At 46.8% G+C, this 55,056-nt stretch carries 68 protein-coding genes, 6 tRNA genes and 3 pseudogenes; 9 read left to right on the forward strand and 68 right to left on the reverse strand.

From position 1 onward, the window contains the following. The 51 genes and pseudogenes from FD25_RS01750 to FD25_RS01990 form a co-directional block, all read right to left on the reverse strand. Nucleotides 1-983 (reverse strand): hypothetical protein (locus tag FD25_RS01750; protein WP_162256256.1); only part of this gene is annotated, 983 nt, incomplete at its 3' end. A 4-nt stretch (nucleotides 984-987) separates the two neighbouring features. Then, a complete protein-coding gene (locus FD25_RS01755; protein ID WP_057800861.1) occupies nucleotides 988-3,258 on the reverse strand; it encodes a pyocin knob domain-containing protein in 2,271 nt (756 codons plus the stop codon). A 15-nt stretch (nucleotides 3,259-3,273) separates the two neighbouring features. Next, nucleotides 3,274-3,885 (reverse strand): hypothetical protein, encoded by a 612-nt coding sequence (locus tag FD25_RS01760; protein WP_057800862.1) that lies wholly within the window; start codon nucleotides 3,883-3,885, stop codon nucleotides 3,274-3,276. Next, complete coding sequence (locus tag FD25_RS01765) at nucleotides 3,878-5,038, reverse strand: baseplate J/gp47 family protein (protein ID WP_225428574.1); 1,161 nt, start codon at nucleotides 5,036-5,038, stop codon at nucleotides 3,878-3,880. The genes FD25_RS01760 and FD25_RS01765 overlap by 8 nt, the downstream gene beginning before the upstream one ends. A 24-nt stretch (nucleotides 5,039-5,062) precedes the next feature. Beyond that, a complete protein-coding gene (locus tag FD25_RS01770) occupies nucleotides 5,063-5,446 on the reverse strand; it encodes a contractile injection system sheath initiator (protein WP_057800864.1) in 384 nt (127 codons plus the stop codon). Then, nucleotides 5,443-5,805, reverse strand: coding sequence for a hypothetical protein (locus tag FD25_RS01775; RefSeq protein WP_057800865.1), 363 nt, complete (start codon nucleotides 5,803-5,805; stop codon nucleotides 5,443-5,445). The genes FD25_RS01770 and FD25_RS01775 overlap by 4 nt, the downstream gene beginning before the upstream one ends. Nucleotides 5,806-5,814: 9 nt before the next feature. After that, on the reverse strand, nucleotides 5,815-7,113 hold the full coding sequence (locus FD25_RS01780) for a hypothetical protein (RefSeq protein WP_057800866.1): 1,299 nt from the start codon (nucleotides 7,111-7,113) through the stop codon (nucleotides 5,815-5,817). Next, a complete protein-coding gene (locus tag FD25_RS01785; protein ID WP_057800867.1) occupies nucleotides 7,113-7,595 on the reverse strand; it encodes a phage baseplate plug family protein in 483 nt (160 codons plus the stop codon). Before FD25_RS01785 ends, FD25_RS01780 begins: the two co-directional genes overlap by 1 nt. A gap of 10 nt (nucleotides 7,596-7,605) precedes the next feature. Then, nucleotides 7,606-8,610: a LysM peptidoglycan-binding domain-containing protein gene (locus tag FD25_RS01790; RefSeq protein WP_057800868.1), complete on the reverse strand. Its 1,005-nt coding sequence runs from the start codon at nucleotides 8,608-8,610 to the stop codon at nucleotides 7,606-7,608. Between the two features lie 61 nt (nucleotides 8,611-8,671). After that, nucleotides 8,672-13,975 (reverse strand): phage tail tape measure protein, encoded by a 5,304-nt coding sequence (locus FD25_RS01795; protein WP_057800869.1) that lies wholly within the window; start codon nucleotides 13,973-13,975, stop codon nucleotides 8,672-8,674. Nucleotides 13,976-14,209: 234 nt separating this feature from the next. Continuing rightward, nucleotides 14,210-14,743 (reverse strand): hypothetical protein, encoded by a 534-nt coding sequence (locus FD25_RS01800; protein ID WP_146999948.1) that lies wholly within the window; start codon nucleotides 14,741-14,743, stop codon nucleotides 14,210-14,212. Between the two features lie 14 nt (nucleotides 14,744-14,757). Then, nucleotides 14,758-15,195 (reverse strand): hypothetical protein, encoded by a 438-nt coding sequence (locus tag FD25_RS01805; protein ID WP_057800871.1) that lies wholly within the window; start codon nucleotides 15,193-15,195, stop codon nucleotides 14,758-14,760. A gap of 16 nt (nucleotides 15,196-15,211) precedes the next feature. Beyond that, nucleotides 15,212-16,396, reverse strand: coding sequence for a hypothetical protein (locus FD25_RS01810; RefSeq protein WP_057800872.1), 1,185 nt, complete (start codon nucleotides 16,394-16,396; stop codon nucleotides 15,212-15,214). After that, on the reverse strand, nucleotides 16,396-16,899 hold the full coding sequence (locus FD25_RS01815) for a phage neck terminator protein (RefSeq protein ID WP_057800873.1): 504 nt from the start codon (nucleotides 16,897-16,899) through the stop codon (nucleotides 16,396-16,398). Before FD25_RS01815 ends, FD25_RS01810 begins: the two co-directional genes overlap by 1 nt. Beyond that, entirely contained in the window at nucleotides 16,883-17,293 is a 411-nt protein-coding gene (locus FD25_RS01820; protein WP_057800874.1) for a hypothetical protein, read from the reverse strand. The genes FD25_RS01815 and FD25_RS01820 overlap by 17 nt, the downstream gene beginning before the upstream one ends. After that, the gene (locus tag FD25_RS01825; RefSeq protein ID WP_146999949.1) at nucleotides 17,283-17,702 is read right to left on the reverse strand and encodes a hypothetical protein; all 420 of its coding nucleotides are present in this window, start codon (nucleotides 17,700-17,702) and stop codon (nucleotides 17,283-17,285) included. Before FD25_RS01825 ends, FD25_RS01820 begins: the two co-directional genes overlap by 11 nt. Nucleotides 17,703-17,740: 38 nt before the next feature. Then, a complete protein-coding gene (locus tag FD25_RS01830; RefSeq protein ID WP_162256257.1) occupies nucleotides 17,741-17,959 on the reverse strand; it encodes a LysM peptidoglycan-binding domain-containing protein in 219 nt (72 codons plus the stop codon). 15 nt (nucleotides 17,960-17,974) lie between these two features. Next, on the reverse strand, nucleotides 17,975-18,307 hold the full coding sequence (locus FD25_RS01835) for a hypothetical protein (protein ID WP_057800877.1): 333 nt from the start codon (nucleotides 18,305-18,307) through the stop codon (nucleotides 17,975-17,977). A gap of 11 nt (nucleotides 18,308-18,318) precedes the next feature. Next, complete coding sequence (locus tag FD25_RS01840) at nucleotides 18,319-18,546, reverse strand: hypothetical protein (RefSeq protein WP_157050044.1); 228 nt, start codon at nucleotides 18,544-18,546, stop codon at nucleotides 18,319-18,321. Between the two features lie 55 nt (nucleotides 18,547-18,601). Further along, a pseudogene (locus FD25_RS14480) lies at nucleotides 18,602-18,691 on the reverse strand (hypothetical protein); the annotation flags it as partial. A 44-nt stretch (nucleotides 18,692-18,735) separates the two neighbouring features. Further along, nucleotides 18,736-19,848: a major capsid protein gene (locus FD25_RS01845; RefSeq protein WP_057800879.1), complete on the reverse strand. Its 1,113-nt coding sequence runs from the start codon at nucleotides 19,846-19,848 to the stop codon at nucleotides 18,736-18,738. Nucleotides 19,849-19,860: 12 nt separating this feature from the next. Further along, on the reverse strand, nucleotides 19,861-20,253 hold the full coding sequence (locus tag FD25_RS01850; RefSeq protein WP_057800880.1) for a hypothetical protein: 393 nt from the start codon (nucleotides 20,251-20,253) through the stop codon (nucleotides 19,861-19,863). Between the two features lie 18 nt (nucleotides 20,254-20,271). After that, on the reverse strand, nucleotides 20,272-20,943 hold the full coding sequence (locus tag FD25_RS01855; protein ID WP_057800881.1) for a capsid assembly scaffolding protein Gp46 family protein: 672 nt from the start codon (nucleotides 20,941-20,943) through the stop codon (nucleotides 20,272-20,274). A 152-nt stretch (nucleotides 20,944-21,095) separates the two neighbouring features. Then, a complete protein-coding gene (locus tag FD25_RS01860; RefSeq protein WP_057800882.1) occupies nucleotides 21,096-21,290 on the reverse strand; it encodes a hypothetical protein in 195 nt (64 codons plus the stop codon). After that, entirely contained in the window at nucleotides 21,277-22,698 is a 1,422-nt protein-coding gene (locus FD25_RS01865) for a hypothetical protein (protein WP_057800883.1), read from the reverse strand. The genes FD25_RS01860 and FD25_RS01865 overlap by 14 nt, the downstream gene beginning before the upstream one ends. After that, nucleotides 22,622-24,244 carry a phage portal protein gene (locus FD25_RS01870; protein WP_057800884.1) on the reverse strand — a complete coding sequence of 541 codons (1,623 nt, stop codon included), beginning with the start codon at nucleotides 24,242-24,244 and terminating at the stop codon, nucleotides 22,622-22,624. Before FD25_RS01870 ends, FD25_RS01865 begins: the two co-directional genes overlap by 77 nt. A gap of 14 nt (nucleotides 24,245-24,258) precedes the next feature. Beyond that, a pseudogene (locus FD25_RS01875) lies at nucleotides 24,259-25,188 on the reverse strand (PBSX family phage terminase large subunit); the annotation flags it as partial. Between the two features lie 201 nt (nucleotides 25,189-25,389). Then, nucleotides 25,390-26,052, reverse strand: coding sequence for a hypothetical protein (locus FD25_RS13850; protein WP_083484047.1), 663 nt, complete (start codon nucleotides 26,050-26,052; stop codon nucleotides 25,390-25,392). 138 nt (nucleotides 26,053-26,190) lie between these two features. After that, nucleotides 26,191-26,634 (reverse strand): annotated as a pseudogene (locus FD25_RS01880) (hypothetical protein); the annotation flags it as partial. Further along, nucleotides 26,634-27,218, reverse strand: coding sequence for a terminase small subunit (locus tag FD25_RS01885; RefSeq protein ID WP_083484048.1), 585 nt, complete (start codon nucleotides 27,216-27,218; stop codon nucleotides 26,634-26,636). The gene FD25_RS01885 and the pseudogene FD25_RS01880, both read right to left, overlap by 1 nt. Nucleotides 27,219-27,469: 251 nt before the next feature. Next, a complete protein-coding gene (locus FD25_RS01895; protein WP_057800889.1) occupies nucleotides 27,470-27,727 on the reverse strand; it encodes a hypothetical protein in 258 nt (85 codons plus the stop codon). 73 nt (nucleotides 27,728-27,800) lie between these two features. Further along, nucleotides 27,801-28,316 (reverse strand): hypothetical protein, encoded by a 516-nt coding sequence (locus FD25_RS01900; protein ID WP_057800890.1) that lies wholly within the window; start codon nucleotides 28,314-28,316, stop codon nucleotides 27,801-27,803. An 85-nt stretch (nucleotides 28,317-28,401) separates the two neighbouring features. Next, a tRNA-Ser gene (locus tag FD25_RS01905) sits at nucleotides 28,402-28,488 on the reverse strand. 304 nt (nucleotides 28,489-28,792) lie between these two features. Continuing rightward, a tRNA-Asn gene (locus tag FD25_RS01910) sits at nucleotides 28,793-28,867 on the reverse strand. 165 nt (nucleotides 28,868-29,032) lie between these two features. After that, nucleotides 29,033-29,105, reverse strand: a tRNA-Lys gene (locus tag FD25_RS01915). Nucleotides 29,106-29,806: 701 nt separating this feature from the next. Then, nucleotides 29,807-30,253, reverse strand: a complete 447-nt coding sequence (locus tag FD25_RS01920; protein WP_146999950.1) for an ArpU family phage packaging/lysis transcriptional regulator — start codon at nucleotides 30,251-30,253, stop codon at nucleotides 29,807-29,809. Between the two features lie 116 nt (nucleotides 30,254-30,369). Then, a complete protein-coding gene (locus FD25_RS01925) occupies nucleotides 30,370-30,795 on the reverse strand; it encodes a hypothetical protein (RefSeq protein WP_057800892.1) in 426 nt (141 codons plus the stop codon). Beyond that, nucleotides 30,795-31,346, reverse strand: a complete 552-nt coding sequence (locus FD25_RS01930; protein WP_057800893.1) for a hypothetical protein — start codon at nucleotides 31,344-31,346, stop codon at nucleotides 30,795-30,797. The genes FD25_RS01925 and FD25_RS01930 overlap by 1 nt, the downstream gene beginning before the upstream one ends. After that, entirely contained in the window at nucleotides 31,294-31,575 is a 282-nt protein-coding gene (locus FD25_RS14005) for a hypothetical protein (protein WP_146999951.1), read from the reverse strand. Before FD25_RS14005 ends, FD25_RS01930 begins: the two co-directional genes overlap by 53 nt. Before the next feature lie 9 nt (nucleotides 31,576-31,584). Continuing rightward, nucleotides 31,585-32,649 (reverse strand): DNA polymerase beta superfamily protein, encoded by a 1,065-nt coding sequence (locus FD25_RS01935; protein WP_057800894.1) that lies wholly within the window; start codon nucleotides 32,647-32,649, stop codon nucleotides 31,585-31,587. Nucleotides 32,650-32,875: 226 nt separating this feature from the next. Further along, complete coding sequence (locus FD25_RS01945) at nucleotides 32,876-33,259, reverse strand: hypothetical protein (protein WP_057800896.1); 384 nt, start codon at nucleotides 33,257-33,259, stop codon at nucleotides 32,876-32,878. Beyond that, entirely contained in the window at nucleotides 33,256-33,630 is a 375-nt protein-coding gene (locus tag FD25_RS01950; protein ID WP_057800943.1) for a RusA family crossover junction endodeoxyribonuclease, read from the reverse strand. The genes FD25_RS01945 and FD25_RS01950 overlap by 4 nt, the downstream gene beginning before the upstream one ends. Before the next feature lie 26 nt (nucleotides 33,631-33,656). After that, nucleotides 33,657-34,358 (reverse strand): putative HNHc nuclease, encoded by a 702-nt coding sequence (locus tag FD25_RS01955; protein ID WP_057800897.1) that lies wholly within the window; start codon nucleotides 34,356-34,358, stop codon nucleotides 33,657-33,659. Continuing rightward, the gene (locus FD25_RS01960; RefSeq protein WP_057800898.1) at nucleotides 34,358-35,116 is read right to left on the reverse strand and encodes a hypothetical protein; all 759 of its coding nucleotides are present in this window, start codon (nucleotides 35,114-35,116) and stop codon (nucleotides 34,358-34,360) included. Before FD25_RS01960 ends, FD25_RS01955 begins: the two co-directional genes overlap by 1 nt. A 2-nt stretch (nucleotides 35,117-35,118) precedes the next feature. After that, on the reverse strand, nucleotides 35,119-35,574 hold the full coding sequence (locus FD25_RS01965) for a hypothetical protein (RefSeq protein WP_057800899.1): 456 nt from the start codon (nucleotides 35,572-35,574) through the stop codon (nucleotides 35,119-35,121). Nucleotides 35,575-35,727: 153 nt separating this feature from the next. Continuing rightward, nucleotides 35,728-36,549 carry an ATP-binding protein gene (locus FD25_RS01970; protein WP_057800900.1) on the reverse strand — a complete coding sequence of 274 codons (822 nt, stop codon included), beginning with the start codon at nucleotides 36,547-36,549 and terminating at the stop codon, nucleotides 35,728-35,730. Continuing rightward, entirely contained in the window at nucleotides 36,533-37,285 is a 753-nt protein-coding gene (locus FD25_RS01975; RefSeq protein ID WP_057800901.1) for a conserved phage C-terminal domain-containing protein, read from the reverse strand. Before FD25_RS01975 ends, FD25_RS01970 begins: the two co-directional genes overlap by 17 nt. Nucleotides 37,286-37,297: 12 nt before the next feature. Further along, the gene (ssb, locus tag FD25_RS01980) at nucleotides 37,298-37,816 is read right to left on the reverse strand and encodes a single-stranded DNA-binding protein (RefSeq protein ID WP_057800902.1); all 519 of its coding nucleotides are present in this window, start codon (nucleotides 37,814-37,816) and stop codon (nucleotides 37,298-37,300) included. After that, nucleotides 37,813-38,643: an ERF family protein gene (locus FD25_RS01985; RefSeq protein WP_057800903.1), complete on the reverse strand. Its 831-nt coding sequence runs from the start codon at nucleotides 38,641-38,643 to the stop codon at nucleotides 37,813-37,815. Before FD25_RS01985 ends, ssb begins: the two co-directional genes overlap by 4 nt. Nucleotides 38,644-38,799: 156 nt before the next feature. Continuing rightward, nucleotides 38,800-38,946, reverse strand: coding sequence for a hypothetical protein (locus FD25_RS14010; RefSeq protein ID WP_157050045.1), 147 nt, complete (start codon nucleotides 38,944-38,946; stop codon nucleotides 38,800-38,802). Between the two features lie 45 nt (nucleotides 38,947-38,991). Continuing rightward, on the reverse strand, nucleotides 38,992-39,261 hold the full coding sequence (locus FD25_RS01990; RefSeq protein ID WP_146999952.1) for a helix-turn-helix domain-containing protein: 270 nt from the start codon (nucleotides 39,259-39,261) through the stop codon (nucleotides 38,992-38,994). A 53-nt stretch (nucleotides 39,262-39,314) separates the two neighbouring features. On the opposite strand from FD25_RS01990, the gene FD25_RS01995 reads away from it, so the two are divergent. Continuing rightward, entirely contained in the window at nucleotides 39,315-39,569 is a 255-nt protein-coding gene (locus FD25_RS01995) for a hypothetical protein (protein WP_057800904.1), read from the forward strand. Nucleotides 39,570-39,574: 5 nt separating this feature from the next. Here FD25_RS01995 and FD25_RS14015 read toward each other — a convergent pair whose 3' ends face one another. Beyond that, nucleotides 39,575-39,742, reverse strand: a complete 168-nt coding sequence (locus FD25_RS14015; RefSeq protein ID WP_157050046.1) for a hypothetical protein — start codon at nucleotides 39,740-39,742, stop codon at nucleotides 39,575-39,577. Between the two features lie 54 nt (nucleotides 39,743-39,796). On the opposite strand from FD25_RS14015, the gene FD25_RS02000 reads away from it, so the two are divergent. Continuing rightward, nucleotides 39,797-39,988, forward strand: a complete 192-nt coding sequence (locus tag FD25_RS02000) for a hypothetical protein (protein WP_057800905.1) — start codon at nucleotides 39,797-39,799, stop codon at nucleotides 39,986-39,988. A 228-nt stretch (nucleotides 39,989-40,216) separates the two neighbouring features. Here the strand turns inward: FD25_RS02000 and FD25_RS02005 are convergent, their stop codons facing one another. From FD25_RS02005 to FD25_RS02015, 4 genes are all read right to left on the reverse strand, one after another. Then, nucleotides 40,217-40,441, reverse strand: coding sequence for a hypothetical protein (locus FD25_RS02005; protein WP_057800906.1), 225 nt, complete (start codon nucleotides 40,439-40,441; stop codon nucleotides 40,217-40,219). A 96-nt stretch (nucleotides 40,442-40,537) separates the two neighbouring features. After that, entirely contained in the window at nucleotides 40,538-40,711 is a 174-nt protein-coding gene (locus FD25_RS14020; RefSeq protein ID WP_157050047.1) for a hypothetical protein, read from the reverse strand. Then, on the reverse strand, nucleotides 40,708-41,502 hold the full coding sequence (locus FD25_RS02010; protein WP_057800945.1) for a phage antirepressor: 795 nt from the start codon (nucleotides 41,500-41,502) through the stop codon (nucleotides 40,708-40,710). The genes FD25_RS14020 and FD25_RS02010 overlap by 4 nt, the downstream gene beginning before the upstream one ends. Nucleotides 41,503-41,506: 4 nt before the next feature. After that, nucleotides 41,507-41,719 (reverse strand): hypothetical protein, encoded by a 213-nt coding sequence (locus FD25_RS02015; protein WP_057800907.1) that lies wholly within the window; start codon nucleotides 41,717-41,719, stop codon nucleotides 41,507-41,509. 246 nt (nucleotides 41,720-41,965) lie between these two features. Between FD25_RS02015 and FD25_RS02020 the strand changes: the two genes are divergently transcribed. From FD25_RS02020 to FD25_RS02045, 6 genes are all read left to right on the forward strand, one after another. Beyond that, nucleotides 41,966-42,376: a helix-turn-helix domain-containing protein gene (locus FD25_RS02020; RefSeq protein ID WP_057800908.1), complete on the forward strand. Its 411-nt coding sequence runs from the start codon at nucleotides 41,966-41,968 to the stop codon at nucleotides 42,374-42,376. A 13-nt stretch (nucleotides 42,377-42,389) separates the two neighbouring features. Next, entirely contained in the window at nucleotides 42,390-42,878 is a 489-nt protein-coding gene (locus FD25_RS02025; protein WP_057800909.1) for an ImmA/IrrE family metallo-endopeptidase, read from the forward strand. A 43-nt stretch (nucleotides 42,879-42,921) separates the two neighbouring features. Beyond that, nucleotides 42,922-43,104, forward strand: coding sequence for a hypothetical protein (locus FD25_RS02030; protein ID WP_057800910.1), 183 nt, complete (start codon nucleotides 42,922-42,924; stop codon nucleotides 43,102-43,104). 2 nt (nucleotides 43,105-43,106) lie between these two features. Continuing rightward, nucleotides 43,107-43,307 (forward strand): hypothetical protein, encoded by a 201-nt coding sequence (locus tag FD25_RS02035; protein ID WP_057800911.1) that lies wholly within the window; start codon nucleotides 43,107-43,109, stop codon nucleotides 43,305-43,307. Between the two features lie 73 nt (nucleotides 43,308-43,380). Then, the gene (locus FD25_RS02040) at nucleotides 43,381-43,998 is read left to right on the forward strand and encodes a hypothetical protein (RefSeq protein ID WP_057800912.1); all 618 of its coding nucleotides are present in this window, start codon (nucleotides 43,381-43,383) and stop codon (nucleotides 43,996-43,998) included. A 181-nt stretch (nucleotides 43,999-44,179) separates the two neighbouring features. Then, nucleotides 44,180-45,355 (forward strand): tyrosine-type recombinase/integrase, encoded by a 1,176-nt coding sequence (locus tag FD25_RS02045; protein WP_057800913.1) that lies wholly within the window; start codon nucleotides 44,180-44,182, stop codon nucleotides 45,353-45,355. A 118-nt stretch (nucleotides 45,356-45,473) separates the two neighbouring features. Here the strand turns inward: FD25_RS02045 and FD25_RS02050 are convergent. From FD25_RS02050 to FD25_RS02075, 6 genes are all read right to left on the reverse strand, one after another. Continuing rightward, a tRNA-Leu gene (locus tag FD25_RS02050) sits at nucleotides 45,474-45,558 on the reverse strand. Between the two features lie 80 nt (nucleotides 45,559-45,638). Then, on the reverse strand, nucleotides 45,639-46,523 hold the full coding sequence (thrB, locus tag FD25_RS02055; RefSeq protein WP_057800914.1) for a homoserine kinase: 885 nt from the start codon (nucleotides 46,521-46,523) through the stop codon (nucleotides 45,639-45,641). A 15-nt stretch (nucleotides 46,524-46,538) separates the two neighbouring features. Then, entirely contained in the window at nucleotides 46,539-47,024 is a 486-nt protein-coding gene (locus FD25_RS02060) for a SprT family protein (RefSeq protein WP_057800915.1), read from the reverse strand. 78 nt (nucleotides 47,025-47,102) lie between these two features. Beyond that, nucleotides 47,103-47,537 carry a hypothetical protein gene (locus tag FD25_RS02065; RefSeq protein ID WP_057800916.1) on the reverse strand — a complete coding sequence of 145 codons (435 nt, stop codon included), beginning with the start codon at nucleotides 47,535-47,537 and terminating at the stop codon, nucleotides 47,103-47,105. Between the two features lie 13 nt (nucleotides 47,538-47,550). Beyond that, entirely contained in the window at nucleotides 47,551-48,384 is an 834-nt protein-coding gene (gene nadE, locus FD25_RS02070) for an ammonia-dependent NAD(+) synthetase (protein WP_057800917.1), read from the reverse strand. A gap of 32 nt (nucleotides 48,385-48,416) precedes the next feature. Continuing rightward, on the reverse strand, nucleotides 48,417-49,883 hold the full coding sequence (locus tag FD25_RS02075) for a nicotinate phosphoribosyltransferase (RefSeq protein WP_057800918.1): 1,467 nt from the start codon (nucleotides 49,881-49,883) through the stop codon (nucleotides 48,417-48,419). Nucleotides 49,884-50,133: 250 nt separating this feature from the next. Here FD25_RS02075 and FD25_RS02080 point away from each other — a divergent pair, with 250 nt between their 5' ends. After that, nucleotides 50,134-50,871, forward strand: coding sequence for a WecB/TagA/CpsF family glycosyltransferase (locus tag FD25_RS02080; protein WP_057800919.1), 738 nt, complete (start codon nucleotides 50,134-50,136; stop codon nucleotides 50,869-50,871). Nucleotides 50,872-50,937: 66 nt separating this feature from the next. On the opposite strand, the gene FD25_RS02085 is transcribed toward FD25_RS02080, so the two are convergent. From FD25_RS02085 to FD25_RS02110, 6 genes are all read right to left on the reverse strand, one after another. Next, complete coding sequence (locus FD25_RS02085; RefSeq protein ID WP_146999977.1) at nucleotides 50,938-51,639, reverse strand: GntR family transcriptional regulator; 702 nt, start codon at nucleotides 51,637-51,639, stop codon at nucleotides 50,938-50,940. Nucleotides 51,640-51,666: 27 nt separating this feature from the next. Then, nucleotides 51,667-52,809: an N-acetylglucosamine-6-phosphate deacetylase gene (gene nagA, locus FD25_RS02090; RefSeq protein WP_057800921.1), complete on the reverse strand. Its 1,143-nt coding sequence runs from the start codon at nucleotides 52,807-52,809 to the stop codon at nucleotides 51,667-51,669. Between the two features lie 78 nt (nucleotides 52,810-52,887). Beyond that, nucleotides 52,888-53,691 (reverse strand): pyrroline-5-carboxylate reductase, encoded by an 804-nt coding sequence (proC, locus tag FD25_RS02095; protein ID WP_057800922.1) that lies wholly within the window; start codon nucleotides 53,689-53,691, stop codon nucleotides 52,888-52,890. A gap of 274 nt (nucleotides 53,692-53,965) precedes the next feature. After that, nucleotides 53,966-54,037, reverse strand: a tRNA-Gln gene (locus FD25_RS02100). 7 nt (nucleotides 54,038-54,044) lie between these two features. Continuing rightward, nucleotides 54,045-54,127 (reverse strand) — tRNA-Tyr (locus tag FD25_RS02105). An 82-nt stretch (nucleotides 54,128-54,209) separates the two neighbouring features. Further along, complete coding sequence (locus FD25_RS02110; RefSeq protein WP_057800923.1) at nucleotides 54,210-55,025, reverse strand: metallophosphoesterase; 816 nt, start codon at nucleotides 55,023-55,025, stop codon at nucleotides 54,210-54,212. Between the last annotated feature and the right edge of the window lie 31 nt (nucleotides 55,026-55,056).

Raw genomic sequence — 55,056 nt, forward strand, 5'->3', positions numbered from 1 at the left:
CGATAGTGTTGAATCCATTTGTAACCGTTCGTATCGCTTCCATTCACAAAAGTATAAACGTCCGTATCTGTAGCACTGACAATGGCTGTCACCTTATTCACCCCGAGCGAATTTATTGAAACTGTATTGCCGTTATAATCCACTTTGTAACACGAGCGGCTAGAATCTGCACCCGCTACGACAAAATAAACAAAACGTCCATCCCCCCATACGCCCTGATTATCATCAGGACGTAAAGAAATGGTCCTTACCTTAGCCAATACCGTTCCGTTTAATTCATAAATTTGAACATTTGAACTACCAAAAACAAAATAATGATTTTTCACAACTGCAACCCCAACAGCTGTATTCTGCCCCCCAGTATCAATAGAAGTAACAGTAGCAAGCGTTCTGGAATTTAGTAATACTAAGTGGTCATTTGTTGGTAGTGCCAACACGTTATCACTGTATACTACATTATAAATTGTTGACCCAAGTGCTACATCTTTGGCAACGGATAAATCGTCATTTATCAACCTGATCTCAGATCCACTATCAGTAACAACGAATTGGTTTTGAGAAGGAATGAAAGTTTCAACGTTTAAGTGGCTACTATTAGTTACCCCTTTTACTGCAATCTGTGTGCCTGAACTAGTAAATTTATACAGGTAGTTTTCTTTAGGAAAGACAATATTTCCCTGTGAATCAATAGCAGGAAGCATTGGTGACTGAGAACCATAGTCCAAAATATTTACCACGCCATAAGGAGCCCCCGTTCCCAATGTTAATCGTTGCAGTGCTGTTAACCCACTGATATAGATATATTTATTATCAGGAGTTACCGTAGCTTGCAGTCCATAAGTGGCCACAGTTAGTGTCTCTACTAACTGAAATTGCTTACGCGTTAGCCAATAGATTCGATTAGTTTCGTAATACGCAGTAGCCGTTGTGCCCTTATTCCGAATCATACGATCAAATTTTGAACCATTATATAAAATTGTCATGGCATCATTCCTTCGTAACCCAGAGGTGTAGTTTATCGTTTGCTGACTTGGCCTTCGCAGTGGCTTCATCCGCGACGGTGTTAATCAGTGGCGTGCCGTCGATAGTTAAGCCGTTCGTCGGGTCAACATTAATCAAGTGCCCGTTTATTTTGACGCCATTGACAAAGTTGTGGACCTTTGCCACATTTCCACTGGTCGGGTCAGACTGGACTGGGGCATAGGTGTTGCTGTTTACCGTGATAGTTCCGTTAGTATTACCGGTTACAAAATGCTTCCAGCCACCCCACTGTGGGACACCACCACTATAAATTCCAAAATAGTGAGAACCAGTCAAACTATAAATATCGACTTGTTTCTCATTTCCACCGTTCCAGCTCGTGGAAACTACTTTTCCCCAACTTGGGTCAACCCCCGTTGGAAGACTCTTTGGAGTCGCCCCCCGGTAGTAGTAAGTTCCATCATCTAAATTAAGAATGTCATCATTAGCAGTTAGGGTGCGCTGATAAAGTACCCCACTGTTTTCAAGGGCACTTACCGATGCCATTTCGGTCCAAGGGGTAAAGACAATGCCGTTAACACTATGCCATCCTCGTACCCATACCCGGCCCGTATTTGAGTCAATCAGGGTTTGTGTCCCATTGGAGCCTGCAATTTGTTTAACTACTAGAGACATCCATTGATTGCCGCTTAGCCCGCTTGGAAGATGGGTTACCGTAACGCCGTTTAGCATATAGAACCCAGTCGTCATTAAAGCATTCAAATCACTACCGGTATTTAAAATCATTGAATTCGGTGCCCGCCATCCACTCCAGTGAGCCGGAGAACCCAAATAGGTATTGATTTGCTCATGACCGTTTACATCAAACCAGCGTAAAAAACGATTACCATTATCAAAGACCTGAACCCAACCCCATGTAATCCCCGGAATACCGTTTTTTGGAGCCGTTCCAACGATTGGATAGACCCCTGGGCCAAGATTGAAAACATCATCATTTCCGGTAAGATTACGCCCCAGCAGGGAGCTTGGCGCAATGTCATCAAAAGTAGCAAGATGTTTCCATGTAACGATAGTTCCGTTCTGAACGACGACCGAATATGAGCTGAAATTGTCGCCTTGGTTTGAGTGGAAGGTGCCACTAGCGAATCCTCCGCCGTTGGAGTGCAAAATCCCCCGGATTGAATCCTTGGACGGATTATTAATGGCGCCGTTTTGAATATAGGCGCTGTAAAAACCAGCCTTTTGTGACATTGCAATAAGTGACGTATTTACATCAGTTTTACCATCAGCAGTGACCCCCATGATGTGGGATTCAACCGCGCGTTTCCATCCGGTATCGCTCGTAGGCGAAATAGCCCGAAAGACCGAATCCCCGGCAACGCTGACACCGCTGGCATAAAAATAGCCCGCGCCCTCTGATGTAAGCATTGAATCTACGACGCTTAGAGGTTGACCATCAATAGTAGTCGAAGTTTTGTCATCGCGAACAAAGTAAACTCCTGGTTTAGCGAACTGAGCCTTCACATAAGTGGCATAATCTGAACCGGTTGGGACCGTACCGGCAGTATAAGACCCGGCACCAAACATCGCCTGTTTCTGCCAGTTAGCAGTATCGGTCACATTAACCTTTGCCTCGCCAACTGTGTCCACATCCTTGGTGGTGGCCATCGCGTTCCCCTGTCCGTCCGTGGCGCCCTGCTCGAAAGTCTGCTTAGTGGAAAATTTATTATCCACATTGGTCTTGGCTACATCGGCCAAATCACTATCGATAATAACTTGAACGTCAGTCTTTAATTTATCCAAATCCTCAGCCAAGGCGTAGGCTACATTGGCTAATTTAAAATCGGCTGGACGATCAGCCTGATAAGCTTGTGTAATCGCCACAGTTAAACTATACAAAGTATCCTTAAAAGCGGTAATCACTGCTCCAGATCCATCAGCAACAGCAATCGTCATTAATTTGCTATCGGTATCTCCCTCAATATGGGCCATGATTCCGATAGCGTTAATGTGAAAGTCTTGGTCTACTGTGAGTTTTTCAGTTTTATTTGCCAATACAGCCTTAACGGTGAATGTATTGCCCAGGGTGGATTTTGAGTTAATCGGATACATCAATGGACTACTAAATAAATCTACTGTGCTTTTCGTTAAGTCCGTTTCTCCTGATAGGTCTGCTTCAGTAATTAGAAAATCATCAAAAATAATAGCCTTTTCAGCCTTATCCGCACTTGCAATCGTTGCCGTACCGATATCAGTCATACTTGATTTATAATTCATGCCTTCACTCCTTTCCTAATTTCCCACAATCGCAAGCTCTTCATTAATCTGTACGCAAGTCGAAACACCAGTATCTACGTGGATACTAGTGATTAAAGATACTTGCGATAGTGTTACCCCTAAGACCAGCGAGTTTTGAAGTTCCTTCATAAAAAGTTGAATCAATTCAGGATGCCCTACATCGTCCAATGGCAAGTTCTTAACTGAAACATGAAACGGTTCTCCTACAGCAGTCCCGTCATCATTAATTTGATAATCATTTTTGACCTGAAATTCGTGCGGATCCACGTCAAAGGCCTGTGAGATAATTCGAATCAGCTCGTTTGGGGTCCCCTGACTGGTCCGATTAATCGAGCGTAATTTTAATAGGAAGCGATACACTTCATCAGATTTACCCATCCGTGGGAGTTCCCAGTCATCCCCATAGTCATCGAGTTGACCACCAACCATGTTATCCAGCGCTGTGGCCTTTTCAATGGCTAAAGAATCTTCCATGTCGTCGTACAAGAACTTATCAAAGACTCGCATCATTCGTTCTGTCGGGCTGCCCTTTGTCGTGTTGATCCGATTGGTCGGGACGGACAGAACTTCGTCTTCGTGATAAAGTTCAAACTCAGATTTAGCCATTGATTGTCACCTCAATCTCATCATCACTGGTATCCCCAATGGCGAAATTATCAAGCTGAATGTCAGCTCGCTTTAAGTCATTTTCTGAAGTTCCCCACTCTAAGTTGGTGATATTGCTGACGGATTCAACATCGTAAATCACGCCAAAGAGTTGTGTGTATTTTAGCTTGTCGCCCATATTAAATTCGTCCATCCAAGCTTGAATGCTGTCGCGAATATCCTGAATGACTTCATCGGTAGTCATCTCACCAATATCTCCTAAGTCAACGCTGATACTCATGTAAATCTGCTGCGTTGACCCAACAGAAAAGGCGACGTGATTGACGTCGCCATTATCAAGTGGAATATCATATTTTTTATCGCCAGTTAGTGTAATTCCCAGTGCAACGTTATCGGAAATGGTCTGGGCAACCTGTTGTTCATCCCCGCCCAACACATAAAGATGGGTGGTATACGCCGGATCACCCGTAACTTGTGGTGGATTCGAATTAACAATATGCCGAACACTCCGAACACCCACCACCTCAAATAATGCAGTCGTGATTCCGTTCGGCGTCGGCGATTTAATGGCATTTTGTGTCATGAGAACACGCCGCCGTAAACTGTAATCCGTCTCCATATCAGCACCGCCACCGGCTGCTGTTGGGTTTGTCACATCCGTAATTTCTTCGACGTAGGTTACTTGGTCAGTGATGGTGTTTGCATCACAGTTGTATTCTTCGCCAGTCTCCTCAGCGTCAACCTTAACCGTGGCAGTTCCATCTAGGCCAATTGTAACTTCTTCCTCAGTCAGGTAGTACCGGTCTTGGTTATTACTAAACATAGTTTCGGCATCGATGACATACCCTGCTACCCCTTTAATAAGTAGCTTCGTCGTTGCGTAGGCGGCGGCATTCCGTGAAATCCCAACATTGCTTGCTAACCGGTCCAATTGAACCCCTTCGGCCAACAGAACAAAGCGTGAGTCATACAAGTCTTGCTTGGTCAGATCAGATTCGGCCAGTTGCCGGGCCAACGATTCGGCAAACGTTTCAACGTAGGAGCCGGTTGAGAGGTCAGCATCTGGGCCCAGGTTCTCCGCCTTCAGTAGTTCCGTTTGGATTGCCAACAACCACTCATCATAGGTTTTCGGCTTAAATCCAGTTAGTGTCATTGGCACTAGGTATTACCTCCCTTCTTAAATCCCAAAGCTGGTATCAAAATCCATGTTAGGGTCACTATTTTCGATAATTAGGTCATCATCAGCTAGTTGCAGCGCTACATGAACATAGGCCCGGCGCGTCTTATAATCTGGGGCTACGGTGACGCTCAACACCTTGTCAATCCGGTCATCTTGCTCTAAAGCCTCGGCAATTTTATCCGCTGCTAAATCCGCATTATCATTTTCGCCAAAAAAGTCTAGCCATTCGACGCCAAAGTCAACGTCGTTCACTGCCCAACCAACCTGAGAGAGTAGTCGCATCTCTAAGGACTGCTTCAGCTCTTCAGTTCCACTCACCATCTTGGTACCATTTGTTGGATCAGGATTTCCATTGGCGTCTAGCTCTACATCTGTGCTCACTTAATCACCCCCAAGATGATACTAGAATCGACGCTATTGGTTCGGTATGGATCCGCATGATAATCTTTGCCTTTTTTGAAGTTAGCAGTCCCTTCAGTAATAACCCCGACCAGGACTTCATCTCCTACCTTATAGCCGCGTACTTTTACACTCGTACCTTCAATTAAGGCTCCCAGGTCTAGTTGTGCAACTTTACGAACAGCCGTTTGTTTCTTGCCATCCGCCGTTAAGGCTCGCGGCTGAACCGTTAATGGCGATGTGGCAACCACTTCGGCCCTGTATAACCCTTTGAGACCACTAATCCCCAATGCAACCCGCTGATCAATCAACGGTACAAGTAAATTCTCACCGCTCTTCATTTAGTCACCTCACTTCTTGCTTTGCCGACTCGCCCGCTTAGCTTTTACGGACTTACGCTGCTTAGCGTCCTTAGCTCGTTCATTCTTCTCTTTAAGCTTGGCCTTAGCTTTATCTTTATCAGCAGTAGCCTTCGCCTTTTTAAGCTTAGCGGCGTTTGCCTTTTTGTACGCGGCCAATGGGACAAACTGAAAAGTGACCGTACTAGAGGACGATGTATACTCGCGCTGGCCACCCAGGACAACACATTTACCCAGGTTTTTGATACCGTCATCTACGTAGACCAGGGCCCCTACATAAATTTCCTTGCGCATCAATGACTGGGTCTCATATTTCTGACCGCCATAGGTTGCATCATCACTAGGTGTAGGGTGTGTTAGCAATCCAGTTTCTGGCGTCAGATGAAGTTTGGCTTTTTGACCGGTCGTAATCTCCCGGATATAAAGTTTTCCGTTATAAATGTAGACTGTCGTACTGGCAATATCAGCTAGCTTTTTAATGGCATTAATCGGCTTACCACTCACCGTATAGTCATTCGCGAACTTGTGATTGTAGACTAGCTTAACGGGGCCAAGCGGAATCTTAGCCTTTTTAGCAATCGAGCGAATGGCCGTAGAAACGTAGGTACCCTTCTTAAACGACAGGTTTGCATACTTAATCTGTTTGGCATATTTGGCCTTGGAAGTTTTCTGCTTAGTCGTCTGAGTGTACTTTTTTCGCGTCTTAGCGGCGTAGGCCTTTCGCTGAGTAGCAATTTTCTTACGTTCAATCCCCCGGTCATGAGCCTTGGCATTTGGATTATTTCGTAACCAGGTATTCAGTTCCTTGGTCTTTTTTTGGTTATATTGGCGAATCCGGTCAGTGGCACTCTTACCGCTAGCCTTTTTTCGCGTATTCTTCGTCTGCTTAACACGGACCTTAGTCACCTTACGAACTTTGAGCACATCCCCGCTGATTTCTGGAAAGTGGTTAAAGTTGACCTGTACTGTTCGGTCCACACCATCTTGTGCCATCGGAGTAGAAGACTTGATGGTCCCCTTAGTAATCTGACCACCATTCTTTGCTGTGGCATCAGCATTATAGAAACCCGCCGTTGCTGTAATCGTTCGACCCTCTAAAAAAATGCCAAACTGATTCGGAGTCAGGTTGTACATAGTCAGCTGGTTCATATCCGGATTAATTCCTGTCGAAAATGGTGAAGTTAGCTCCATCGTGCTGTTATGTGGAGCCTTGTCCCACGAGAGGAATTCCTTACGGTGCTTTTTAGGCCAAGTCACGTAGATGCGCATGTAGCGGTGAACTAAATCCATTATTCACCGCCCCCTTCACTGCGGATAAGGTCTAAGTCGTCTAACTCATCCAAGTCCTCATCATCGGGTTCATCCGTTTCGTCAGCGTCAAAATCCATACCGGTTTCATCCCCATCCGGGTTGAAAATGCCCTCATCGGTGTTACCTGGATCAAGTTCGCCAGGAAAGGTATCATCTTCGGCAATCCAAATATCCCTATTGACGTTAGCAAAGTTGACCACGGTTGATTTACCCGTTTCATCAATCATCACTAAATCTTCACGCGGTAAATTTTCGTCATTGACCCCTGCGAATAGGCGCTCGCCAGCAACCAACTTCTCGCTGGTGATCAGATCGTCGCCATTCTCATCCCTAAGTGTGATATAAAGCCGGTCGTTGACATGGTTGTACCAAATTTCGGCCTCGTAATCGATGCCACTAAGCGTCACGTTAAACGTTTCGGGGAGCTGGTATTTATTGAAATTAATGGTGTTCCGGTACATTAAAATTCACCTACTTTACCCGAATTTTCTTGCCAATGGGTAGCGTCTTATCAGGAAAACCGTTCCAGCTTCTGAGTTTGGCAATCGAGGTCCCAAAACTCACATGATATCCCCAGTAAGTATCCCCTTTCTTAATGGTTAGATACTTACCGGCCTTGGGCTTAGTATCCTTTCGGGTTCCCTTGGTTGCCGTTTTTTTACCTGTGTTGGCTCCCTTATTCGTAGTCGTTTTCTTCTTCGATTTTTTGCTAATCTCACTTTTAGCCCATTTTACGTCTTGAATCGCTACTGAAACCGGAACCGCATTATCCCGGGGAGCGTCGAAATTTGCTGCCACCGAGGTTAGAACCGAGTGGTTACTTTGGCGTTGCCCGTGATGTAACTCGATTTCAGTCCCATTAGTGGACCAACGCTTTAGGCTATCAAACTGTTCCTTCAGACCTTTAATTTTCGAGATTAACGAACCGCCTAGCTTCCCATCGATTTGTCGTTGAACTGGGGATGTCTGCGTATAGTGATTAACGTATTGCCCTGGGGCAATGGAATTGGTGGTCAAGTCAGTCGTAACCGTTTCGCTTTCGGTCGTGTTATCGATGTAAACATAGCTGTTAACACTCCGCGGATACTTGGGGATGACAAAGGGGCGTTTAGCCTTCCAGTACCCTGGCTTATCCTTCTGCATTTTGGTAATGATTTTCTTTTTTGTATTTAGCGCTGCCTTTCGACGCTCAGCGGCCTGACTTTTCTTGAAAGTGGCCAAGTCACTTTTAGCCTTGTTGTAGGCCCCCTTAGTTTTGGTAACCTTCCCCTTAGCCTTCTTAGTTGATTTAGTAGCTTGCTTGATTTTGCCATCGAGCGAGTTTTTTTCGGCGGTAGTCTTGGCCTTAGAACGTCTCGACTTCAAGTCGCCTAGCTTCTTGTTATTAGTGGTATAGGTTGTCCGTGCCTTGTTATAAGCCGTCTTGGCTCTAGTTACCTTAGACTGATAGGACTTCAAAGTTTTCTTTTTCGCCATAGGACTACCTCCTCTTAATTTTTCTATGTAAAAGGCCTCCCATCGCTGAGAGGCCTGTTTTCTATTCTGCTGACATGAGTTTCATAGCCAGATTGTTCATCTTAGCTTCAAAATCACGCTGACTTTGAGTTTCCTGCTTAGCAATCGTCTTGCGTACAGCTTCTGGATCACTGACGCCTTGAATCACGTACTTAGGACTGTAGGTGATTTGTGGACGAAGGACCATCTCCCCTTTAGAATGTTGGGCAGTCGATACACTTTGCTTGGAAAACTTAGTCTGTGATTCCTTCATCTTGGCAAACTCACGCTGCATTTTGGCAAATGCTTTAAGCTGGCCAAACATGCTATTGGGTGCCTTATTGGCGCGATCACTCATCGCTTCCAACAATAACTTGTCCGCCGTTGGACGACTGGTGTTAATGGCCACTTCTGATTGCCCAGGGACTTCACCAAAAACATTTACTTGTCCGTTTTTAGCCCATCCGCCATTAGCGTACCAACCGTGAGAACGTCTAAAACTAAGTGCCTGGTTAATACCACCATATCTACCATTCACATAACTCTTCATCCACTTTAGTTGCGTAATTGGATTAGTTTTCCAGTCAGAACCAGCTGATGCCATCTTAGAACCAGGCAAAGCCTGGGGGATACCGTAGGCTGAACTACCTGGATTATGAATAGTTGGATTCCAACCGGATTCAGGAGTAATGATTGAATTATAAGCAGCAAACTGATTTTCGGAAATACCAGCTTGCTTCAACCAATTCTTATGGCTACCAGTTGGGGCCGCACTAGTCCCAACAGCACCGCCATCATCCTTAGGAGCAAGACTCTTACTTACCCATTTGAGTCGATTACCCAGTTCAGACTTAACTAGTTTAGTAAGTGCTGGGTTCTTAGACTTGGCCTTGAACTTAGCAACGCCAGAACTACTCCCATGCATTTTGGTAACATCGTACCAACCACGATGTGAATACCCACCGTGAGTCCAAAGAGAACCCTTTGACACACCAACGTGAACGTGGACGTCATGGCCTGCTAAGTGGCCCAAGGTCCCAAGGACTTGTCCAGTTTTAACCTGGTCACCCTTGCTGACTTTGATGTTACCCATGTTCCCAAATTCCTGGTAAATTTCTTGGAACCCATCGTCAGAATGAACTTCAATGATATTCCCCAAATCTTTGAAATCATGCCAGTGATTATCAGGCCCGATATGGGCAACGGTCCCGCCATGGACCGCACGGAAAGCTGAACCAATAGCGCCGCTAAAATCGACACCATCATGGACGCCAGAACCACGCGATGCGTTAAATCCGTTAGATGCTCGCAAACCTGGCGTATGGGCCCAGTTACCACCCGCACCGGCACCACCGGACATCGCATCTTTCAGTTGGGACCATACCTCAGTGTTCCAAGGCTTTCCAACGTGGTTAGCCGCACCCTTGGAAGTTGCCATCAAGCTGTTCCCAAAGAACGTATTTTTGCCGCCCTTAAGGTTACTGGTAAAGTCACGACTCCATGCCGCCTTAGGGTTCTTATCGCTTCGCTTGATCAGACGTCGTAAGCCGTCCGTCCCTTTTGCAAAGTGCGGTAAAGCCCCGACATCTTGAAGCTGTGCGGTTTCGGACCCGTTAAGGACCTCATCCCCAGGGCCAAGCGGTAAGACTACATCATTCCCCTTAGGCATGTAAGCTCGGCCGTTGGGCTTAACGATGGTTTCTTGTCGTGGACCGACCTTTGCATCGTTCACAACAGCCATCGTGTGCTTACCGATGGGGCCTTTACTACCTTGGGCGTAGTGAATGAGTGGTAAGACGCTACCACCGCCACCAAACTTATTCAGCACCGTGTTAATCCCACTAATGCCGCCATTCAGTTGCCTGATAGTGGCCGCCATTTCCTTGTGGGCGTAACCCGGTAGCTTACCGAATATCTTGTCAAAGTCCGATACCATAGCCTGCGTAACGGAATTCATCCCTTTATGCAGTTGGTTCATTTGAACCATCGAACCCTTTTGCATGGTATCAAAATCACTGACGGTATTTTTCCGGATAGTATCGGTCCGCTTGTTGGTTCCCTTCTGGATGCCAGTAAATTCGCTAAGATTAGTCTTGCTGAGAAGTTTGACGCTCTTAGTTGACTCCTTCTGCATCGTTGACCAGGACTTCTTAGAGCCCTTTTGTAACTTGGTCAGGGACTTCAACGAAGTCTTAGAAGAAGCGCCGTAGGCATCAAATTTGAGGCTCGTTGTCCCCCTATTCTTACCCTTGACTAGCTTAGTAGTTCCACTAGCGTACCCTGGGAGAGTCATCCCCCGACCAAGGCCACCAGCAGCCACCGCAGCGGAATCATGCGCATTTAGAATTCGCTCACCAGAGTGAACTCGCTCTAATGCCGGACCGTTTTGACCCAGCCAACGCATATACCCCTTACCTGGGTGATAAGCCATCTCTCGGCCTTGCTCACCCACGAGGGCCATATGATTAGTTCGCATGTATCCGCCTGCTGCATGAGCTAACCCGGTTTGAACATTGATCTTAGGCTTAGAACTCTTTCTAGAGATTACACTATTATTTTGCTTGCCAAGAGTCTTAACACTCTTAGGAGTCTTACCGCCACTGGTGGATGGACTATCGCCACTAACCCAACTTTCGATGGTCTTGATAGGATGAGTCAAAAACTTACCAATATTTTTACCAAGATCAATCAGCCCATCCAGAATCGTATGAAATAGATCCATAAATACTTTGCCGATTGTTCCAAATATCCCACTAGCAATCTGCCCCATGTCCCCCAAGATGTTTTTCCAACGATGATGGATTAAATCGCTTATGAGCGAAAAAACCCCGCTAACCGTTTTAATTAGTCCTTCAATGACATGCGACACCACTTTAATAGCAGTTTTAACCACTGCACCAAATACTTTGAAGGCAACACCGGCCACTTTCATAGTCGGAACCAAGATAACCTTGAAGAGTTTCAAAGTATCCTTGATGGCCGCACCACCATTCTTACCGGAGAGCGGCTTTACTACGTAGCGAGTCCACGCTTTAGAAATCCCCTTAGTTGCGGAATTCCAAACCCTCGTAATCGACTTGATGGTTGTTTTGAACGGGCTAAGCAAACTGCTAAAGGTCTTCTTCACGCTAGTAACTGCTGACCCAATCGACTTCTTTAGCTTTTTAGGTAGAGTTTTCTGAATCGTTGATCCAACTTTGGCACCAAGGGCCTGGCCAATAGCTGCACCGGCCATCCCCCAAATAGGGCCAAACATCGAACCAATCGCACCACCAGCGAGCATCCCTCCGGCGGACCCAACCTTTTTACCGGCATTTTTATGATTCATACCGATCAGATTAGTTCCAGCCGCAGCAATATCTAAGACAGGCAACTTACCAGCAAGCTTTAGCCCGCCCTTGGCTAATCGTCCTGCCGTAGTAGCTCCGGGGATGCGCGCCAGAGCACTAACGCCCCGTGAGGCTAAGGATTTAACCCCAGTTTTGGCAAAATTAAAACCGCCCCTAGTTTTAGAGGCGGCATAAACTGCTGCGGATTTAATTCCTGATCCTGGTCTTGTCCCGGCCATCCAGTTAACGGCTTTAGAACCGCCCCGGCGCATACCTGACCAGTTCCAGCCATTCATTGCTAGACTTCCTGGAGTCTTTACTCGGCTACTAAAGTGCGAGGTTCCAGAGCGTAAGCTTTCGCGTCCAGTTGCTGGCTTCTTACCGCCAACTCCCAGGAGGCTTCCAGCCAAGCCTGATAATCCACCACCTTTACTTTTACCACTAAGTCCGTCCATCGCAGTTAATGCCGCGTGCATCTTCATCAATGAACCGGCCGCTAACGCTAATGGACCAACTACGGCGGCCAATAAAACGCCAAGACTAATGAACTTCTTAGTTGGTTCTGGTAATGCTTGGAACCCTTCCAGCATATTCGCCAAGGCCTTAGTAATCTTAGTTAGCGATGGCATCCACGCATTGGCAATATTGACACCCGAGCCAATTAGACCCTGTTTGAGCCGATCCCACTGCTTTTGAAGCGTGTTCATGTTCTTCTCGGATAAAGTGGCAACGTAACCCTTACCGTGGTTCATGTTCTGAGACTTCTGAACCTTTTTATCCAGAGCGTCGACCTGCTTGTAAGTTTCACCCAGAGTTTGAGCCGCACTAGAGGCGGTAACCCCGAAAAGTTGCGCATAAATCGCACCCTTTTCAGTGTGGCTCAAATTCATCTTGTTCATCTTAGTCGCAAGTTTTCCAAAAATATCCTGGATCGGCAAAAGTTCCTTGTGGGCATCACGGAAGTCACTATAGCTTAATCCTAAACGCTTCATTGCATTAGGTGCTTTCCCCTTTGTCGGGGGGCTAGTTAAACGCTGGTAGATTTGCCGCATTGAGGTCCCAGCTTGGCTACCATCAATCCCCGAATTGGAAAGTTGGCCAATTGCTGAAACTGTGGTGTGTAGCGACTGGTGGGCAGCGTGTGCATCAGGCCCAGAGAACTGAAGTGCTTCACCTAAGTCACTGAAACTCGTCGCTGTTAGGTCAGCTGAGTACGCCATTTGGTTAATGGCCGTCTTACTGGCTGCGGCCATCCCCTTGACAGAGTTCACTTTCATCCCAAATTGCTCAATAGCCGACGCTGCGTTGTTCACGACATCGGCGTAAGCATCGCCGGAAGCGATAGCCCCCTGCAGATAGGACTTCTGCGAACCTAATGCCTGATTAGACGTATACCCACGCCGAATCAGCGTTTCATACCCAGCGCCAATCTTCTTCTGTGCGACCCCATAGGTGTTGGCATATTTCGCCCCATCTTGTTGCATCGCCGCCACGTTTTTAGTGACTTCTGCCTGTTTTTCGCCACCGGTTACGGCTAAATTGTTGATCACTTTATACCGGTTTTGCAGACTTGCAGCCGTCTTCAAAGCTACTCCAGCTCCGAGTGCCACTGCACCCGTTACGGCCGTTGCCTTAGCTCCAAAGGATTGCATCTTACTTCCAAGCTCACCCAAGTCGCGAGTTTGCTTTTTGAAGTAAGAAGTTCCGGTAGCCTTTTTCATCGTCCGAGAAAGGTTCGTGGTCTTCATGTTGACCCAATCAATCTTGCTCCCAGTCCGACCGATGGCCCCCGTCAGGCTGTCAAAACCACGAGTCTCCTGGCGGATGCTTTCGGGGATGCGACTATTACTAGCCTCACGATTTAGTTTACCAACGGCGATTTTAGCACCGTCAACGGACTTGCTTAACCCAGGAACCAGCTTATCAAGTTGTTGAATGGTCTTTTTCATCCCATCGAGATTGGAAAGGCCATCAATGTCAATTCGATAATTGATTCTGTCTCCAGCAATGTCAGGCATTACGACCCCTCCTTAGCTCCAAAGGCTAAGACAATCGCGGAAGCCTGCGTATATTTGTTCATCTTGGTGCGCTGCTCCGTCGCATACTGCAAAATGCTCAATTCATTACCAGACATCTGACTAATTTCTTCACGGGTAATATTGACTGCCCCATGAATGTAAGCCGACCACTCCATTGCTAGTTCGGGGTTCTTCTCAAAGATTTTCTCAATCTGGCGCTTATTGAAGAAAGTATTAGTTCTTGAGATAAAACGTGACGATGATGCTCATCACATCATCGAGTTCAGCTTTAGTCATGCCAATTTGAGATAGGCTCTTAAGCGTTGCCTTGTGGATTGGCGCGCGATTAACCAGGATAACCCGAATAATTTCACTCAAAATCATCTTGTAAACACCTAAGTTGTTAACCGTGATGAAACGATCACCACTCTGCGTTTCGTTAATCCGAACTTGGTTATCAGACAACTTCGTGCTGACCTCTAAATCAGGCTTAACTACCGTGATTCGAAGTTTCTTACCATTCTTCAGGTCGTAGTCCAGGTTGAAGTTATTATCAACCGTAATTTCTTCATCTTCCCCACGGCTGATAGATGGTAAGGCATCCATGACTTCGGGATGAGTATCCGTCGCCTGATCAGTAGATGAAGTCGCCACCGGAGTTGCATCCCCAGCTACTGAATTCCCTGGATTAGCCGTTCCAGCATTCATACCGCCGGGAACTCCTGCTGCAGGGTTATTGTTTTCAGTAATTACATCTTGGTTATTCATAAAATCCTCCTAAATTAAGCGGCCTTGTTGCCTTCCAAAGAGATCTTGTTGCATGAGAACCCGGCGTCAACCGTTTGGGCAGTCCCACCGACGTTAATATCTGGATTCTTAGTGAGTAACGCTTTACTCGTGAAGATGTGTTCGTATGGCGTCGTAACGTCAATTTTGTGGTACCCGGTCGATGCACCAAAGCCCATGATGTCTTGCCAAGTATCAGAAGCCCGATTCAAGTGAAGCGTCATCGTCCCACGGCCATCGTGGTTCTTAACAGCGGTACCAGCACCCTGTGCATCGATTTCCATCGTGACGTTATCAGTCGTCCAAGTAACCGACACCATATCGTTACCGTTGAAGTATTTGACCAGCTTGTCATCCAAGTAGATGGCTACGTCAGCCGCATCGAACAAAGGTTCTTCATCTTCGAGCGTGTTAGCTAAATTTTGTCCAGCCATTATTTTTCCTCCTCTCCTACATCACAATCGTGTTTTCGATGTAGACGTCTTCAACCATCCCCATTGGGTGGTACTTTGTCTTGACACCACGCATTTCACGCTTAGTTTCGTAACTCTTCGGTAATTGCGATGGCGTCAGGTAGTCGACCTCGTAATCCGGCTTACCGGTTTCGTTACCATCGGCATCAACGGCCGGTGCAATGATGTCCAGGTCACCCGCATCCAGGAAAGTTCCCCGAATTACATTCACAATGGCGTTGAACCCAACCTCGCTATAAGGGATACCCTGGGCCGCGTTCTGAATGAACAGGTTGGCAATTCGAGCAGTCGCTTCGTTTTGAATCCAATCCCAGCCAAGAATGGTATCGATGTGAATTCCGTCAGCAGACATCCGAGAACTGGTAATCCGTGGAGAATCAAGCACGTAAGCGTAGGTAACGATGTTGTGCTTATCCAGTTCGGCAAGATCATCCGGCGTAAAGTCAAAACGGTCCTGCGGTTTTGTATAAGGTAAGTCTCCCAGTGCATACTTAACGGCTGCGTGAGGATTCCGCCCGTCTTCCGAACCAATAAACGCGGCATCTAAAACATTGTTGTAGGTGTCCTGAACATCGGCCGTAGAGTCATCCACCTTTGGTAAGGTGAACTTCATCGTCCGCTTGTTATCGGAATATCCTTGCAACTTAGTAGGATCATCGGCGTATAGGATAAACATCCCTGTATTCTGTAACTCAATGAAGTTAGAAATCGCCTGGGCTACTTCATCATCGAAGTCCACTAAGAACCACATTTGTGGCCCCGCAAAGTAATACTTCTTCAAAGCCGTTACAGCCCCGGTTGCATCAGCAGTCAACGTTGGGGATGCACTCCCAGCATCGGCCGTCACTTTAGCGCCATCCCCCGTTGCTTCCGCCTGCACGTCTGTAGGATCACCTTCCGCAGAAGCAACTGGTGCGTAAGTCAGCGCCAACAAACTTGAGGCTTCATTATTTGCAGAGAAGTAGGCCCGTGCCTTCTTCCAAAACGGGGAGTACATCTCGAAATCTTCAGTAACGGCATCTAAATCGTCGTAAACCTTGATTCCTTGCTTGTCCCCTTTGACTAATCCACCAGCAAAGACGGCCTTAGCAGCGGTCGTATACTGATTTGAGATGTGAGCCGGGGAAATCCGGTTCACCGTACTGAATAACGTACTGGCCATTATTCATCCTCCTTTTGGGTATTAAAAAAGCCCTCAACGGCGCTGATTACGTCGATAGGGCTTGTGTAGTGTCTGTAGTATTGAATCGTCAAATCAAATCCATGGTGGTAAACGGCACTGAAGGGTAAATCTGTCAGCGACCGGGATCGCGCAGGTGTTGCCTTTTGAATCGTAATGCCTGCGTGAGTGCGCAAAAGCTGTCGAACGTAAGGGTCCAACAAATAGGCCCTTAAGTCCCCACAGATTTGCATCCCTTGGCCCATGACCTTAGCGAATACGTCTAGGCTAATCACTGCTTCGAAGGTCCCATCATTCGCAGTCGCATCGCTAAAAACGGGGTCATCAAACGTTAAAGGAAAGTAGGCCACAAACGGAGGCTGTTTTACCTGAGCGATTTGCGCGTTAGGAACAACCTCACACTCCGTTATTTTTCCAATCACGCCAACTAACGGCGCAAGCTTTTCTTCAAAGTCCAGCGTCTTTTTATCAAACGGCTGGTTCAAGGGCGTCATCCCCCTTCAGGTAATAGACGTAGATGTTAGCCGTGTTTTCATTGGGGGCCACTTCGTCAATCTGAAAAATATGCCCTTTGCACTCAACTAATGTGCCCACTCGAAACTCATGCTCCGAGTACCAGGCATACTCCCGAGGAATGGTATTACCACCACCTCCGAGTGACTGGGCCATCATAGCGGACAAGACAGCACTGGAGGAACGAGGCACGACCGGGTCATTATAAGATTCGACATCAGGATCATCGGTTAAATCATCCCTGGTGAACGGAATTACCTCATTCAAGGCGTTTTTCTTACCGTCATCGAGAACATTCAGCTGGGGATGCACCTTAACGGGTACGGCGTAGATGCTCAACGCTTCGTATAAATCGTCATTGTCCACGTTTTAGGACCTCCTTATCAATTGAGCGATAAAGCCCGCCAGTATCGACCAGCGGCTGGTCACGCCCCTTTTTCTTGATGGTACTGGGAGCGTTGGCCGGGCTGACAATATCAATCTGATGGCGAACGTCCTGAACCATACGTTTGCCGACCAACTTATAGGCCGCATTCCCTGTTAATCTACCCTCAACGACGCCTTTAACCGCCTCACGACTAACAAACCGCCAACCATGCTTAGAGTTACGATAAACAGCCCCACGCAAAAAAGAACGCGCCGGGATTTTACTAGTCCCAAACTCGTTGTAGCGGACAATCTTTTGTAATTCTTCAGGCGTATGTTCCGGGACTGGCTTAATTGCCCCAACACTCACCTCAGCGGCATTTAATTGCTTCAAACGTCGCTTCTGCATGGTTAATTTTTTCAGGACCTTATCCGCCCCGGATTCCATTAGACAACCAACGGAATCTTCAGCGTCTTACCAGTAACCAGCTCGTTACCTTGTAACCCATTAGCCGCATTTAAAGCGCCCACGGTCGTCTTATCTCGGAATCTCAACCACAGACCATAAACCGTGTCGCCTTCCTGCACCCGGTAAGTCGCAAACGGAACTTCTCGTTGGTTAATGAGAACTTGCCCCGCTGGTTTAAAGCTATTTGTTTTTGCCAAGTTAATCATCCCTTCTTATAGAAATTGAATCCCATACTCTCCGTAACCCTGCTCACTAAGCAAATCTTGAAATTCACCCCAGGCATCATCAGACATTGCCTGGTCAAACTTAGTAGCAGTCGCATTCTCGGCCTTAATCGTCTGGAACCGTTCCTTGTGCTTAATGACTCGCAAAAATAGCAAGTGACAAGCATATAGCCGCACAGCCCGATCAATATTTTCATTCGTAATATTGTACGTTTTAACGGAGTTCCGAGCATCCCCAATGGCTAACATAATTTCTGCAGTATCAATGGTCGAATACTTTTTCTGACCAGTAATCTGTTTCGAAATTTCTTCATCAGTCATTTAATCAGCTCCTAGCCAGCTTTAACGGTAGCCCCATCCTCAGTTGGCGTACTCGTCACATTGGTCGGAGCCGCTTCCTGAGCCTGCTTGACTGTGAAACCAGGTACCGGCACCCGATTAGATTCTGTCAAGACACCAGCGTCATCAGTATGGGTCGATTCATAGTCTCCGGTTGGCACTACGGTACCCGCAGCAATCCCGGTAATCACAGCACCGTCCGTATCGGTTCCGGTTGCCACTGGTGTAGTTCCATCTTTTTTATACACATTCAATTTGGTAGCCATATTTTGCCTCCTAAGCAATGTAAGCTAACAGCTGGGCCTTGGTGTCAGAAGTCTTATAAGTGACTCCATTCTCGTCAAGGTAGGCCTTAATTTGGTCATTCGTCCAGCTGTCGTCGGGAACGCCGCCTTCTTCAGACGGCGTTACTAGTTTTTTGGTGTTTCAGCTTTCCCGTCCCCAGAACTTTCTTCGCCGGAATCCGACTTTTCAGGGGTCGATGCCGGTGCAGTTCCCGCAACATTCATGATTACGATGTTACGGGCCTTATCCAGGGCCGGTAGCACCTTTTGGGAAACGTGCGTCATAGTTGCAACCGGGTTATCAACCCGCTTAGTGTACATCGTAATGCCATCAGAGGTACGTGATAATTGATAATGAGGGTCACCGGCCAAGCCCATGTCTTCAGCAGTATCTGTCCAACTCATACGGCCAACACCGCCCTCTGGGATAAGCACGACCATATCATCGGGAATAAAGCGGTTTGAGCCAACACCCTTGTTGTAAATCAATGGTTGCACCCCACCAAGAATATCCACAAATAATGCCTTCGCTGCTGTTTGCGACATCCCAATATTGGTATTAGTTTTATTCAAGGATAGGCTATTAATAACTTCGCCAGAGTGAGCTAACTTACGGAAAGTACGGCCATTCATAATGGCATACGCAATCGTCGTACCATTATCGTCAGCAATTTTATCAATCTGATCTTGAATATCGGCTAGCGGGGATGAATCCATAGTTCCCCAGGCCGTTTTAACCGTAACTTTATGTTCGTCCGGAATTTTGAAATCACGTTTGTAGAGAATTCCACCACTGGTTACGCTAATTAACCCTGTGGTGAGGGCTTGCATGGCCAATACTTCACGGGTAAACAGTGCGTCTGTCAACAGAGATGCTGGATCCTTATACTGAGTATCCGTAATTGCTTTGATTTGCGCCGAATTGGCATTATTAGCTAATGCCCGCTTAATATCATTACGTCGCTTTTCGTTCATGGATTTGTAGTTCTTAAAAGGAATCGCCTTTAAAGTCTCACTTTCAAACCCAATGTTGTCGCGCTTAATGGATCCGACGTCATCCGTGGTAGCCGTCATCATTTCGGCTGGGTGATCTTCCCCATACAGCATTTCAATTTCATCCGTGTTGCTATAAGTTAAATCAAACAAGCTCTGATACAGGTAAGGCGCTCGTTCATTCGTCCGTGCACCCCACCACCCAATGATAGAGGTTGGATTTTCAATATCTGCAATTGTACGCATTCGTTATCCCTCCTAGTACCGGTCAACGACAGAAATCTTAGGTAAGACTGCCTTTAAAGCCTTCTTGAGTTCTGACGTATAGACCTTTTGCGTATCCTCATCCATTTGATGACGATTAATTGTTCCAGAAATAATGATTGAAGCCGGAACTGGGCCATCTAAAATGTTGTAGTCTTGACGCAAAATTCCTTGTGCAACGGTTGCATCCGTTGTTGGGACCAGCACCACGGAACCATCATTATTCAAATCGAACTCTTTATCGGCGGTTAGTAACGTCCCACCACGCATATACTTATTGCCGTCCGCATCGGCCACCATACTAGGGTCGTTAACCATCCCCGGAATAAGCGTAGCGTTCTCGTCATCCAGCAAAATATCATGACTGGTAACAAACTTCTTTGCCATAGTATTCCCTCCTGTACTTTATTTAAAATTATCCAAGGAAGCTCGTGAATTATTGGATTCAGCAATCGATTTGCCAAAATCAGTCAAGCTTTCGTTACCGTGCTTCGTAGCATTGGGGATGTGCCCTGCCTGGTATTCCTTGCGGACAGCATCCTCAGTTGTTTTACGAACGTTAGTAATGAAATCTAATAACTTGCTAGCGTTATCGATGGTCTTATCGTGGTCATCCGTTACCAAGACCTCAACAATGTTCTTAGGAACATCGATTCCACTCTCAGTAAAGACGCTCAAAGTTTCATCAACCGTATCACGGCGAGCCATCTTGGCCTTCAGAGCGGCAATTTCTTGCTGTTCTGGACTCTTAGGTTTTTCCTTATTTTTATTCCCGCCACGTAGCTTCTCTAACTCAGCCTGTGCCTGATCAAGTTGCGCTTGCAGTTCATTTTTGCGACTTTGTTCCTTACCAATGCGTCCCTTTAGCTTTTTGATAACTGCATCATTGGAATTGTCATCACTATTTGGTTTTTCATCGTCAGAACTGCTTGAATCGTTATTTCCATTCGAATTATTAGTGTTGGATTCATCCTCAGTATGACCAGCTGCATCGTTTGCCTGGTTACTGTTATCCTGATTCTCACCTTCAGCAAAATACTGCAGGTTCATTGGCATAATCGTTTCTAAACTCTTCATAATCACTTGCTCCTTTCGCGCATTTAAAGCCGTGGGAGGCTCTCAGACTGTTGTTTAACGCCAGCAGCACATGGGAAATGGCAATAAAAAAGCCAGTCAACCAGAGTTGCTGGTTAATTGGCTTAAAGCTAATTATTCATCTATTGAAGACCCTACTTATCGTTTTGATGAAGCTTCATAAATTTATCAATGAGTTTTTTATACTCTTCATCCGGTACACGTTTTCCAGTTACATTGGGGATGGGTGCCATTGGTGGCAGGCCGCCATACTCCGTCATCCCATCGTGGGTATATGACTTCCCAGCCAGCATCTTCTTAACGTTTTCAGCTTCATCATCTTTTGACATGGCTATCCTCCAACTCGACAAAGAATTTACCTTTATCATCCATATAGGTGTCTAAAATCTTGAATTTAGTATTACGTTCGTATAATACTTCACCTTCAGATAGATTAAAAGCACCTAACTCATGGCCTCTGGTAGAGTTCTTTATGATCAATTGAACCTTAGCCTCATCATTATAAGCTTCCGTAGCCTTAGAAAATGCTAGATATTCCTTGGGAACGTACTCCTTACCACCAAATTGCCAAAGAAATTTAGTTAAGTCATCCCCACTTAAATCAACGGAACGTTGCACTCTCCCCTTATAGGCTGGAATTTTAGTCAAAGCTGAGTCAAGCTCATCCATCGTCGTCTTAATTAAACCAGTTGGTTGCTGGCCTGAATAAAGAACATAGTTCAATTTATAAGAATCACCACTAACCCAGCGGAGAAGTCCTGCCTGTTCATCATCAGTTAATCCAAGGCTTCGAGCGGCTTGCTGTCGTTTTTCCAACACTGAGACGTGTGGGATTTTACTACATCGGCACAGGGGATGAGAACCGCCTGGAATCAAAGGTGCGTCATCCAAGTCGTAGGGGCCATCCCCGGCTAATCCAAGACATTTGATACATGCCCCCGGCTCGGTGACCCAATCAACCTTGGCGACCTTCAACATGCGATAAGTCGTCATATTGGCTTCATCAATCAAACGTGCTGATTCACTGCGAACTAAACGCTGTGAGATGTAATCCATTTGCTTAACTCGATCAGCGACCGATTGGGTTGGTTTGAACTGTTTGGGATTCATATGTGACTCAAGTAGCTTCCCCAAATCCTTCAAATCCATGCCGTGACGAATATGGCGATTAACAAGTCGCTCGACATCCCCGGCCAGTTCATCGCCATGCACCCATAAACGGTCTGACCACTGCGCTACATTTTTCGGGTCAGTGATGATGCTAACTTCGTGTTTGGCCACACCCACTTGCTTTGGAGTAAGGTCATACCCCTTCTTGAGATAACCATATTGCTGCTTAATATCATCCCCAACACGCTTAGCAATCGCCCGATGATTACGCGAAGTTAGTTGCAGAAGCCCTAAGGCGATGATTGCAATTAACATGTGCCGCTTATCGATGTCCTTATAGCTACCGGAGTAAAAGTCTAGCCGGTCAGTCGCTTCATCCGACCAATTACGAATATCTAGCTCCGCAATTGCCCGCCGAAACTCCTGGCGATCCCAGCTAGATACTTTGCGTCGTACCTGAGTAAGCGACAATCCCGTTTCATCGGCATATTGTGTGTAGAAAGCTGTGAGATGGTCTTTAATGTACCGAAGACAGTCATTCAGGTACTGCTCACTTTGTTGGTCCGTTTGATTGTCCTGATTGACCAGTTGCTGGATGTGATTCCGCTCCTGCTGCTGGGTTATCAACTACGCCACCGCCCTTCTTCTGGTCGGATAGGTAGTTTTGTAACTGGGGGGCCGCTAAGTCGGCCTCCTCAGCCTCTTGGTCCTTTAAGCGTTGAACTGCTTTTTCAGGATTATCAATGCCTGAAAAGAGCCCCAACTTGGTCACGTCATCAACTTGACCATTCATTTTTTGAACAATATCAGCCTCTTCAGCCAAGTTATGGGGGATGCTTCGCTTATGGTCAAACGCCAAATCGCTAACTTTCAGTGACGGTTCTCGCCATACATCGGTGAAGAGAATTCCAAATAGCTGGCGTAATGCTTTATCCATTTTGAGGGCCTTCGTCCGTGCCTTAGCCTGCATCGGTTGGTAACGTTGTAACAGTGCTACTCCACTAATTGCTTGGGCCGACATCCCCATGCTAGAATCGTTCAGGTTCACCACTTGGCTAATCTGATAAACCAGGTCAATGGCCCGGTTTAAGAAGTTTTCTTGCGTTTCATCATTAGAGTCAGGCGTCATAAATTCAGCGCTCGGCTGGATCGACGTATCATTCGTAAATGAAGCCTTTTTACTAAGATAGAGGTTAATCAGGCGGTTATCCTGAATCTCCTTAAGTTGCTCTTCGCTCAGCTTTACGCCCTTGATCACCAGGTAGGCATCAGCAAACGATGAAATATCATTCGTCTTAGCCGACAGTACACTATCAATCGCATCAATCAGGCTGATTACGTCATCAAAAATCCCAGTCCGTTCGTCATCCTCAGCAAACTCGATTAACGGTAGTTGGCTAAACTTATGCACGTCACTCTTCCGAACGGCCTCAGGGTTAGCATTATCGGCGTTAGTCACTGATACCTTCCCATCATTCTTTTCGAGTACGTAGTTAGCGTCTTTCGTAATCAACGTGGGGATGATTTCGCCATCCCCGGTTGAGTAGCGAATGCCAAACAGAGGGTTGTGCATCACCGTGTCGTCATAAACGACAATTGTATCCCGCGGCGAGCTAACGGTGAAGTTAAGTTTGCCATCTACCAGGTAGGCATAAAGATAGGAACGTCCGTAGATGTCCGCCTGCTTGGCCCATTCACTAAAGACGTCTGAGTAATCACATTCAGTTAACCACGCTTGAATTTTATCGTTCCAATCGTCATCCCCACTACCATCAGTCTGATGCTTAATGGAGACCGGGTCCCCACTAAAATAGCCGTTAAACGTGTTGACCAGCTTCTTCGGTAGGTTAATCACCAACCGAGAGTCCGGCTTGTTTAGCGGCTTCTTTTCGCGATGAATGATGTCATAGTGGCGCCCCTTGTAATAGCCCCGCTTCATTCGGTATTTCTGGGCGATAACCTGGTTATGGTAAGCGGCGATGCTAAACACATCGTCTAAGTGATCCAGAATATCCAAGTTGGCCGAGTACAGAAACACATCATCATCCGTCAGGCTAACATTTTGACTTAGTTTGATTTCCTCGGACCCAGCGTAGTCTTCTATTCTCAGCGGCCGACCGCTCAACAGAAAATCCTGATTATTAGCCGCACTAAATTGTTGTGCAATATCCAATGTCTAACCGCCTCCTAATAGTTTGGTAATACCTGCATCCCCGATTCATCCGTTTCCGGTGCTAAGACGCCCATACAGAAATACCGCATCGCATCCATTGCATGGTCATGCTCCTTAACGACCTTATCCTCCCCATGTTGCGCGGCCTTGTCGTCCCAGACGTAACTAGCCAGCTCTTTGAACAGGTTAGTTAGCCCTGGGGTAAACATGATTCGACCGTTACTCATCAATGACTGAGTTAACCTAATGCCATCTAGAACATCGTTGTTAGCGGGGATGACCTCGTAACCACGTTGCTGAAGTAAAATAGCAAAGTGAACTGCCGACGGGTCCAGAATGATTGGTGCCTTGATGGTTCCCCGAAAATAAGATGAATCATCCCCCTGATCAGAGAGAAAACGGGCCAGGTCATCCGCATATTGGCCGTCCGTCTTCTGATGACTGTTAGAGGCCGCACGACCGTTGTAGTAGTATTCCTTAAGGCAATACCAGATACCATTAGAAAAGCCCCACAGAAGGAAAACTGTGGGGTTCAATGCGCCATAATCGGCTGACACAACATAATTTGTAATCGTGCTTGGGTCCGGTGGTGATGTGACCATCGTTTCACGACTAAAGTTGTCGTAAATCACTCCATCGCTCAATACCCACTGGCCTAGAATATACCGTTGATAGAAAACGCCCGTGTACATTCGCTCGTACCGGTCAATCGTCTCAGTTGAGAGAGAGGGATTGTCTTTCATAGTGAAGTGAATGTGAACGGCTTTATGCTCGTCTAGTTTGTCCAACCACTTCAGCTTGAACCAGTGGTAAGGACCGCTGGGATTGCAATTAAACCAAAACTTTGCGCCGTCCACACTGGCCCGGGCGGTCGCCTGGTTAACAAAACTCTCTGGCATCAATGCAACTTCATCAAAAAAGAAGCCTGCGACCGTGATCATTTGTTATCGCGCTGGCTTTTTATCCTACGCATCTTACACTTTCATGTAAGCTCAGCATACATTTTCGGCCATAAAAAAAGACCATATTGCTATGGCCAATGGTCGTCGGAGACTCTTGGGGGAGTTATATTCTTCTTGAAGGTTCATCCCCTATGCGTTACGGTGAGCCACCTATTTTAATAGGTGCTTTACCTCGGTATTAGCTTATCTTAGTTTTTTCGGATACAGAATTTCCTCAACCGTCTTACCCTTTCTTCGCCTATCTGCAAGCGTAGAATACGGTAAGCCAATTTTTCTTGCCCATTCTGGCATTGTCATGGTAATTCCGTCATGAGTTAAGACGATATTGTTGCGTTTATTATCGGCTTGCTGATACACATCTGCCCATCGACAATTTTTCGGTTCATAATTTCCATTAAAATCTATACGATCAATACTCTTGTCTTCAGAATATCCATGGCTGATTGACCAATCATAGAAATTGCGAAAATCATCTAACCACTCTGAACAAATACGAATTCCACGCCCACCGTATAAATCAAATTGCGGATAATTTTTATCATAACAACGCTCCCGCATTTTGTAATATATTTTGTAGATTCGCGTTTGTGATAAGCCATGAGAAGCTTTAGGGTTATGCTGCTCCATAAATGTCTTATTTACCTGAGTCCTATAACATCCACAGCTTACTACATGCCCAGGGTTGTTTAGAGCATCACGTCTCCTAACGACAACGCTTCCACACTCACATCTGCATTTCCAATAAATTCGATAAGTCTTTTTACCATTTGGACGAACATGAATTTCTCTATGATCAAATGCAATTACTGTAAGCAACCCAAATTTATGACCAACAATATCTTTCATGGAAAGCGCCGCCTTTCTACAATAATTATACTACGCAGAAGCCGGCAAACGTTATTTCCTATTCAATCTTAAAACTTAGCCTTCACCGATTTTCCCCAATGTTTACCCAATTATTACTAATTAGGGGAGCATCATTTTACCCTGTACTAGGTCTTGGCTTCCTTCGTCTTTGCCCCCGAAGAGGTAGAACAAATTAGTTGTACTGCCGTAGGTAATCTCCAACAGATTATCCGCTCGGCGGTCTTTAACTCGATAATGACGCCCCCTCAACATGCGAATTAGGGGGCGTATGACGTTTCGACGTAGCGACCCGATAGTTTTACCGGCAATACCGAACTGCTCACCACGGTAGTTTGTCATCCCCCACAGGACGTACGATAGCGACATGATTAAGGTCTTACCCGCACGAACAGAACCATCGCAAATAAGGGCTTCCTTATCTCGACGATTGAGCCACTCAGGATGCATTGATACTACTTTACTTGTATCCTTGGCCACCGAAAGTCGTGGGTCCATCCACCAATTCAACACTTCAAATTGCTTATCAGAGAATGGCGTAAATTCAAACTGCGCAGCGTTCATTAATCATCATCCCCTTTAAGTAAGTTGCTCTGCTTTGCCCGGGTGATAATGGCCTGCAGCAAGCTATCTTCATCAGAATCGGTAACCTTAGCTGCTGGCAATCGGTCAATCAACTCGCGCATGGCCTTCTGTTTATCATAGAGTTCTACTACTAGGCCATCTCGACCCTTGTGAATACTTTTGACCACGGACCAATCAATATCGTCAGATGGTTTGAGATAGATGTCGGTAACGTGGAATTTCACGGGATTGTCGCTGGTATCCAGGACGGTGCCCGTTTCTGGGTCAGTAGCAATCTCTTTTTGCACGTTGTACTTGATGATGTCACCCAGACTGGAAAATGCCTGTTTGGCGTACTCACGCAAAATATCTTCGGACGTCAGAAAAAGGTCGGCCTGTTGTTGTTCCTTCAGGTCGGCCAGTAACTTTTTGACGTTAGCGTTTGCCATCAACCGACTTCCGTTCGCATGAGCTGTCGCATAATCGGCATTATAGGCCTGTTGATAAGCCCAAGTTGCGTTGTACCGCTGCAAGTAGTAGGTACAGAAGAGTTTCTGTTTATCCGTTAGCCCACTCGCATTTATCTTGGCAACGGCTGCATCGGCGTTGCGTCGTGACGCATCACTTTTATGTTGCGTTGTTTCGTTTCACTTGGCGGGGCATCCCCCGACCGCTGCCACTTCTCACGATTCTTCCGCGAGCGCAGTGTTGTCGGCTTAACCCCATACTTATCGGCTAAATCTTTGGCCGTTGCAGTGGACGTTTCGTAGTCCTTTCTGATTTTCTCCCAATCGACGTCCATTACATATCACCACACCCCATCTAATCCATTAGCTTAGGCCTCGTGATTGTACGGAGCCTCAATATCAATTCCAGCCATCTGGCAGGCCATGTAAAATGCTTTATCGTCCGCAAAGCCGGCCTTTAATGCTTGATTGTAGGTATACCACGTAACCGTGGTTGCATTATTCACGGTTGCATCCATGGTCCCATCATCGATTTCACGTTTCAGGGTCTGAGCGCGAACCGCGTCCTGATTTGCGATTTCACTAATTTTATCGCCATATAATTTAACAAACTCATTTTTATTCATTTGTTTTACCCCTTAGGTGGTTTAATTCGCATTTTTCCAAGTTTCCGAAAAAATAAAAGAGCGATTTCTCGCTCTAATCAATGTCTAGCTTCTTTTGTAATTTTATAATAAACTGATGTCTATACTTATTAATTTCCTTTACAAAGTCTGGATTTCTTTCAGTGATACTCCGATGGCTCTTTAGAAATTCCGGAATTTCTACATCAACAATCTCAACGATTTTATTCAAGCATTGTCTTAACTCAACATCATTATCAATAGCTAAGATATCTAATGTACATCTTTCTTTTAATTCCACAATACGTTCAGATCTTTTTGGCACGTTATCTAACGCTTGACGTACCATTTCTTTATTACTAGGATTTAGCAGAAAAAATGTCGCATGAATTGTAGTCTCTAAATCTTGTGCCTGTATTTTGCACTCTTTAATAAATTGCGGAAAAACATCAAATAGATCATTTATTCTTTCCATTCTTATTTGTTTCGAGAACTCCCTTTTATCCTTGAGAAAATAATTAACTAGGTCAAGTCCCCATTTTAACGTAGCACCCACAACTACTCCGATAAAAGCAATCCATGCACCATTCATAAAACAGACCTCCTGTATGCTTGATTTACTATTAAGTATACAGAAGGTCATTCAATATGCCCACTTCCAAAAAAGGATTAATTAACGGAGTGCTCTGGATTTGAACCAGCGCCACGGGATTACCGTGTAACGGCTTAGCAAGCCGCTGCATTACCATTATGCTTGCCACTCCAAAACGGGCACTTTAGAAACAAATTTTAGAGGTGTTTTCACCTCCTCGTTTGGGGGATGTGCCCGTACAATCAAGTTTTCTGTGCTGAGTAGGAATTAAACCTACTTAATCGGTGTCAGCGGCAAACCCATCTGGTGCCTTGTCCTGTCCTTGGTTGTACATATTTATTCAGTCAGCACATATAACTGGCAGCGGGATTCGAACCCGCAAATCAGCTACCATAGCACCAGCTAGTTTCTCTATTTCTAACAATCCATATCAAGTTTTCTTGGTGGGTATCGACGGGGAGACCATCCCCCATCAACGTGTCTTGTTGGGCTCGAACCAACGACAACCGGCTTAACAGGCCGACGCTCTACCGACTGAGCTAAAGGCACACATTACGCCTCCTCTAAACTTAACTTGGAGGCACCTGGCACCATCTAATAACGGCTAGCACGCATCACGGTTGTACCACCGGCGGGATCATTACGTTTCCCACTATCCGGCCAGAGTTTTCATTGTTAGAGTTGGGTACTTAACTCTTCTAACAATCGGCGTGCAATGGATCTTACTGGGTTCGAACCAGTGACTCCCGGATTAAAAGTCCGGTGCTCTACCAACTGGGCTAAAGATCCAGAGAAGCATTCCGCATTGGTTTGCGTGGCTCGCTTAAATCCTAGAAATATTATGCTACAGACTCGCCAACGCCTACATATCAGGAGCTACCCGATATGCTGTTGACGTCTTACATGGTCCGGGCCGGTACGATGACCGCCAACTTTCAGGAATTGTAGGCATATTTGTATCCATATTTTGGATTTTCTGTATGCGTAGATTATCCCTACTCGTACCCATCTAAGTCCTTATACCCGGCGTTACCCGGTTCAACTACGAAACACTCTTAGTGGCATCCCCCGTTGGTTCTGATGGTCGCCAAACCACCATTATGCTGAGGACGATTATTACCGTTATGAGTGCGGACCCGACAGTGCATTTTTCTGCCGATTTGCTACCTTCAATGACACGCGCAGCCCTTTCTTTCAGACTAGCCGACCGAATCGGCATTTGTAATCCATCAGGTATCCTTGATGGACGGCATAGCGACTAACAGCCACCAGCGTGGGCGGGATTAACCATCCCTTATACACCAGCTTGAATGCTAGGCAGTTTCTGACTTACCCGGGTCAATGACGAGAGGTGGACTTGAACCACCAGCAAAGCCTGTCTTCGTCTCGTCGCCAACTAACAAAGGCGTGTTTTAATCCTTGGCACACTACTAATATAACCCCATTTTTCAGTTAAAAAGTTCGGTCAAAGTACGCTAAAAGTTCGTTTTTCAGTTCCATTCAAGAAACCCATCAAAGTTAAGATCAGGTGCGCTAATTCCCCGTTTGGCAAGTCGTCCTAGGAAAGCGTAGTAGAACTCCATCATGGCCGCCGTCTTCCGCTCGGAGTACCGGGTATGCTGATAATGAATGATTCGGCGAATCTTTGCCTCCCGTTCATCCATTACCAATGAGCGCCATACAATCGCGCAGCTAATACTGGTAATGTTATTGAGTGCCTCCATCGTGCAATCCACAATAACCTGCTGATCGGCTTGCTTGGATAGGTCACTATCAAAGTCCCCATTTACACCCGGGGCTTTCGGCATTCCATCATACTGTGGTGACCGTAGCGCCGATATTTTCTTACCGGACAGCAGCACTAGTCGCTGGAAGTCCTGACGGAAATACCGCTTAACGTCGTGCTTAATCTCTTTTGAACCCCTTGGTTTAGCCATCAATTCAGTTTGTACGCCCTCCACGTTGATCCAACTCCTTCACTGCCTGTGGTATAATTAGTTGCTGAATTAATTATGTCGTGAGGAAGCTGTCCATGCGTGGGCGGCTTTTTTCTTTAAGAAACGAACTTCTCAAAGTCGTCCAGTGATCCTCCGTCGAAGTCTAAGCGTCTGCCATCAGTTAAATAAACAACGATACCGCCTTCGGAACCCCTATCTTGAACAGAAGTAATACTATTCAGGGGGATTAACGCTTTATCTATACGAGCCCACTTAGGCTCATTTACTCGCCATTTGGCTACGTCCTTGTCAGCTCGTCGATAGTTTTTCTTAAACTCATCTTCATCAACCACGTACCGATCTCCATCACTATACGTAATAATCCAGTCGCCACTCTTTAGGCGAACTAATCCCATATGAGTATTGATGTAGTAATCCGGGTCTAAATCCTTTTTAGTGATGCCATACTTCTGGAAGGCTTTAGTGTCAGATACCCCACCAAACTGTTCCGCCTCAACTTTTATTCGTTTAACGTACTCCATTACTTTGGCCCTCCCCACTTTCCAGAAAACCAACTGCCGATTTTACTAGCAGCTCGCTTAAAAATACCTGGCTTATAAACTGACGCTTTCTCATGAGGGATTGCTTCCGGTGTTGGTGCAACCTGGGGATCCTCTATCGTTTTCTTTATCATTGATTCAAGGACTTCATCTTGCAATACCCGTAATCGCTCAATCTCTTTATACTGTTCGAGTGCGTACGCGGCCAATTCATGGTATTTACGACCCTCACTACTCATTTCCTGTTTTCTTAGCCGTTCTACGCGACGCCATCTGTTATTCATTTCACCCTCCAAATTCGCAATACGTGTGTCTATCATTTGAACATGCCCAATCATCTTATTAACCTGCATTATCATCAATGGCAATTGATCATCTAGAGTGAGTTGCAGACGGCCACGCTCATCTATACGCTCAAATAAGTCTTCAATTAGTTGAGAAATGTTTTCACGCTCAATTTTAAGGAGTTCGATTTCACTTCTATTTATCTTCGCGTTTGCCTTTCCACAAGTCCAAGTCGTAATCTGGCTCATCTCGCTTTCCCCACAAAGTATGTGAATACTCAGCAATTGCTTGGGCTAACTCTGCCGGTACAAAGTTAGCCCAAGAACCAGACGACCAAATTGTGTAGTGATCAGGATCATTGCGATCAATTAAAGCCTTTAAATCACTATCCTGATTAATAACCATGATTGCGTTAGGGGTAACTCTGGTTTTGAGCCCATTTTGCTCCGCAATCCGTGCTAATTCTTTATATTTCATGTCGCCCTCCTAATTTAATTTTCTCCCACACATTGGACAAAAGTTAATGTCTAACGTAGGCGTATCCAATGCATCAATGTAAATTTGTGCTGAATCAGGATCAATACTAACTTCGGGATATCCATACCCATCGTGTGGTAGTCTCTGCCCAACTTGAAGTTCATAATTCCACTCAGGTTCGTTCCCTTCGTCTATGTGACAATAAGGGCAATCCTTCTGGCCTTGGAATTTCTTTTTGTGAGCATCGATAGCTGCTTGGGGAGATAAATCTACCATTACCTTAGCAAACGAAGGGCCACCTACATCTACCACAGTTGCAAGCTGTCCATTAAACAGTACAAACTGTCCAATTTGAAGCTGATCTACTACTTCAGGATTATCACTGCTTCTAATCCCATCTAGGGTAACGATTCCATCCCAGTAATCATCATGCCTTGATGTTCCAGAGTTCTTCAAATTCAATTTAATCCCCCTATCTGAATTCGTCCAGCTTTTTATTCTCAAAGCCGCATCGCGTGCATCCGGGTCACTGTAATTAACAACGTCCTCAAGCGTGCCGTGTGCGAAGTTAGCCATAAAATAACTGTAGGACTTGTTGAATTGAATCATATCTTTCCCAAGGCTTCCGTTGCCTTCATACTTTTTTCCCACAGCAACTCTTTTCCGAATTTGCAACATTTGCCCCAGACATGCGCCTTCCCAGCCTTTAGGATTGAGAAGCGGTAAGTTATCACGACTGGTCATTAACCAAGTGCTGATTGGTAAATAGATGTCGGAACAATAAAGTGGGTCTCGATAGAGAAGTTCGATAACGTTTGGGTTAGCCTTAAACATCAGGTTAAGGAAATGAAATAGGTCCATCATTTTAAAATCGACATCCCCAGTTTCCTGGGTAGCCCGCCGTCGATTAAAAATCAGATCATCAAATCGTGGGAAGGTAATCACGTAATAATCTACATCGGAATCCTTTGTAGCTAGATTATTTAGGTGGCTTCCCGTTAAATAGACCGCGATAATTGTGTCGCTCGTTTTCCCCATGAGATACTCCCACGTCTTTATTGGCAAATAATTCATAATTCTTCCCTCCAAACACAAACAACCGAGTAATGATGGCAGCAGTCGCGGTTCACGATGATGCAACGTTCCTTGGCCTCACGCAACGTTTGATGCAACGTTGCACCAAACTGGCCTTTCGTCCACCCTGGCTGTGTTGCCGTGAATACCTCCTCATCCCCAATAGTGCCTCTCTCATAGTTACAGTCATCAACCACCGCGACGGCGTACCCAACTGGTGTCTTGATCATAAATGCACCTCCGCCGTTTTCTCAATGCTGATGCCGTGGTCCTGACCATGAGTGAAAATCAGCCGCTTTATCGTTAAATCTGAAATACGATAAGTCTTTTTGATTTCCTTCTTGGAGGAAAAGTTAATCGTGACCCCATCTAAAGTAACCGCATAGCGGGCCGTCTCAATTTTCTTAACCTTCGTATTTCCCAGAGTATTTTTCCAAATGATTGCTTCTTCGGCTAAATGCTCATCATCGGTCATCTTAAGCGGGTACGGCATCTCCCTAGCGTTCAGTGAGTCACGACGAAAGTGAGTTAGACGCCACTTGTTGCATTCTGCCATTGTTTTTCCGGAGTATACGATTTTCCCCGTCCGAGCATTGCTGACATAAATCATGGTTGACCTCCTAACGCTTCAATTTCTACACGCGGATGTTCCTTGTCAATGTAAAACTCATCAACAAACCCCGTAATGTGTTTCAAGTTGTCATTGTCCAAGAACCCACACTGTTGAAACCCGTCTAAGATGAATTTCTTAGCAAAAGCCACATTGTCTGGATCCTTACGCTTATCCTTCAAATACCACGTGAATTTAAGCCGACACGGCCAGTTAAAATGTATCCCAGCATTCATCCCCGCCCGTGTGTAAACGCTGCACAGCGTTGTGTATTTATGCTTTAATCCAGCCGCTGAATAACGGTTAGACCGTTCGCGATTAACATATTCATTTAAGCTCGGTAAAATTCCGTCAATTACTATCTTTTCGATACTAGGCACCCTTCTTCTCCACTAATTCACTCCTCCGTAGAATAAATATTCTCGCCACGTTCCTGACGCCAGTTACCAAGAGTAAGCATTTCTGCAATCTCTTCGGTTACCTTGATGCCCTTTAACTGGTTGTCCTTCATGAACGTGTAAATTCCGACTTGATGTTGTTCCTGGTGGTGATCTCTACAGAGGGCCATCACATAGTTTCCAATGTGGCTGATATGCTCACGGTTGCGACCAATCCCAACGGCATGAACGTGTGCAATATCCGCCGGCCGGCCACAAATCATGCAGCAGTGGTACTTCAAACAGTAGTAATCCCATCCGTATTGCTCGCGAATTGCGTCCACTGTATGACCCGCAAAAGGAACACCGTTAGAGAAGCAGAATTCCAGTAGAAATTCAATAAAGCGTGAGGCCATTTCAATTGAGCAGTCACTGAGCGAGAAGTCTTCGTAAAGCCCCTGCCGTAGTGCAAACATCCGTTTTAACTGTTTTTTCGTAATTTCTTCGATGTAGTTACCACACCATCTATCGATTTCGCCAATCATCGCGTAAATCTTTCGTCGCTGATCGACAGTGATATGACGGCCATCATCAAAATTAATCTCGGCCAATTGACCTAGGTTGGCTTCAATGAGCCGCCGAGTGGGCGGATCAACATCAGACAGGTCAATAATCAAATAGTGGTTTTTGAATAATTTGCGAATTTTGCCAAAAAGTTTCATTAGCCTAACACCACCACGACATCGGAATCCAGCTTGCTAAATTTTTCAGCAAAGTAAGCCTTAATATTTTGAATTGCTTCACTCCGCCAAGCCCCGGCATCAGCTTCGAAGAGCGCACCTTTCATCCCTTCATGCATCCGAAAAATGAATTGGCTTTGTGGCTGTTCTACTTCGGAGAAGGTCCTGTATGGAGCCAGCAGTACCGGATTAGGTACCTTAGCCGTCCCAACGCTAGCGGCCCCCGTTGCTACCGTCGCCGTTTGCGTTACACCGTCGTCGGATGCAGTATTCTCAGTTGACTCCTTGTAGGCGCTTAAAAAGCGCAACAAGGTTCCTTTATCATCGTATTCACGGCCTTCAGGTACCGGTAAACTAACAAATTTAGACTGTAATGCGATGTTAAGAGTTTCCCGGTCATACCAACGGTTGAATTCGAAATCATCGTAAATGGTTTCTGCCACCATGAACTGTGCGCGGCGGCCATACTTGTCTAATGCCGACTTAACGACAACACGCTGTGGTCCCTCGACTTGTACTAGTAGCTGCCCACGACTGGTCGCATCTTCCACTTGATTCACAAAATCCGCAACACTAGAAAGCGTGCTGACAAGAATGGTTCCGGGCATATCATCAGGAACGTATTCTTCAACATTAGGTCCCACCTTGAAGGTATGACCATCACCATCGGTCTTAATTGCCTTATCAGCGGCAGCGTTCGCCTGATCAGTTAAAAATTCAAATGCACTTTTTTCCATCATAATTAATTACTCTCCTTCTTTTGTGAATGCTGAAAATCAATGATAGTTGACGCCTTAGCAGGCTTATCCTTGCCCTCGGCCTCCACTTTGTCGATATCTGTCCCCTTGTCGTCCTTTAGTTTCCCGTCCTCAGGATCGATATAGGTCTGGCCTGGAGTACCGCTCTTTAACTCATTAGCCTCGATGCGGCCCGTTGAGTTTCGACCAACCAGAATAGTGGTCGTTGCAGAATCTTCAGGTACCAGCGTTGCTTTAACCTGAGCGTCCAATGTAACCGAATTACGAGTTTCCGTCGGCGTCATTGATAGCGTGATTGTGACCTTTCGCTTCTTTTTTGGTTCACAGTTCGGGTTCAAGATATTCTCAAGAACGTCATCCATGACGTTATCCAGCTTTTCTTGAATGGCACCATGAGCCATATCGGTCAGGTCGATGTTAACTAGCTTTTTCTTACTCATGAACAACATCCTTTCGTTTCATTGCCTCAAACTCAGCTTTTACGCGCTGCTTAAACTTCACGTTGCAATTGGGGCACGGATCGAATTCGACACCGAATGCCGAAACAACTCGGATAACTTGCGTACCATGACACAGTGGGCAACTTTTAGTTTTCAAAACTCAACACTCCTTTGATCAGGCGTTTTATCAGTAAACTTGATAATGTGGTCCTTAATCCCACGATACATTCGGGAGATAAGCTTGGGATTATAGATGGCCGTTAGCTCTTTACTATTTAGATTGGTCGTGATAATGGTTCGATTACGTTTATTCAAAACGCCGAACAGAACGTTTTGTGTGAACTCGCTTGCCTCACGACTGTCTCGTTTGAAGCTAGATTCTGAGCCCAAATCATCGATGACCAATAAATCAACGTTGCCTAGAAGCTCGACCATATTAGCCTCGGTGTACTTTGAATCGGGATAGTTAAAGCTATCTTTAACTAACCGCATCAATTCATTAACGCTGACGAACAGACATGACATTGGCCTTTCAGCATACTCGTTAACTGCTTTAAGCATAGCTAGGGCGAGATGCGACTTTCCTCGTCCTGGTAACCCAGTAAATAAGGTGTTGAACTGCGTGTCAGCCTTCAAGTATTGGCCAGCAATCGTCCGTGCCCGATTCTTATTGGTTTCGGCTTCCTGTGAGGTCGCTTCAAAGTTATCAAACGTGGCCGTTTTTAAATTAGGATCATCGAAGATAGAATCCCTAGACAAGACATCAGTTGTTTTACGCTTTTTCCAGTATGTCTCAGCGTCCATAACCGTTTTACGCTCGTGCGCCGCAATCTTTTCTTGCTGGCACTTCGGACAAAAAGCAGGCTTATCAGGTAGCTTGATCATAAAAACACCGTGTTTGGGGCATTTTTGATTTGTCTTCTGAACCTTATCCAGCAAGGAAAACTTCATTTTCCCGTCAGTAATCGATGCCATCGTAGGATTCTCCTCCCTGGCCCCCGTTTATCGGGACCTGATTTAAATAGCCCTCGAACTTACTGGCCCGAAATAACGTTGACGGCTGCAAGTAACGATTCATTTTAGGGTCGTTAAGCCATAGTGCGCATTGGTTATCGATGACTAGCCTCATGTCTTCAGCCGTAGCCCCCTCCTTGTGGCGGGCTATAATAGCTCGTTTATTAGTTGGGGTATGCCGAAAATGTTTGCCGGTCTTCAGATTCAAATAGTCAATTATGGATTCCCAGGGGAACTGTTCGGCTTCAGCCGGACTATGGTTCTTGTTAGTCTCTGTTGTAGTCTCTGGTAATCTATTGGTATTGGTCGACCCATTTTGGTCCATTCCATCGACCCATTCTGGGTTACTCGTCGACCCATTTTGGGTCGATGGTCGACCCATACCCAATTTGTCATAATTGATGCGGTACCACTTGGTTTTATCGAATCCCGCCTTGTTGTAATTCGCAGTAATTAGATAACCATCTTTTTCTAAACTTGTTACGGCCCGCTTTAACGTATTCAATCCCCAAAAAGGAAACTGTTTATTCCATTCTGGAAAACTGTTGTAAATCCATCTATAGCCGTCATGACAGTTATTAGACCGTTGTAACCAATAATGAAATTGTTGCAAGATGATGGCTTCGTTAAGCCCCACCTTGACGGCTAACGATGGGAGTACCTGCAGAGGTGGTTCGCTAATTAGTAGGTTGCCCATTTAAGTCACCTCCTAAAATGGCATTCCGTCATCTGGACCTGAGTTCTGATTTTGATAAGGCGTACCATAACCAGGGTTATTAGCAGGTGGTGTGTAGGATCCCTGATTCTGCCCACCATAGTTGTTCGAACTTCCTTGGTTATAGGACGATTGATTTGGTGCCCCACCCCCGTAGTAGTTGCCTTGGTTACCGCCCATACCTCGGTTATCCTGTTTGCTTTCTAGGAAACTGAAATTCTCAACAATAACCTCGGTGACGTAGACTCGCTGACCTTGTTGGTTTTCATAGTTCCGGGTTTGAATTCTTCCTTCAATACCTACTAGAGACCCTTTGTGCATGTACTGGGCAAAGGCCTCAGCAGACTTTCGCCAAATAACACACTGAATGAAGTCAGCCTCTCGTTCATTGTTTTGGCCCTTAAACCGTCGGTCGACAGCTAGTGTGAATGTTGCAACCGCCGTACCGCTTTGTGTGTACGTCAAATTGATGTCCTTAGTGACCCGCCCCGTTAGCGTTGCACGATTAATCATTGTGACACCCCACTTTGCGTTTGTTGCACTTGGCTATTTTGTTGACCCTGTGGTACATTGTTCTGAATTTCAAGATCATGAGTAGCCTTTTCAATCAACCACCGGGCTTGCCCATAACTCAGGCTCTGCACATTTTGCGCCTTTACTTTCCCCAGATATCCATTTTGAACTGGAACAATTGATGAACCGCTCGATTCGGCCATCGCTTTGAATAGGTTAACTAATTGGGCCATTTGACCGGTTTCAATTGGAATAAATTCTTGTTGACCTTGGCCACCGCCGCGTTGATTCTGTCCATTCTGCTGGGGGTATCCTTGCTGGTTATAACCTTGTTGGTACTGCTGTCCGTTATACCTTTGATTTTGTGCTTGTCGCGGGTCCCCCTGGCCGTTAGGGTAATACTGGTTACCATTGCTCTGTTGCTGTTGCATAGCACCATCAGCATCCTCATCCGGGACAATCCCGAAAATGGCGCAGAGCTGGTAGCGTTTGGCGTAGGTAATTGCTGACCCGCCCTCTTGAGCCGCTGACATTCTTTTGTTACGGTCAGAATTGATAAAGAATGGATCGTAGTTGATGAATTCCCCTGAGCTGTGAATCAGTAGTGTTCCACATCCCACTTGACCTGCAGGCCCTGACACTGGGTACTGAGTAACTGCAATTTCATTTTTCGAAGTCACAGGTAACAGCACCTTATTGATTGCGCCCAAGGTTGCGTACTTACTGTGAGTGATGGGATTAGTTCTATCCTTCGGAATGGCTGGCAACTCAGCTTGGACCTTAACGATGGCCGCACCAAGTTTGGCGATTGTTTCACTCTTTTCCATAACCAACACCCCCTCTGCGCTTGACCGTCCATTGAACCCAACGGCCATTTGCTGTAGAATTGAAATTGAAAATATGCGAGATTTGTAATCTCATGCTGAGGTCTAAGTTGCCGCTTAGATCTCTTTTTTTGTGCCAAAATTTCACGATGTTTCCTCCTAATCAAAGAAATTATTTCTGAACTCGGCCCAGGTCTTAAACCTGGATAGGTAATGACCGATATAAATCCCTAGCCCAATTGCGGCTCCGTACCGCAATACGAACCAGGTGACGTTGCCTAACCACAAAAGTGTTGCATTATCCATACTGATTCCTCCTAAGCTGCTGCTCCTCGCACAGGACTTGATTAACTACCGTTCTGCGGCAGCGTAGTAATCATCAACAGCTTTTTTTGAGATTCGTTCAATTCCGCCTTTAACCATGACTCGTAGGCCATCGGCGATGAACTTTTTTAACGTTTTGTCAGAGACATTCGCGTAGGTACAGGCCTGAGATTTATTCATCCAATAAGGAAGTTCCTCACGCTTGGCTACTTGGTCAAAGGCCTCCATAGCCGACCTAAACATCGTTATCTTAATTTGCTGGTCGACCTCTTCAGGTAGCTCGAAGTTAACTTGCAACTGCGATTCCTCCTTACCTGGTAGTAAAATAAAAACAAAGGTGGTGACAAATTATGAAGCTAAGCACTGATCAGATTAATAAATTAATTTCCGAAGCCGTTTCTGCTTCTGTTGATAAAATTGACACCAATTCAGAAATACAAACTGTCCAAGATTACTTTGATAGAACACGTGGTCTCCAACTTACTTGGGAAAAAGAGTACATGGATAAGACTCTCACCAAGATTCATCAGGATTCCGTAAATGCGTCCTTAACCGCCGTTATCTCATTGTTAAAAGAACTAGGATTAATTGAAATTGAAGATTAAATGTCCTACCATTTTTTCAAGTTTTCAATAATCTCTGAACTATTGAGGCTGATTTCTGCTTCAATAGTTTTTCTTTCGAATAAGACATCCACTAGTTGCTTTACCGTATTCCACTCGGACTTGTTCATTCCATCCAAACTAGCGGCAATTTTTTGCATTTTTTCTGAATCCACTTACCTTTCCCCCTCCTTTCCAGTAGTAAAATAAAAATAAAGGGTGGTGATAATTTGAATTTTGAATTCAGTAAAGAAGAAGCACTGTTTATCTACTTACACTTGAAGAAACGAGCTGATGAAGAGATTGCGCTAGGAACGGCAATGGGCGATAAGAAAAATGTCGCCTACGAAACAAAAATAAATCATCGTATTTTTGACGAAATATTAGCAAAATACCCAGAATTCAAATCTCTTTCAAACTAGCTTTAGAACTAGGCTTGCAATCCTACTTGCAAGTCTTCTTTACATATTCGGAAAACTGTTCCTGACTTCTTGTCATACTGCTGATCACCATGGAATAAACTCTTCCACGATACCGAATGGCACAAAACTGATCAGCCTTTTCTAATGAGTGTTGATGAAAAAGCACCCATATTTTTAAGATAACTTTCATTAACTCATCCCCTTATTTAATTTTTGGCAAAATGATCATTAACTTACTTTTGTTCCAGAAAGTGATTGAGATGAACGCTCTTCTAAAGAATCGAGAAAGTTCTGTGAGAACTCGTGTACACGGTATGACCGACGAGCAATTGCTTCACGAACTTGTTCACGCTCGGACGGGCGCATCTTCTGATACTTCTCAGAAGTAATATAATTAAGATCAATATGTTTTGGGGTGCTCTCATCACCTTGAAGTGCATTTTTCTTAGTCATTAAATCCCCCCCTAATCCCTTCAGCAGAATTTACTGCCACCTTTTATCCCTTTCAAATGAGACACGAGCTAAGAACCTATTCGATGAATTCGGATTCTAGCCAGAGCAACGTGCGACATATTCCTGGTAGTGGCGTTTGAATTCTTCCTCAGAAACGGGAGCACCTTTAAACGCCAGACCGGAAAAAATAGATTTACTTTTGTGACTCTGGGAATCCTTACTTCCTGGGATCACTTTTTTGTTATCTTTACCCAGATACAAATCACTCATTCAATCCCCTCCAATTCAAGTTGTTCGATCTTAGGCAATATGCCATGCCCTTTCAAGAAGTCGTACAGGAACTTTGCACCCTTTTGCGTCCACTTCATCGTGTTGGCAACCTGTCGCTTATCAACATGATTGATGAACTCGTACGGCTCAATCTGCGTGTAGCCTTCGCCCTGGTACTTGGCATATAGCATCCAAACGCCACCTTGACGATATTGGACGCCCAACGCGTACAACATGCGATTAAATTTGATTGTTGAGTAGCCATAGTTTTTGGCAATCATCGACGTGGTTTCAAGGCCGGGATTAGACAACATCCTGTCGGTGTATTCGGCTTTAGGCTGCAGCTTACGATTCTCATCGTGTAGCTGCTTAATCCTCGCCTGATCATCCTTGTACCGTTGAAGGACTTGGATCATCATATCCGGGTTGTTCAGCCACTCTTCGGCTGTCTTAGGAGTTACATACGCCCCATCTTTCCGAATAGCCGGGAGAACCTCGCTAGTGACCCAATGCTTGAACCGCTTGGCCGAGGGAAGCTTGCTGGTTAGGATCAGGGAATAAACTCCTGACTCAGTGATAGTAACTAATCTTTGGTTACCACCAGGGGTCTCCATTCTGACGACCCCTTTGTCCTCCTCATCAACGTGCTTTCTTACAGCATCCGCCGGTCGTGAATACCCTAGTACCGCTGCTACATCACGCCCTACAAAACACGGATTTTCTTCTCCAGAAATCGTTCGTACTTGATTGCCTTCGAAATCGAACGGGATAATCTTCTTCACTTGAGTCATCTCCTTAGTTCTCAATTCCCACATAAGCGAGAATCTTTTCTAAATATTTACGTCCGCTAGGCCCTAGTTTGCTTCCTCTTAAAATTTCTCCAACATAAGCTGGCGATTTATCAATGTAGGTTGCTAAATCTCGTTGCGTTCCGGGCTTAATACCAGCATGGCGATTTCTCGATAATTGAATCGTTACTCTTTCAATAATCGTTAACGTATCTGACATGTTATTCTCCCCTCCAAACATTCTGGCTAATCTCATTGACACATAATAGTTTTTAGACTATTATTATGGTGTAGTTTTATAAGCCTACAAATAAACCTTCATCAATGGGAAATCCCATTATTTCAAAGTCTGCTTGAACGACTTGTTGTATATGAATTAGCTTACAGGAACACTATAATAGTCAAAAGACTATTTGTCAATAGCTTTTAGACTATTTAATTTCCAGCAAGCAGAAAGAGGCTCCTCATGGACTTAGCTTCCCGTATAAAAGAACTTGCAGAACATAGAAAAATAACCATTGCAGAATTAGAACGTAATACAGGTATATCAAATGGTCAGATAAGAAAATGGGGGACCCGTTCTCCTAAAGTAGAAAACCTTCAAAAAGTGGCTGACTATTTTGGGGTTTCAACAGATTACCTTCTTGGTCGTACCCCAACTCCTACGTTCACTGCTAAAGATGAAATCGATGTTCAGAAGGCTGTAACTAATTTGATTCAAGGCCTATCAAATAAAGACTCTCTCGCCTTCTTAAAAAACAACGGAGAAGAATTAGACGAAGAAGACGCCGAATTATTAAGATCATCACTTGAAAATGTTGCGAGACAGTCGTTATTACTATCAAAAAAACGCGCTCAGGAAAACAACAAAAAGTGAAGTCGGTGATTGAATGCAACGAAAGACAATACGGAAAATAGCCACTAACCTGGTTAGAGAATTTCAAACTAACGATCCAATCGAATTGTGCGAATGCTTAGGCATCCCCGTTCACTACAATGACCTAGGAAAAAACGTCATGGGATATCGAACAAATTTATTTGGTGTATCCTCTATCGTCCTTAACTCACGGTTATCCTCTACAGAAGCAAAATATACCTGTGGGCATGAATTGGGTCACGACCGCTGCGGGCATGAAGACAACGCGGATTATCTTCGTAAGTCCTCACTCTACTCACGTATTCTTTACGGGACGGAGTATGAGGCCAATTGCTTCATGGTAGAACTTATGCTGGCAGAAAATAGCTTAGATGATTACGTTGATACTAAGGAAGGTGTCCTGCAATCCATATCAATTCCGATGTGGGCCGCCCCTTACGTCGATTGGACTTATGTAAAAAAAGAGCTGCTAACCAATCAAATGGCTGGCAGCAATATTTAGAACTCAAGAAGAACATACATTCGGTTGAAAGGTGGAATTTACTATGTATCCAGACTCATCACCAGACAGTGACTACATGACCTATTCAGAATACATGACGCGATTACGGCAAGACCTGGGGGATCCTGACTTCTCAATTCTTGACGGTTGTGCCCCACACAACGAAGACGAATATCAAACGATGCTTTCTATTTTTCAGCAAATTACCAAAAAGGAGAATAACTAATCATGCAAATGTACGAAGATAGTTCCTACATGACTGCTAAAGCATTTCTGGAACGACTTCATTCCGACCTGGGGCGAAGCGACTTCCATATCGGCTTTTCTCAAGCCCCAGACAATGAAGATGAATACCTCGAAATTCTAAACTACCTAAAACGGAAATTTAACGAAATGAAACTCGAACAAAAGATTGGGAATGACAATTAAGAGGGTCGTTGCGGCATCCCTCTTTTAGCCGTATTCTTATTATGTTAAAACAATTATTTAGGAGGTCACCACTGTGAAATTTCATAAATTATTATCTCTAATATTAGGTCTTGTAGTAGCTTGTATAGCTATATTTTCTTTAACTACAAGTGCTCAGGCCGCTTCGGATCACTGGAACAAGACTCACTGGGTAACATTAACCAAAGATGTCGACGTTGTAAAAATGAAGAATACAAATCCACTTGCAAAAAGTTATCCTGTTGCCTACTATACGGCAAAACGTGGTAGTCACTATAAGTTAGACCACTGGGGAACAAATTATAGTTGGGTATTTCAATCCGGTAAATTCAATACCGGCAGCAAATATACATATGTAATCGACAAATCATGGAATAACGAAAATTGGTTTAAGATGGGAGTTCACTATATTTCCGACTATAAATCCTTCCATGGTTATCGTATCGAGGGCCGAAAGAGTCTGTATAATTTCAACACATTCTATGACAAACCAGACCATGCAACCATATCTGATTACCGTCCAACGCAAAAGTCAAAAGTCATTTTTGAATATGGTAGTCACGTCTACCCTACCAAGCACGAGTGGGACTGGATGCACGGTAAGTGGATGACTGGTTACAAGTATAAGAATGGGGCCTGGAAACAGATCAGTAACGATAAAATTCCAGACTAAAAATCCCAAATAAAAAAGAGCGCATCCCCCCTACCGACCAAAGTAAATGGGATACGCTCAAGCGAATTCATACAAGGGATATCTCTACCCCTTTGTGGTATTAATTATAGCTGAAAGGTGGTGATGCTACAAATTTTCTTCCGAAATGCTCCTCGCACAGGCAAATCTGGAGGAATAAAAAATGAAAATAACAGAAAAACGTGTCAAAGGAAAACGAGTCTATGAGGTCAAGGGTTACCTTGGCGATTACACGGACGAATTCGGTAAAAAGCATAAAAAGATGTTTCATCGTAACTATGCCAGCAGTAAGGAAGCTAAGTTAGAGTTTGAGCGGGCCAAGAATGAATTTAAAAAGTTCAAAGTTTCTGGTCAGCGGGTTCAGAAGCAGCCCAAGTTCAGAGACGTCTATCTAGTCTGGTTAAAGACGTATCGCCTGGGGGTCAAGGAAAGTACCCTTAATCGGGTTGAAACTCTCTTTAGGCTCCACATTACGCCCTACCTGGGTGAGATGCACATGAACGAGATTACCTGGCAGATTTGCGAGCGAGCTGTCTTAAGATGGCGTAAGGATCTCGTGGAGTTTAACAAAGCCAAGCAGTATGCTGGTTTGGTATTTCGGACGGCCCAGAAAATGGGGGCCATCATTTCCAACCCAATGGAGCTGGTTGACGTTCCCGAGCAAACTAAAGACTTTAGTACTGCCGATGATGATCGTAACTTTTGGACCGGGGATGAGTTGGCAATCTTCTTGGATGCCGTCGACCGACTAAGCCTGCACGACAAACGGCATCGGTATGATCGCCCTGCCCTCTTCTATCTACTAGCCACCACGGGGATGCGTAAGGGCGAACTGATTGCGTTGACCTGGGGAGATATTAACTTCTCTCGGTCTACGGTTACCATCACCAAGACCATGACCCGTAAAAAGGACAATAGCCAGACTGTGGGTACCCCTAAGACGCGTAACGCATACCGCACCTTAAAAATCGAGCCGGATACGCTAGAACGACTTAAGACGTACCGACGCAACTTAAAGGTCATCCCTAAGGCCAATGAAACCATCTTCAAAAACACCAAGGGGAAGTATCTGTCTTTGATGACGCCTAACCACTGGTTGGATAGTCTCACCAAAAAACTCGACATCCCCCGAATTACGGTTCACGGGTTGCGACACACCTTCGCGTCCGTTCAGATTGCTCAGGGCATCGAGCCCAAGGCCCTACAACTCCAAATGGGTCACAGTGACATTAAGATTACTCTGAATATCTACGCCCACCTTACGCAAGACCAGGTGGCCGCATCCGTCTTCAACGTCTCCGATACCGTTCGGCCAAGGAAGAATGCACGTGTAAACTAGTTTACCTCAAAGTTTACCTTTTGTTCCGATTCTATCCGGTTCAGTCCGGGTGTTTATACAAAGAAAGGCCGGTATAACAGTGTTTTACCATTGCATACCGACCTATTCTATACACTTATGCGGCCAAGAAGATTCGAACTTCCACCGGGTTTACCCCGACAAGATCCTTAATCTTGCGCGTCTGCCAATTCCGCCATGGCCGCATTAACTCACAAGAAATAGTATACCAAACCACAATGGTCGCCGCAATATCTTTTGTGAGTTATTTTCAGGTTTTTCAAAATTAAGCGTCAGTCAAGACCGTTGCTCCGTCATGATCCAACGGAATGATCCGCAAACTGCCAGGTAAATCCTGAGCCGTCAACTTATTACGCAACAACGTTAACTTAGCCGAAGATCCCATGGTGACTACGGTCGGCCCGGAACCACTCAGGTAGGTTCCGGTAATCCCCAGGTCGTGAGCCGTCTCCCGAATTAAATTTAATTCTGGGACCAGTTGTGAGCGGGCTTGTTCGTGGAACTCGTCGCGTTCGATCATCCGGGCAGCGAGGTCCCAGTTCTTTTCTAACAACGCGGCCACCAACACGTTGGCCACACTGCTGGCGTGAACCGCCGTGTGAAAGTCGACCTGTTTCGGCAACGCCGCGCGACTCTTATCGGCTAACAGCCGTTGGGCGGGAATGAAGACTAACGCCGAGAAATCGGGTAACGGTAACTTCAAGGCGTCGGCTTGGCCGGTTTCATCCACCGTTACCACGGCAGCTTGCCCCAGTAAAGCCGGGGCCACGTTATCCAACGCCCCGCCTAACTTGACCGCCCAATTCAATTGATCGGCAATGCTTAAATCCATTTCACCTAATTCGTTAGCGATCTTGATTCCCGCAATAATGGCACTGGTCGAGCTCCCCAGTCCCCGGGAAACCGGAATATCCGACATCACCGTTAGCTGGTGGGGCTTGATCTGGTCATTGACCTTCAGGGCCGTTTGGACCATCAGGTTGTGCTCGTCGCGAGGAATCTCCGTACCCAGTGCGTGGTTGACCCGCCACTTCTCGGTCTTTTCTTCGATAATGACGGTGAGATACAGGTGCAATGCAGCGCCAATTGAATCAATCCCGGGGCCCAGGTTAGCGGCCGTTGCGGGAACGCGAATAATTGTCTTCCCCATAAAATCATACCCTCCTTAAGTCTCTTGTGGTCGGTTCACGGCCCAAACGGTCCCTTGCCGGCGTAACCGGCCGTGACAGCGACCACAGACCAACTTGGTCACGTCGATACGGCGTAACCGGTAGTACCGTTGTTGACAGTGACTGCACACGTACACTTGCCACTGCCGCGGCTTGCTGACCCGGTGTTGGGGCGCCGGCGCATAGCGTAAACCGCCCACCTGCGCCAGCAACGTTTGAAACGCCTTGGTCCGGTGCTGACCGGATTGTCCCGCTAGGTGGAGATGGTAGTGGCACAACTCATGCTTGATCACGCCCACTAGGGTGGCCCGATCGTGCTCGGTCAGCATCTTGGGATTGATTTCCAGATTATGATCCCCTAACCGATAACGCCCCCCCGTCGTCCGCAGTCGCGCGTTAAACGTCGCCTGATGCCGGAACGGCCGGCCAAAGTCGGTCTGTGAAATCTGTTCTACCAACCGTTGTAATTCGGCAGTCGTCATCCGACCTACTCCCTTCATCATACCACCGTTAAGCCCAGAAAAGGTCGAGACCTGCGTCCCAACCTTCCAGTTTGTTTCCTATTGCACACTCATCATAATGCGCTGCGTGGCCGCGGTCACCTTACCCATGGCATTTTCCTGGGTCTTTTCGGCCGCATCGAAGGCCGCTTGATCCACCGTTTGTTGCGCCGCATCGATACTATCGGTCATCGCTTGGCACCCTTCCGTGTAGGTCCGGTAAGCGGCCACTAAGGCCTTATGCTTCCCTAAGATTCGAACGGGCGCCGTCGCCTTTTGGAGCTGATTTAACTTATCAACGTAACTCGTCGTCCCGGTCTGAAAGTGCGCTTTAATCTGCGTCAGCTCGTCCGTCGATAAGTCACCGACAGTGCCGGCGTCTAACGCCTTGCGTAACGTTTCAAAATCGGTATTCATCTCACCGGCTTCGTCTTCCGTGCCCTGTAAGACCCGGGATAAAGCCCCAATATACGCGTTCATGTTGTTTTTTCGCATTGAATAACCTCCGTTAATTGGCTTGCCAGAACGTATCGTACACGTTGACTGGTAAGTGTCGTTTGTGCGCCGTCTTGCGGTACCAGGACTCGATTTTCTCAGCTGCGGCTACCGCAATTGTTTTACCTTCTAGGTAATCGTCAATATCCGTGTACCGCACGCCCAGCGCCGCTTCGTCGGGTAACGCTGGCCGGTCGTCTTCCAGGTCGGCCGTGGGCACCTTTTGGTACAGGTGTTTAGGCGCGTTCAAGAAGGTCAGCATCGCCGCACCTTGCCGTTTATCCAACCGCCATAACGGGCAGATATCGGCCCCGCCATCCCCGTATTTGGTGTAAAAACCGGTGACGGCTTCGGCCGCGTGATCGGTGCCGACCACGGCTCCGGCCCGGGCTCCGGCAATCGCGTACTGGGCGATCATCCGTTGCCGCGCCTTGATGTTGCCCTTGTTAAAGTCGCTGATTGTGTCGGCATTAGCGACCACTGCGGTTTCCATGGCGTCGGTCGCGGGCTGAATATTGACCCGTTGAACCTCGTCGGCCTGCATGAACGCAATGGCGGCCATCGCATCGGCCTCGTCAGCCTGCTCACCGTACGGTAACCGCACCGCGATGAACTTATAGGCATCATCACCGGTCTCTCGGCGTAATTCGGTCACGGCCTGTTCACAGAGCACACCGGCGAGCGTTGAATCCTGGCCCCCAGAAATGCCGAGCACCAAGGTCTTCATGAACGAATAGTGCCGTAAGTAGTCTTTTAAGAAATCCACGCTCCGGCGAATCTCGGTTGCCGGGTCAATCGTGGGTTGAACCTTCAACGCTTCAATAATCTCTTTTTGCATCTCACGCATGGTGAATTGCCCCCTCATCTACTAGTTCGTGCCTATTCGGGCATTTTTTGCACGTAACTGTGAATTTGTTTGATAATGGCCATCTTCTGGTCCCAACATTTCTGGGAAAGGTCGACCGGGTACTTCTGCGGATTCAGGTCCCGTTTATATTCGGGCCACAGGTTGGCTAATGCTCCCCGGCAACGGTCCCGGACCGCCGAAAGCGTCGGTAACTTGTAAACCAACTGGCCGTCTTCAAAGATGGGTTGCAGAATTGGGCGGGCAATAAAGTCAGAAACCGTCTTGCTAATGTAGGTGAAGCTAGGATGGAACATGTACAGGGCGTCTTCGTTCCGCGGGTCTTCACTGACCAGCGCCACGTAATCGCCTTCCGTCTTGCCGTCCGTCTTCTTGGTAATCCGCCAAACTTGTTTCTTGCCCGGCGTGGTGACCTTTTCGGCGTTGTTCGACAGCTTGATGGTCGGTTGCATCTGGCCCTGATCGTCCTCGATGGCGACCATCTTGTAGACCGCTCCTAAAGCGGGTTGGTCGAAGGCCGTGATCAGCTTAGTCCCAATGCCCCAGACGTCGATCTTGGCATCCTGCATCTTCAAGCTTTGAATGGTCTTTTCGTCCAAGTCGTTGGACGCAAAGATCTTGGCGTTCGGGAACCCCGCTTCGTCAAGCTTTTGCCGAACCCGCTTAGACAGATAGGCCATGTCCCCGGAATCGATCCGAACCCCTTGGAAGTTGATCTGATCGCCCATCTCTTGGGCCACTTTAATCGCGTTCGGCACCCCACTACGCAGGGTATCGTAAGTGTCTACTAAAAAAACACAGTCGTGATGCGTCTGGGCGTAAGCCTTGAAGGCGTCGTAATCGTTCCCGTAAGTTTGGACCAACGCATGGGCGTGGGTGCCGCTAATGGGAATGCCAAAGAGTTTGCCGGCCCGGACGTTCGACGTGGCGTCAAAGCCCCCGATGTAAGCGGCCCGGGTGCCCCAAATCGCGGCGTCGAATTCCTGCGCCCGGCGCGTCCCAAATTCCATAAGCGCGTCGTCGCCGGCCACGGAGCGAATCCGGGCGGCCTTAGTGGCAATCAACGTTTGGTAGTTCAGAATGTTTAAGATGGCGGTTTCGACCAACTGGCAGTCGGCTAACGGCCCTTCGACCTGTAAAATGGGTTCGTGAGCGTAAACCAACTCCCCTTCAACGGCCGAACGGATCGAGCCGGTAAATTTAAAGTTGGCTAAGTACGTCAAAAATTCTTCGGAATAGTCTTCAGCTTCTCGTAAGTAGTCAATATCGGTTTGGGAAAAACGTAAATTTTGGATATAATGGACAACGTGTTCCAGTCCCGCGTAAACGGCATACCCGTTATGGAAGGGCATGTCGCGGAAGAACACTTCGAAAACGGCGTGTTTTTGCGCGATGCCCTCTTCAAAGTAAGTCTGGATCATGTTGATTTGGTAGGCATCCGTATGGAGCGTATAGCTGTCGTCAGGATACAAGTTCGTCATAATGGATTTTACTCTCCTTAGCTCGATTTCAGCGCTGTAAGTTCCTTTAAAAGTGAGTCAACTGTTTCATTTTAGCATGAAACCGGTTCATTATACTTATTTTCCATAGTAACAGAAACAAAAATCTCAGCCCACTAACCCGGCTTATAAATTAAATGATAGCAAAGTCTGGCGTTCACCGCCAAAAATCGCCAATTTTTAGCATAGATTTTAAGGTCACCCGACCTTCACTTGGAAAGGAAGTTCCGCTATGTCCTCAACGTTTCCGACCGTTACGGTCCTCGACATCCCCTTTATCAACACCACCGCCGCACAATTCACGGCGGCTGTGCAACGCCGCATCGTGCAGCAACAAAGCACCTTCGTGGTGACCGCCAATCCCGAAATCGTGATGTACGCCCACGATCATCCGGATTACCGCAAACTTTTGCAAACTGCGGACTACGTCACGCCCGACGGCATCGGCATCTTAAACGGGGCCCAAATTTTAGGCGACCCGCTACCCGAACGAATTACCGGTTTCGATACCCTGCAGGCCTTGCTGCAGTGGGGGAGCGACCAGCACCGTTCGGCCTATTTCGTCGGCGCCAAGCCCGCCGTAATTGCCCGGCTAAAAACCATTCTCCCGCAACGCTACCCCGGTCTCAACATTGTGGGTCTGCGCGATGGGTACTTTGCGGACGCTCAAACCGTGGCTAACGACATCGCCACCCAAGCGCCCGATATGGTCTTTGCCGCCCTAGGCTTTCCCAAACAAGAACGCTTCATCGCCACTTATCGCCACACCACCCACGGCTTATGGATGGGCGTGGGGGGCAGCTTCGACGTGCTAGCGGGAACGGTGGCTCGGGCACCGGAATTCTGGCAAAAACACCACCTAGAGTGGTTCTACCGCACGGTCAAGGAACCCAAGCGGCTCAAACGTATCGCAGTCATTCCCCACTATCTCCGCTTAGTCAAGCAACAGGCTAAACGGCAAAAATCCTAAATCAAAGGCCTCACAGCCCCTTAGAGTCTCTAACGGTTGTGAGGCCTTTTTAATTTGGTTTAATGTCTATTTTTCCAAGTAAAATTCGAAACGTTCGCCCACGTACTGGGTCCGTACATATTCAAACGGTGTCCCGTCCTGCAGGTACGTCACCTGACGTAACCGCAAAATCGCATCCCCGCGTTTGATATTCAAGTATTCGGCAATGCGTTCGGACGCCGACATAGCCGACACCGTTTGCTGAGCCTTACCCGGACTCAACTGCTTCTTGTCTTCTAAGGCGCGGTAAAGGGAGCTAGTAACTTCCTTTTTATTCAACCCCTTGACTAAGCGGTCCGGTACCGTTGCGACCTCAAAACAAATCGGCACGTCATCGCCGTAACGAATCCGTTCCATTCGCAAAACCAGGTCGTCTTCGTGTAGTTTCAATTTCTCGGCTTCACTGAGCGACGGACTCATCACGTGGTAGGAGATCGTCTTACTGGACGGTTGCTTGCCCTGGGCCAACATTAAATCGGTAAAGCTGGTCACTCCGGACATCTTTTCTTGCACCTTTTGGTTGGCCACGTAGGTCCCCGAACCCACTTGGCGTTCGAGAATTCCTTCGTCGACCAGGGTCTGAATGGCCTGCCGTAGCGTCATCCGACTCACATCAAAATCGCGTGAGAGCTCCCGTTCTGATGGGATTCGGTCCCCCACGGCCCACTTACCGGCTTCGATGGCCCGTTTAATGTCGTTATGAATTTGAATATAAATCGGTGAACTCACAGCACCCAACATCCCTTCTAAATCTACTTACTCCGCGGTGTGTGCAAACCGACGTCCCAGACTGTAGGTGGCTTGCAGGTGCAAGTCGCGCGTCATCAGGTTCAAGTCGGCATCGCGACCCACGGTTAATTTACCTTTTTGTGTCAAACCGAACTCTTCGGCCTGGTTGACCGCACTCATTTGCACGGCGTCGTTGACGTCACAGCCCGTGAAATCAATCACGTTCCGGAAAGCTTCGTCGTAGCGTAAGACGGAGCCGGCCAAGTTGCCACTTTCGAGACGGGCTTGCCGGTCCTTGACGATGACATTTTGGCCACCCAACTCACTCACGCCTTCGGGCATTCCCTTGGCCCGCATGGAGTCCGTCACCAGTTCCAAACGGTGCGGCCCCTTTTGTTCGTAGGCCAGCTTGATCATGTCTGGGACGATGTGGAACCCATCACAGATGATCTCACAGTACAGGTTGTCCTCGAGCATCGCGTGGCCGGTCACCCCGGGTTCGCGGTGACGTAACCCTCGTTGCGCGTTGTACAAATGCGTCACGTGGGTCGCCCGGCTGTTGAGTAACTGTTCGCGCGTTGCGTTGGAGTGACCCACGGACGGCACGATGCCATTGGCTAAGCAATAACTCTCGAATTTGGCCGCACCCGCGTCTTCGGGAGCGTAGGTGATCAACTTCACCCGGTGCCCAGACAACTGGTTCCAGCGTTCGAGCAACGCCACGTCGGGGTCCTTAATGTATTTCTCGGGTTGTGCGCCCTTGAAGATTGCCGCAATAAACGGCCCTTCCAAGTGCACCCCTTGAATCACGGGATTTTCTTCGGCCGCCACCGCGATCCCCCGCATGGCGTGATCGATGGCGTCGTTAGACTGCGTCATAGTCGTCGGGAAAAGTGACGTAATCCCCTCGTTCACCATGTCGGTGACCATCTCGTTGATCTGATCGGGGTCCCCATCCATACTATCATAGCTGTACCCCCCATGACTATGGACATCGATAAATCCCGGAACGATCGTTTGACCCGTCACCACGTGAATCTCATCGGCGGGACGGGGCCGAAAATCGGCGACCGGTCCCACGGCTTCAATCTGGCGGTCAAACCGAACGTACCCGTCGTCGATGACCTCATCACCGGTGTAAATCTTGGCGTGTTTTAAGACAATGCTCATGTTTCTCCTCCTCAATTAAGGCTCAAGCTATCAACATTGTCATTATAATCGGTATAGACCAGCGTTGCAACCCACAAGTTAGTGACTATTGGCATTATCCTTAGCCACCGTGGCGTCGATGCCTTTGACCACCGCCGTCATCAGCCCCGCCTCTTCCATCGCGAGTAACCCGGCAACGGTGCTGCCCCCCGGTGAGGCCACTTGATCGATCAAGGCAAACGGAATCTTATCACTCTTTAAAATCATCTTAGCGGACCCCAGGGTGGCTTGGGCCGCGATTTGGGTCGCCTGTTGCTTGGTCAGACCGTACTTGACGCCGGCCCGGCTTAAACTATCGATAAACAGGTCAATGTACGCCGGTGAACTCCCGGCCAAGGCACTGAAGACCCCAAATTGATCTTCGGCTAACTCGGTGGTGGTCCCAATGGCGCCAAAAACGCCCAAAGCGCTGGTCAGCTTACCCCCGGTCAACTGATCGTTAGCCGCGACGGCCGTCATCCCCGCACCAATCTCAACGTTGACGTTGGGTAACGTCCGTAAAATTGGAACGCTGGGCCCGACTAGCTGGGCCATAGCGTCGAGCGACAACCCCGCCACGATTGAAATTAACGTGGTCTGACCATCTGCGAGTGCGTCCTTGATTTCGGTTAACACGGCCGGTGCAACGTTCGGCGTCACCGCCAAGACCACCAGATCACTTTCGGTGGCCACCGCCGCATTGGTCGGCGCCGTCATCAAGTTATGCTGCGTCGCGTAAGGGCCGTAGCTCTCCTGACGATGACTGTGAACAATAATATCGTCCGGTAAAAAGGCCTTCGCCCGTAAAAGACCGCTAATAATGGCTTGGGCCATACCGCCAACCCCGATAAAACCAATATTCATCCTGATTTCCTCCTTGGTGACTGGCAAAGTGTGTCGGCCCCGATAATCCCGCCAACCGTGACAGCGAATACATTTAACGGCAAACCGGGGTACCTCCCAATGGTCTAGGAGCGGCGTACCCGTTAACGATAATCTTTGGCTTTCCGTTTAAGCTGACTGGTCTGGTTTCGTAATTAAGTCGACTTTAGCGAAAAAAACGTGACTTGTCAATTTTTTTCAATAAAAAAAGGAACTCAGTCCGATGACTGAATTCCGTCCGAGGTGGTTCTCCTGATTGGGCTAGCTGGGTTCGAACCAGCGCATCACGGGATCAAAACCCGTTGCCTTACCACTTGGCTATAGCCCAATAAAAATGGAGGGGAGTGGATTCGAACCACCGAACCCGAAGGAGCGGATTTACAGTCCGCCGCGTTTAGCCAGACTTCGCTACCCCTCCAAAAACTTGAAACGTCGTAACGAATCAACTTCACTATCATACAAAAATCTGCATAAACCGTCAAGTCTTTTTCTAACTTTTTTTAATTTAGGTCCAAAATTCTTAAGCGCCGCTGCCATTCCGTGAAGTAATCCAGCGTTTCCCACTCGTTAATTCGTCGGTTATGGTAGCCTAAGGCCTGATTGTAGTACCAGGTATCTCCGAGGTGTTGGGGCCAATAGTGCCGGTGTAAGTGCCCGAATTGAACGGCCGCTACCCGGTATTGGGCAAACAGCTCCCCCAGTCGCGGGCTCCCCATCAGCGCGTTGGCCATGTTCCAAAACCGATTATCCTGGGTGTATAAAATAAACTCGCGTCGCGGGACAAAGTGGGTCATCACCAGCACCCGTTTGTCTTGTTGCTGGGCTTGCGCTAATTGGGCCGTTAATTGCGCGTAGACCCGCTTGAAGCGTTGCGCGTCACTGAGGGTTTGGGGAATGCTGCCATCGACCCAAAACGCGTTTTTCCAGGCCAGAAAGTTCCGTCCGGTCAGGTTATCGGCAAAGCCGTAATCGTACCACCCGTTGTTCCCCAAAACGCGCCAATTGGTCCCGGGGAGGTCCAACCATTGATGATGCAGATAGGTGGGCGTCAGCGCCGTTTCTAGGGCCGCCTCGGTAACGTCGTGGAGCATGTCGTGGTTCCCGGCAATGAACCGTACCTGTGCGGGGGCAAACTGCCGCTGTAAACTTTCGGCAATCTGAACGGACTGCTCGAAATGATTGGTCAGGTCCCCGGCAATCAGGTACACGCCTACCCGCTGTTGCTTTAAGTAGGCCACTTGACGGGGGACCATGGCGACCGGATCGGTCTGGTTGACGTCGAAGTGCAAATCACTAATTAGGGCTACCCGAACCATCAGTACCCCCTCCTTTCCAGCAAAAAAGTGC

Source organism: Levilactobacillus acidifarinae DSM 19394 = JCM 15949, assembly GCF_001434835.1.
GTDB lineage: Bacteria > Bacillota > Bacilli > Lactobacillales > Lactobacillaceae > Levilactobacillus > Levilactobacillus acidifarinae.

What these genes read in the sequence shown, in the direction of transcription:
- FD25_RS01755 (WP_057800861.1), bottom strand. Translation starts at nt 3,258, where the DNA reads ATGAATTATAAATCAAGTATGACTGATATCGGTACGGCAACGATTGCA.
- FD25_RS01760 (WP_057800862.1), bottom strand. Translation starts at nt 3,885, where the DNA reads ATGGCTAAATCTGAGTTTGAACTTTATCACGAAGACGAAGTTCTGTCC.
- FD25_RS01765 (WP_225428574.1), bottom strand. Translation starts at nt 5,038, where the DNA reads ATGACACTAACTGGATTTAAGCCGAAAACCTATGATGAGTGGTTGTTG.
- FD25_RS01775 (WP_057800865.1), bottom strand. Translation starts at nt 5,805, where the DNA reads ATGAAGAGCGGTGAGAATTTACTTGTACCGTTGATTGATCAGCGGGTT.
- FD25_RS01780 (WP_057800866.1), bottom strand. Translation starts at nt 7,113, where the DNA reads ATGGATTTAGTTCACCGCTACATGCGCATCTACGTGACTTGGCCTAAA.
- FD25_RS01785 (WP_057800867.1), bottom strand. Translation starts at nt 7,595, where the DNA reads ATGTACCGGAACACCATTAATTTCAATAAATACCAGCTCCCCGAAACG.
- FD25_RS01790 (WP_057800868.1), bottom strand. Translation starts at nt 8,610, where the DNA reads ATGGCGAAAAAGAAAACTTTGAAGTCCTATCAGTCTAAGGTAACTAGA.
- FD25_RS01795 (WP_057800869.1), bottom strand. Translation starts at nt 13,975, where the DNA reads ATGCCTGACATTGCTGGAGACAGAATCAATTATCGAATTGACATTGAT.
- FD25_RS01800 (WP_146999948.1), bottom strand. Translation starts at nt 14,743, where the DNA reads ATGAATAACCAAGATGTAATTACTGAAAACAATAACCCTGCAGCAGGA.
- FD25_RS01805 (WP_057800871.1), bottom strand. Translation starts at nt 15,195, where the DNA reads ATGGCTGGACAAAATTTAGCTAACACGCTCGAAGATGAAGAACCTTTG.
- FD25_RS01810 (WP_057800872.1), bottom strand. Translation starts at nt 16,396, where the DNA reads ATGGCCAGTACGTTATTCAGTACGGTGAACCGGATTTCCCCGGCTCAC.
- FD25_RS01825 (WP_146999949.1), bottom strand. Translation starts at nt 17,702, where the DNA reads ATGCAGAAGCGACGTTTGAAGCAATTAAATGCCGCTGAGGTGAGTGTT.
- FD25_RS01835 (WP_057800877.1), bottom strand. Translation starts at nt 18,307, where the DNA reads ATGACTGATGAAGAAATTTCGAAACAGATTACTGGTCAGAAAAAGTAT.
- FD25_RS01845 (WP_057800879.1), bottom strand. Translation starts at nt 19,848, where the DNA reads ATGCGTACAATTGCAGATATTGAAAATCCAACCTCTATCATTGGGTGG.
- FD25_RS01850 (WP_057800880.1), bottom strand. Translation starts at nt 20,253, where the DNA reads ATGGCAAAGAAGTTTGTTACCAGTCATGATATTTTGCTGGATGACGAG.
- FD25_RS01855 (WP_057800881.1), bottom strand. Translation starts at nt 20,943, where the DNA reads ATGAAGAGTTTAGAAACGATTATGCCAATGAACCTGCAGTATTTTGCT.
- FD25_RS01860 (WP_057800882.1), bottom strand. Translation starts at nt 21,290, where the DNA reads ATGTCAAAAGATGATGAAGCTGAAAACGTTAAGAAGATGCTGGCTGGG.
- FD25_RS13850 (WP_083484047.1), bottom strand. Translation starts at nt 26,052, where the DNA reads ATGAAAGATATTGTTGGTCATAAATTTGGGTTGCTTACAGTAATTGCA.
- FD25_RS01895 (WP_057800889.1), bottom strand. Translation starts at nt 27,727, where the DNA reads ATGAATAAAAATGAGTTTGTTAAATTATATGGCGATAAAATTAGTGAA.
- FD25_RS01900 (WP_057800890.1), bottom strand. Translation starts at nt 28,316, where the DNA reads ATGAATGGTGCATGGATTGCTTTTATCGGAGTAGTTGTGGGTGCTACG.
- FD25_RS01920 (WP_146999950.1), bottom strand. Translation starts at nt 30,253, where the DNA reads ATGGCTAAACCAAGGGGTTCAAAAGAGATTAAGCACGACGTTAAGCGG.
- FD25_RS01925 (WP_057800892.1), bottom strand. Translation starts at nt 30,795, where the DNA reads ATGGAGTACGTTAAACGAATAAAAGTTGAGGCGGAACAGTTTGGTGGG.
- FD25_RS01930 (WP_057800893.1), bottom strand. Translation starts at nt 31,346, where the DNA reads ATGAGCCAGATTACGACTTGGACTTGTGGAAAGGCAAACGCGAAGATA.
- FD25_RS14005 (WP_146999951.1), bottom strand. Translation starts at nt 31,575, where the DNA reads ATGAAATATAAAGAATTAGCACGGATTGCGGAGCAAAATGGGCTCAAA.
- FD25_RS01935 (WP_057800894.1), bottom strand. Translation starts at nt 32,649, where the DNA reads ATGAATTATTTGCCAATAAAGACGTGGGAGTATCTCATGGGGAAAACG.
- FD25_RS01945 (WP_057800896.1), bottom strand. Translation starts at nt 33,259, where the DNA reads ATGATTTATGTCAGCAATGCTCGGACGGGGAAAATCGTATACTCCGGA.
- FD25_RS01955 (WP_057800897.1), bottom strand. Translation starts at nt 34,358, where the DNA reads ATGAAACTTTTTGGCAAAATTCGCAAATTATTCAAAAACCACTATTTG.
- FD25_RS01960 (WP_057800898.1), bottom strand. Translation starts at nt 35,116, where the DNA reads ATGATGGAAAAAAGTGCATTTGAATTTTTAACTGATCAGGCGAACGCT.
- FD25_RS01965 (WP_057800899.1), bottom strand. Translation starts at nt 35,574, where the DNA reads ATGAGTAAGAAAAAGCTAGTTAACATCGACCTGACCGATATGGCTCAT.
- FD25_RS01970 (WP_057800900.1), bottom strand. Translation starts at nt 36,549, where the DNA reads ATGGCATCGATTACTGACGGGAAAATGAAGTTTTCCTTGCTGGATAAG.
- FD25_RS01975 (WP_057800901.1), bottom strand. Translation starts at nt 37,285, where the DNA reads ATGGGCAACCTACTAATTAGCGAACCACCTCTGCAGGTACTCCCATCG.
- ssb (WP_057800902.1), bottom strand. Translation starts at nt 37,816, where the DNA reads ATGATTAATCGTGCAACGCTAACGGGGCGGGTCACTAAGGACATCAAT.
- FD25_RS01985 (WP_057800903.1), bottom strand. Translation starts at nt 38,643, where the DNA reads ATGGAAAAGAGTGAAACAATCGCCAAACTTGGTGCGGCCATCGTTAAG.
- FD25_RS14010 (WP_157050045.1), bottom strand. Translation starts at nt 38,946, where the DNA reads ATGGATAATGCAACACTTTTGTGGTTAGGCAACGTCACCTGGTTCGTA.
- FD25_RS01995 (WP_057800904.1), top strand. Translation starts at nt 39,315, where the DNA reads ATGAAGCTAAGCACTGATCAGATTAATAAATTAATTTCCGAAGCCGTT.
- FD25_RS02005 (WP_057800906.1), bottom strand. Translation starts at nt 40,441, where the DNA reads ATGACTAAGAAAAATGCACTTCAAGGTGATGAGAGCACCCCAAAACAT.
- FD25_RS14020 (WP_157050047.1), bottom strand. Translation starts at nt 40,711, where the DNA reads ATGAGTGATTTGTATCTGGGTAAAGATAACAAAAAAGTGATCCCAGGA.
- FD25_RS02010 (WP_057800945.1), bottom strand. Translation starts at nt 41,502, where the DNA reads ATGACTCAAGTGAAGAAGATTATCCCGTTCGATTTCGAAGGCAATCAA.
- FD25_RS02015 (WP_057800907.1), bottom strand. Translation starts at nt 41,719, where the DNA reads ATGTCAGATACGTTAACGATTATTGAAAGAGTAACGATTCAATTATCG.
- FD25_RS02020 (WP_057800908.1), top strand. Translation starts at nt 41,966, where the DNA reads ATGGACTTAGCTTCCCGTATAAAAGAACTTGCAGAACATAGAAAAATA.
- FD25_RS02025 (WP_057800909.1), top strand. Translation starts at nt 42,390, where the DNA reads ATGCAACGAAAGACAATACGGAAAATAGCCACTAACCTGGTTAGAGAA.
- FD25_RS02030 (WP_057800910.1), top strand. Translation starts at nt 42,922, where the DNA reads ATGTATCCAGACTCATCACCAGACAGTGACTACATGACCTATTCAGAA.
- FD25_RS02035 (WP_057800911.1), top strand. Translation starts at nt 43,107, where the DNA reads ATGCAAATGTACGAAGATAGTTCCTACATGACTGCTAAAGCATTTCTG.
- FD25_RS02045 (WP_057800913.1), top strand. Translation starts at nt 44,180, where the DNA reads ATGAAAATAACAGAAAAACGTGTCAAAGGAAAACGAGTCTATGAGGTC.
- thrB (WP_057800914.1), bottom strand. Translation starts at nt 46,523, where the DNA reads ATGGGGAAGACAATTATTCGCGTTCCCGCAACGGCCGCTAACCTGGGC.
- FD25_RS02060 (WP_057800915.1), bottom strand. Translation starts at nt 47,024, where the DNA reads ATGACGACTGCCGAATTACAACGGTTGGTAGAACAGATTTCACAGACC.
- FD25_RS02065 (WP_057800916.1), bottom strand. Translation starts at nt 47,537, where the DNA reads ATGCGAAAAAACAACATGAACGCGTATATTGGGGCTTTATCCCGGGTC.
- nadE (WP_057800917.1), bottom strand. Translation starts at nt 48,384, where the DNA reads ATGCGTGAGATGCAAAAAGAGATTATTGAAGCGTTGAAGGTTCAACCC.
- FD25_RS02075 (WP_057800918.1), bottom strand. Translation starts at nt 49,883, where the DNA reads ATGACGAACTTGTATCCTGACGACAGCTATACGCTCCATACGGATGCC.
- FD25_RS02080 (WP_057800919.1), top strand. Translation starts at nt 50,134, where the DNA reads ATGTCCTCAACGTTTCCGACCGTTACGGTCCTCGACATCCCCTTTATC.
- nagA (WP_057800921.1), bottom strand. Translation starts at nt 52,809, where the DNA reads ATGAGCATTGTCTTAAAACACGCCAAGATTTACACCGGTGATGAGGTC.
- proC (WP_057800922.1), bottom strand. Translation starts at nt 53,691, where the DNA reads ATGAATATTGGTTTTATCGGGGTTGGCGGTATGGCCCAAGCCATTATT.
- FD25_RS02110 (WP_057800923.1), bottom strand. Translation starts at nt 55,025, where the DNA reads ATGGTTCGGGTAGCCCTAATTAGTGATTTGCACTTCGACGTCAACCAG.